The sequence below is a fragment of the Rhizobium cerradonense genome (assembly GCF_030182455.1).
GTDB lineage: Bacteria > Pseudomonadota > Alphaproteobacteria > Rhizobiales > Rhizobiaceae > Rhizobium.
The window spans coordinates 1-56,023 of the sequence record NZ_JAQJCK010000009.1 but is presented as its reverse complement, the minus strand read 5'-3'; the positions used below and the strand labels follow the sequence as shown (position 1 = coordinate 56,023).

General features: G+C 55.4%; 59 protein-coding genes and 3 pseudogenes (1 of these 62 cut by a window edge). 32 read left to right on the top strand and 30 right to left on the bottom strand.

What is annotated here, in order from left to right; translation table 11 throughout:
- The 3 genes in view from PH547_RS20910 to PH547_RS20900 are tightly spaced (at most 40 nt apart) and all read left to right on the top strand, a layout consistent with a single transcriptional unit that may run on beyond the window.
- Positions 1 to 130: the end of a relaxase/mobilization nuclease domain-containing protein gene (locus PH547_RS20910; protein ID WP_285169341.1), read on the top strand. It extends 2,261 nt beyond the left edge of the window; the window shows 130 of its 2,391 coding nt (coding positions 2,262-2,391); its start codon lies off the left edge, out of view; its stop codon occupies positions 128 to 130.
- The gene (locus tag PH547_RS20905) at positions 131 to 328 is read left to right on the top strand and encodes a hypothetical protein (protein WP_285169340.1); all 198 of its coding nucleotides are present in this window, start codon (positions 131 to 133) and stop codon (positions 326 to 328) included.
- Between the two features lie 40 nt (positions 329 to 368).
- Positions 369 to 746: a hypothetical protein gene (locus PH547_RS20900; protein WP_104827110.1), complete on the top strand. Its 378-nt coding sequence runs from the start codon at positions 369 to 371 to the stop codon at positions 744 to 746.
- 44 nt (positions 747 to 790) lie between these two features.
- Here PH547_RS20900 and PH547_RS20895 read toward each other — a convergent pair whose 3' ends face one another.
- The 15 genes from PH547_RS20895 to PH547_RS20825 all read right to left on the bottom strand — a co-directional run bounded on the left by PH547_RS20895 (position 791) and on the right by PH547_RS20825 (position 14,673).
- Positions 791 to 1,144, bottom strand: a complete 354-nt coding sequence (locus tag PH547_RS20895; RefSeq protein WP_285169339.1) for a VapC50 family PIN domain-containing toxin — start codon at positions 1,142 to 1,144, stop codon at positions 791 to 793.
- Positions 1,145 to 1,257: 113 nt separating this feature from the next.
- Positions 1,258 to 1,704, bottom strand: a complete 447-nt coding sequence (locus PH547_RS20890) for a helix-turn-helix domain-containing protein (RefSeq protein WP_285169338.1) — start codon at positions 1,702 to 1,704, stop codon at positions 1,258 to 1,260.
- Positions 1,705 to 1,923: 219 nt separating this feature from the next.
- Positions 1,924 to 3,942, bottom strand: a complete 2,019-nt coding sequence (locus PH547_RS20885) for a type IV secretory system conjugative DNA transfer family protein (RefSeq protein ID WP_285169337.1) — start codon at positions 3,940 to 3,942, stop codon at positions 1,924 to 1,926.
- The gene (gene virB11 / locus PH547_RS20880) at positions 3,939 to 4,967 is read right to left on the bottom strand and encodes a P-type DNA transfer ATPase VirB11 (RefSeq protein ID WP_285169336.1); all 1,029 of its coding nucleotides are present in this window, start codon (positions 4,965 to 4,967) and stop codon (positions 3,939 to 3,941) included. The genes PH547_RS20885 and virB11 overlap by 4 nt, the downstream gene beginning before the upstream one ends.
- A complete protein-coding gene (gene virB10, locus PH547_RS20875; protein WP_285169335.1) occupies positions 4,927 to 6,174 on the bottom strand; it encodes a type IV secretion system protein VirB10 in 1,248 nt (415 codons plus the stop codon). The genes virB11 and virB10 overlap by 41 nt, the downstream gene beginning before the upstream one ends.
- Positions 6,171 to 6,986 carry a P-type conjugative transfer protein VirB9 gene (gene virB9, locus PH547_RS20870; RefSeq protein WP_285169425.1) on the bottom strand — a complete coding sequence of 272 codons (816 nt, stop codon included), beginning with the start codon at positions 6,984 to 6,986 and terminating at the stop codon, positions 6,171 to 6,173. Before virB9 ends, virB10 begins: the two co-directional genes overlap by 4 nt.
- Positions 6,987 to 6,988: 2 nt before the next feature.
- Entirely contained in the window at positions 6,989 to 7,681 is a 693-nt protein-coding gene (locus tag PH547_RS20865) for a VirB8 family type IV secretion system protein (protein ID WP_285169334.1), read from the bottom strand.
- A gap of 28 nt (positions 7,682 to 7,709) precedes the next feature.
- On the bottom strand, positions 7,710 to 8,735 hold the full coding sequence (locus tag PH547_RS20860; protein WP_285169333.1) for a TrbL/VirB6 family protein: 1,026 nt from the start codon (positions 8,733 to 8,735) through the stop codon (positions 7,710 to 7,712).
- Positions 8,736 to 8,744: 9 nt separating this feature from the next.
- Positions 8,745 to 8,954, bottom strand: a complete 210-nt coding sequence (locus PH547_RS20855) for a hypothetical protein (RefSeq protein WP_285169332.1) — start codon at positions 8,952 to 8,954, stop codon at positions 8,745 to 8,747.
- Position 8,955: 1 nt separating this feature from the next.
- Positions 8,956 to 9,657: a type IV secretion system protein gene (locus PH547_RS20850; protein ID WP_285169331.1), complete on the bottom strand. Its 702-nt coding sequence runs from the start codon at positions 9,655 to 9,657 to the stop codon at positions 8,956 to 8,958.
- Positions 9,658 to 9,670: 13 nt separating this feature from the next.
- Positions 9,671 to 10,762: a lytic transglycosylase domain-containing protein gene (locus PH547_RS20845; protein WP_285169330.1), complete on the bottom strand. Its 1,092-nt coding sequence runs from the start codon at positions 10,760 to 10,762 to the stop codon at positions 9,671 to 9,673.
- A complete protein-coding gene (locus PH547_RS20840; protein WP_285169329.1) occupies positions 10,759 to 13,170 on the bottom strand; it encodes a VirB4 family type IV secretion/conjugal transfer ATPase in 2,412 nt (803 codons plus the stop codon). The genes PH547_RS20845 and PH547_RS20840 overlap by 4 nt, the downstream gene beginning before the upstream one ends.
- 2 nt (positions 13,171 to 13,172) lie before the next feature.
- Complete coding sequence (locus PH547_RS20835) at positions 13,173 to 13,472, bottom strand: VirB3 family type IV secretion system protein (RefSeq protein ID WP_283053731.1); 300 nt, start codon at positions 13,470 to 13,472, stop codon at positions 13,173 to 13,175.
- A 2-nt stretch (positions 13,473 to 13,474) separates the two neighbouring features.
- The gene (locus PH547_RS20830; protein ID WP_283053732.1) at positions 13,475 to 13,813 is read right to left on the bottom strand and encodes a TrbC/VirB2 family type IV secretion system protein; all 339 of its coding nucleotides are present in this window, start codon (positions 13,811 to 13,813) and stop codon (positions 13,475 to 13,477) included.
- Between the two features lie 17 nt (positions 13,814 to 13,830).
- Positions 13,831 to 14,673 carry a lytic transglycosylase domain-containing protein gene (locus tag PH547_RS20825; protein ID WP_285169328.1) on the bottom strand — a complete coding sequence of 281 codons (843 nt, stop codon included), beginning with the start codon at positions 14,671 to 14,673 and terminating at the stop codon, positions 13,831 to 13,833.
- A 203-nt stretch (positions 14,674 to 14,876) separates the two neighbouring features.
- Between PH547_RS20825 and PH547_RS20820 the strand changes: the two genes are divergently transcribed.
- From PH547_RS20820 to PH547_RS20805, 4 genes are read left to right on the top strand one after another with little or no spacing between them, the layout of a single operon-like run.
- Positions 14,877 to 15,446, top strand: a complete 570-nt coding sequence (locus tag PH547_RS20820; protein ID WP_285169424.1) for a hypothetical protein — start codon at positions 14,877 to 14,879, stop codon at positions 15,444 to 15,446.
- Positions 15,443 to 15,985, top strand: coding sequence for a thermonuclease family protein (locus PH547_RS20815; RefSeq protein WP_285169327.1), 543 nt, complete (start codon positions 15,443 to 15,445; stop codon positions 15,983 to 15,985). Before PH547_RS20820 ends, PH547_RS20815 begins: the two co-directional genes overlap by 4 nt.
- Entirely contained in the window at positions 15,982 to 16,662 is a 681-nt protein-coding gene (locus PH547_RS20810; RefSeq protein WP_285169326.1) for a thermonuclease family protein, read from the top strand. Before PH547_RS20815 ends, PH547_RS20810 begins: the two co-directional genes overlap by 4 nt.
- Positions 16,663 to 16,677: 15 nt before the next feature.
- Positions 16,678 to 17,223 carry a hypothetical protein gene (locus PH547_RS20805; protein ID WP_285169325.1) on the top strand — a complete coding sequence of 182 codons (546 nt, stop codon included), beginning with the start codon at positions 16,678 to 16,680 and terminating at the stop codon, positions 17,221 to 17,223.
- A gap of 806 nt (positions 17,224 to 18,029) precedes the next feature.
- Here PH547_RS20805 and PH547_RS20800 read toward each other — a convergent pair.
- Positions 18,030 to 18,329: a hypothetical protein gene (locus PH547_RS20800; protein WP_285169324.1), complete on the bottom strand. Its 300-nt coding sequence runs from the start codon at positions 18,327 to 18,329 to the stop codon at positions 18,030 to 18,032.
- A gap of 117 nt (positions 18,330 to 18,446) precedes the next feature.
- Here PH547_RS20800 and PH547_RS20795 point away from each other — a divergent pair, with 117 nt between their 5' ends.
- A complete protein-coding gene (locus tag PH547_RS20795) occupies positions 18,447 to 18,917 on the top strand; it encodes a helix-turn-helix domain-containing protein (RefSeq protein WP_285169323.1) in 471 nt (156 codons plus the stop codon).
- Between the two features lie 53 nt (positions 18,918 to 18,970).
- Here PH547_RS20795 and PH547_RS20790 read toward each other — a convergent pair whose 3' ends face one another.
- On the bottom strand, positions 18,971 to 19,960 hold the full coding sequence (locus PH547_RS20790) for a class I SAM-dependent methyltransferase (protein ID WP_350223746.1): 990 nt from the start codon (positions 19,958 to 19,960) through the stop codon (positions 18,971 to 18,973).
- A 271-nt stretch (positions 19,961 to 20,231) separates the two neighbouring features.
- On the opposite strand from PH547_RS20790, the gene PH547_RS20785 reads away from it, so the two are divergent.
- The 4 genes from PH547_RS20785 (at position 20,232) to PH547_RS20770 (ending at position 24,722) form a co-directional block, all read left to right on the top strand.
- Positions 20,232 to 21,116, top strand: coding sequence for a helix-turn-helix domain-containing protein (locus PH547_RS20785; protein ID WP_285169321.1), 885 nt, complete (start codon positions 20,232 to 20,234; stop codon positions 21,114 to 21,116).
- Between the two features lie 111 nt (positions 21,117 to 21,227).
- The gene (locus PH547_RS20780; protein ID WP_285169320.1) at positions 21,228 to 22,445 is read left to right on the top strand and encodes an MFS transporter; all 1,218 of its coding nucleotides are present in this window, start codon (positions 21,228 to 21,230) and stop codon (positions 22,443 to 22,445) included.
- Entirely contained in the window at positions 22,445 to 23,851 is a 1,407-nt protein-coding gene (locus PH547_RS20775; protein WP_483315564.1) for a hypothetical protein, read from the top strand. Before PH547_RS20780 ends, PH547_RS20775 begins: the two co-directional genes overlap by 1 nt.
- A gap of 382 nt (positions 23,852 to 24,233) precedes the next feature.
- Positions 24,234 to 24,722, top strand: coding sequence for a helix-turn-helix domain-containing protein (locus tag PH547_RS20770; RefSeq protein ID WP_285169318.1), 489 nt, complete (start codon positions 24,234 to 24,236; stop codon positions 24,720 to 24,722).
- 66 nt (positions 24,723 to 24,788) lie between these two features.
- Here the strand turns inward: PH547_RS20770 and PH547_RS20765 are convergent, their stop codons facing one another.
- The 4 genes from PH547_RS20765 to PH547_RS20750 form a co-directional block, all read right to left on the bottom strand.
- A complete protein-coding gene (locus PH547_RS20765; protein WP_285169423.1) occupies positions 24,789 to 26,024 on the bottom strand; it encodes a CapA family protein in 1,236 nt (411 codons plus the stop codon).
- 83 nt (positions 26,025 to 26,107) lie between these two features.
- Positions 26,108 to 26,953, bottom strand: coding sequence for a transporter substrate-binding domain-containing protein (locus PH547_RS20760; protein ID WP_285169317.1), 846 nt, complete (start codon positions 26,951 to 26,953; stop codon positions 26,108 to 26,110).
- Entirely contained in the window at positions 26,950 to 27,768 is an 819-nt protein-coding gene (locus PH547_RS20755) for an ABC transporter permease (protein WP_285169422.1), read from the bottom strand. Before PH547_RS20755 ends, PH547_RS20760 begins: the two co-directional genes overlap by 4 nt.
- Before the next feature lie 4 nt (positions 27,769 to 27,772).
- Positions 27,773 to 28,438 (bottom strand): ABC transporter permease subunit, encoded by a 666-nt coding sequence (locus PH547_RS20750; protein WP_285169421.1) that lies wholly within the window; start codon positions 28,436 to 28,438, stop codon positions 27,773 to 27,775.
- Between the two features lie 249 nt (positions 28,439 to 28,687).
- On the opposite strand from PH547_RS20750, the gene PH547_RS20745 reads away from it, so the two are divergent.
- The 3 genes and pseudogenes from PH547_RS20745 (at position 28,688) to PH547_RS20735 (ending at position 30,032) form a co-directional block, all read left to right on the top strand.
- Positions 28,688 to 29,587 (top strand): LysR family transcriptional regulator, encoded by a 900-nt coding sequence (locus PH547_RS20745; RefSeq protein ID WP_285169316.1) that lies wholly within the window; start codon positions 28,688 to 28,690, stop codon positions 29,585 to 29,587.
- Positions 29,588 to 29,618: 31 nt separating this feature from the next.
- Positions 29,619 to 29,729 (top strand): annotated as a pseudogene (locus tag PH547_RS20740) (transposase domain-containing protein); the annotation flags it as partial.
- A gap of 67 nt (positions 29,730 to 29,796) precedes the next feature.
- Positions 29,797 to 30,032 (top strand): annotated as a pseudogene (locus PH547_RS20735) (DUF6429 family protein).
- On the opposite strand, the pseudogene tnpC (PH547_RS20730) reads toward PH547_RS20735, so the two are convergent.
- The 3 genes and pseudogenes from tnpC (PH547_RS20730) to tnpB (PH547_RS20725) form a co-directional block, all read right to left on the bottom strand.
- A pseudogene (gene tnpC, locus PH547_RS20730) lies at positions 30,010 to 31,292 on the bottom strand (IS66 family transposase); the annotation flags it as partial. The pseudogenes PH547_RS20735 and tnpC (PH547_RS20730) overlap by 23 nt on opposite strands.
- Positions 31,285 to 31,440, bottom strand: a complete 156-nt coding sequence (locus PH547_RS33960) for a hypothetical protein (RefSeq protein WP_483315563.1) — start codon at positions 31,438 to 31,440, stop codon at positions 31,285 to 31,287. The pseudogene tnpC (PH547_RS20730) and the gene PH547_RS33960, both read right to left, overlap by 8 nt.
- A gap of 45 nt (positions 31,441 to 31,485) precedes the next feature.
- A complete protein-coding gene (gene tnpB / locus PH547_RS20725; RefSeq protein WP_285169315.1) occupies positions 31,486 to 31,845 on the bottom strand; it encodes an IS66 family insertion sequence element accessory protein TnpB in 360 nt (119 codons plus the stop codon).
- A gap of 138 nt (positions 31,846 to 31,983) precedes the next feature.
- On the opposite strand from tnpB (PH547_RS20725), the gene PH547_RS20720 reads away from it, so the two are divergent.
- The 12 genes from PH547_RS20720 (at position 31,984) to PH547_RS20665 (ending at position 46,477) form a co-directional block, all read left to right on the top strand.
- Complete coding sequence (locus tag PH547_RS20720) at positions 31,984 to 32,226, top strand: Imm1 family immunity protein (protein ID WP_285169314.1); 243 nt, start codon at positions 31,984 to 31,986, stop codon at positions 32,224 to 32,226.
- Positions 32,227 to 32,525: 299 nt separating this feature from the next.
- Complete coding sequence (locus tag PH547_RS20715) at positions 32,526 to 33,701, top strand: acyltransferase family protein (protein WP_350223745.1); 1,176 nt, start codon at positions 32,526 to 32,528, stop codon at positions 33,699 to 33,701.
- Positions 33,702 to 33,918: 217 nt separating this feature from the next.
- A complete protein-coding gene (locus tag PH547_RS20710) occupies positions 33,919 to 35,097 on the top strand; it encodes an HlyD family type I secretion periplasmic adaptor subunit (protein ID WP_285169313.1) in 1,179 nt (392 codons plus the stop codon).
- A gap of 445 nt (positions 35,098 to 35,542) precedes the next feature.
- A complete protein-coding gene (locus PH547_RS20705; protein ID WP_285169312.1) occupies positions 35,543 to 36,364 on the top strand; it encodes an ABC transporter permease in 822 nt (273 codons plus the stop codon).
- Entirely contained in the window at positions 36,354 to 37,787 is a 1,434-nt protein-coding gene (locus tag PH547_RS20700; protein ID WP_285169311.1) for an ABC transporter ATP-binding protein, read from the top strand. The genes PH547_RS20705 and PH547_RS20700 overlap by 11 nt, the downstream gene beginning before the upstream one ends.
- Positions 37,759 to 38,622, top strand: coding sequence for a class I SAM-dependent methyltransferase (locus tag PH547_RS20695; protein ID WP_285169310.1), 864 nt, complete (start codon positions 37,759 to 37,761; stop codon positions 38,620 to 38,622). Before PH547_RS20700 ends, PH547_RS20695 begins: the two co-directional genes overlap by 29 nt.
- Positions 38,619 to 39,674, top strand: coding sequence for a class I SAM-dependent methyltransferase (locus PH547_RS20690; protein WP_285169309.1), 1,056 nt, complete (start codon positions 38,619 to 38,621; stop codon positions 39,672 to 39,674). Before PH547_RS20695 ends, PH547_RS20690 begins: the two co-directional genes overlap by 4 nt.
- Positions 39,675 to 39,676: 2 nt before the next feature.
- Positions 39,677 to 42,628 (top strand): glycosyltransferase, encoded by a 2,952-nt coding sequence (locus PH547_RS20685; RefSeq protein WP_285169308.1) that lies wholly within the window; start codon positions 39,677 to 39,679, stop codon positions 42,626 to 42,628.
- A 49-nt stretch (positions 42,629 to 42,677) separates the two neighbouring features.
- Positions 42,678 to 43,688, top strand: a complete 1,011-nt coding sequence (locus PH547_RS20680; RefSeq protein WP_285169307.1) for a GDP-mannose 4,6-dehydratase — start codon at positions 42,678 to 42,680, stop codon at positions 43,686 to 43,688.
- A 17-nt stretch (positions 43,689 to 43,705) separates the two neighbouring features.
- Positions 43,706 to 44,788 (top strand): GDP-mannose 4,6-dehydratase, encoded by a 1,083-nt coding sequence (gene gmd, locus PH547_RS20675; RefSeq protein WP_285169306.1) that lies wholly within the window; start codon positions 43,706 to 43,708, stop codon positions 44,786 to 44,788.
- A 4-nt stretch (positions 44,789 to 44,792) separates the two neighbouring features.
- On the top strand, positions 44,793 to 45,731 hold the full coding sequence (gene fcl, locus PH547_RS20670) for a GDP-L-fucose synthase (protein WP_285169305.1): 939 nt from the start codon (positions 44,793 to 44,795) through the stop codon (positions 45,729 to 45,731).
- A 2-nt stretch (positions 45,732 to 45,733) separates the two neighbouring features.
- On the top strand, positions 45,734 to 46,477 hold the full coding sequence (locus PH547_RS20665; RefSeq protein ID WP_285169304.1) for a glycosyltransferase family 2 protein: 744 nt from the start codon (positions 45,734 to 45,736) through the stop codon (positions 46,475 to 46,477).
- A 111-nt stretch (positions 46,478 to 46,588) separates the two neighbouring features.
- Here PH547_RS20665 and PH547_RS20660 read toward each other — a convergent pair whose 3' ends face one another.
- From PH547_RS20660 to PH547_RS33840, 4 genes are all read right to left on the bottom strand, one after another.
- Entirely contained in the window at positions 46,589 to 46,894 is a 306-nt protein-coding gene (locus tag PH547_RS20660; protein WP_285169303.1) for a hypothetical protein, read from the bottom strand.
- Positions 46,894 to 48,462: an IS66 family transposase gene (gene tnpC, locus PH547_RS20655; RefSeq protein WP_285169302.1), complete on the bottom strand. Its 1,569-nt coding sequence runs from the start codon at positions 48,460 to 48,462 to the stop codon at positions 46,894 to 46,896. The genes PH547_RS20660 and tnpC (PH547_RS20655) overlap by 1 nt, the downstream gene beginning before the upstream one ends.
- 70 nt (positions 48,463 to 48,532) lie before the next feature.
- On the bottom strand, positions 48,533 to 48,880 hold the full coding sequence (gene tnpB / locus PH547_RS20650; RefSeq protein WP_104825761.1) for an IS66 family insertion sequence element accessory protein TnpB: 348 nt from the start codon (positions 48,878 to 48,880) through the stop codon (positions 48,533 to 48,535).
- Positions 48,810 to 49,070 carry a transposase gene (locus PH547_RS33840; RefSeq protein ID WP_350223749.1) on the bottom strand — a complete coding sequence of 87 codons (261 nt, stop codon included), beginning with the start codon at positions 49,068 to 49,070 and terminating at the stop codon, positions 48,810 to 48,812. The genes tnpB (PH547_RS20650) and PH547_RS33840 overlap by 71 nt, the downstream gene beginning before the upstream one ends.
- Positions 49,071 to 49,347: 277 nt before the next feature.
- On the opposite strand from PH547_RS33840, the gene PH547_RS20645 reads away from it, so the two are divergent.
- The 5 genes from PH547_RS20645 (at position 49,348) to PH547_RS20625 (ending at position 55,238) form a co-directional block, all read left to right on the top strand.
- A complete protein-coding gene (locus tag PH547_RS20645; protein WP_285169301.1) occupies positions 49,348 to 50,121 on the top strand; it encodes an FRG domain-containing protein in 774 nt (257 codons plus the stop codon).
- A 479-nt stretch (positions 50,122 to 50,600) separates the two neighbouring features.
- Positions 50,601 to 51,398: a hypothetical protein gene (locus tag PH547_RS20640; RefSeq protein ID WP_285169300.1), complete on the top strand. Its 798-nt coding sequence runs from the start codon at positions 50,601 to 50,603 to the stop codon at positions 51,396 to 51,398.
- A 19-nt stretch (positions 51,399 to 51,417) separates the two neighbouring features.
- Positions 51,418 to 52,935, top strand: a complete 1,518-nt coding sequence (locus tag PH547_RS20635) for a DUF2272 domain-containing protein (RefSeq protein WP_285169299.1) — start codon at positions 51,418 to 51,420, stop codon at positions 52,933 to 52,935.
- Positions 52,936 to 52,947: 12 nt separating this feature from the next.
- On the top strand, positions 52,948 to 54,291 hold the full coding sequence (locus tag PH547_RS20630) for a hypothetical protein (protein ID WP_285169298.1): 1,344 nt from the start codon (positions 52,948 to 52,950) through the stop codon (positions 54,289 to 54,291).
- 11 nt (positions 54,292 to 54,302) lie between these two features.
- A complete protein-coding gene (locus PH547_RS20625) occupies positions 54,303 to 55,238 on the top strand; it encodes a hypothetical protein (protein ID WP_285169297.1) in 936 nt (311 codons plus the stop codon).
- Positions 55,239 to 55,420: 182 nt separating this feature from the next.
- Here the strand turns inward: PH547_RS20625 and PH547_RS20620 are convergent, their stop codons facing one another.
- Both PH547_RS20620 and PH547_RS20615 read right to left on the bottom strand, forming a co-directional pair.
- Positions 55,421 to 55,699, bottom strand: a complete 279-nt coding sequence (locus PH547_RS20620) for a hypothetical protein (protein ID WP_285169296.1) — start codon at positions 55,697 to 55,699, stop codon at positions 55,421 to 55,423.
- 152 nt (positions 55,700 to 55,851) lie between these two features.
- Positions 55,852 to 56,023, bottom strand: a 172-nt coding sequence (locus PH547_RS20615; RefSeq protein ID WP_285169419.1) for an ATP-binding protein, incomplete at its 5' end; no start/stop codon positions are given.

Sequence of the window (56,023 nt, the reverse complement as noted above, 5' to 3'; positions counted from 1 at the left end):
AACAGTGGACCGCAACGCGGGAGATACCAGAAGGACGGATCCCATGCAGCAGCACGTTCGGAGACTCGAGCAGTTGCAGCGTGAGGCTGACGAAAGGCGGGAACGCGATCAGAACGACCGCGAGCGATAGGTGGCGGGTGTGCGAGACGAGCGACGGATCATCGTCAATCCTGAGACCGAACAGAAGAGTGAAGAGGGATTGGCAAAGGTGTTTGGCATTGTGTTCTGGGCTGTGATGATCATAGGCGTTATCGATCACGCTCTGACCGTCGCCTGGAAATGGGGGCTATCGCAATGGACTTGGTTCCTTGCGCAGTCACCGTTTTGATAATTTTCTACCAAATTCAGCATCAAGGATGGTCGTCGCTATGTTGAACTATATGCTCCGCTCACCGATGACAGTCTGGTCGATGGCTGCGCCGGCCGTGGTTTTTTTGGCTGGGGCGATCCTTGGTGCGTTGATGGGACCACTTCCGCCGTTCGTCATGACAGTTGAATTCGCATTGCTTGCTCTAACGATGGCGCTATCCGCGCTAGCTGCCCTGCTCAGCGTTGCTCCACCATCCATTACAAGGCGTGAGGTTAGATGGGCGAACGAAAATGCCGCCATCCTTTACACCATCCCCGTGACCTTCGAGGAAGTGGATTTTATCCCACCTCTTCTGAGCAGGGTTGCCGCTTACCGGGATGATGACGGTACGCGCCGGCGGGTACCGTCTTATGAGTTGCGGGCGTTGCGTGCTTGAGCCAGTTCCTCCAACATGGAAAAATAGTTCGGGAGTAACGCTCGTTAGTCCAACTGTGTGGCCTTCTGGCGCAGGATGGCTGAAAACTTCTTCAGCCCTTGATGATCCAGCGCGTCGATGAACTCTTCAGCCGATGGTGTCGTCTTGCGCAGATTTTGCCGAGCGCTCTTGACGCTGTCGATCAACGCGCTCGAGAAAGTGGAATAGAGACCCGCGAGGAAGTCGTCGGGTGACGTGCAGGTTACGCCATAGGGCCGAAGGTCCCCAGCCGGAAAATCCTTAAGATTCCACGTGACGATCACGGATGCTTTTGCGGCGACGGCAGCGGCGGGTCGCTTCAAGACGTGAGACTGGCGTTTCGGGTGAGTTGGCGGCCAGGTTGCGTATCCATTCGCCATGAATGTCGTCTGTCCAGTGCGCTTCGATTAGGCCGTCGAAGGCACACTGGACCAGGACATTGCGCAGATGGAAGGGATAGAGGACGCAGGCATCATAGACCGCGACGGGCGGCTTAGAGGCCATGATTGACGATCAGATCCTCTGTGTCTTCGGCCAGTGCATCGAGGGCTTGTTGGCGTGCATCAAGCCTGGCTTTGAGCGCGAGGACATCCCGCAGCTTGGCTCGGCGATGCTTGCCAACATAGCGGAACGGCAGCTCGCCGCGATCCATGCGCACCACAACGAGAGGACGTGAGATGCCGAGAATCGTCGAAGCGTCGGTCGGGCTTAATTCCTGATCTTCCGTGAGCAGGGCGACGCGCTCGCCGCGCCGCAAGTGGTCGAGGAGCGCTTCGACAGGTGCGACAGCGGAGGCGGGGAGAGAAAGGGTCTGAAGCTGCCCCCCTTCGCGGTGAATCCGCAGTTCGACATGGTCGCCTTCTGCCAGCTTGGGCATAGGCGCAACGGCTTTGCGATCGCGATCCGGCAGTTCGGTAAACTGAAGAACGTGGCTGGTCATGGCGGTTACTCCTTGACCATGTATATAGAGCAAGCCGTGCCTAACTGCAATAACTGAAATCCCATCGACCTACATACAATAGAGCGGGCTCGCAAACTAGGCCTCGATTTACCGCTGGCCGGCAAGACGCTCTACTCTGTCTGGTCTTTTAGGTCTAAAGCAATAAGCCAGCTCTTGCCTTCAAGATAGCGGGTGCTGTGACGCGGCGACAGAATCCGCTCAGTCCAATCCAATTTCCTCCGGATCAGGAATAGTTTGCGCCAGGATATCCTGAATGCTTCGCCGTTGCCGCGCTGGCATGTCCGACGATCCGGCAAGTGTCGAATTGACGGCCGACTTCAACCGTTTTGCTGAGGTCGCGAGGCGTGTCTCGGGAGCATCCTTGCTCGATGGGATTGACTTTGTGCGCTTCCGAGGCGGCTCGGCAACGGTTTTCTGCCCAATGACTTGAGCCACCTTTTTCGGCGCCTTCGCGGCGGTCACTTGCACGTCTTCGATCTCCCTAGCATTCTCAATTCCGCCGCTCTCGCTACCAGGGGCCGGCGTTGCGCCATAACCTTGCATGAGTGCGGGAACGGTCATGCCCTGGACAAATTCGACATCGGGAATCTCCTCTCGATGCGAGCTGGCGATTGCGGCGGCGCTTTTGAATGGCTCCGTGGCGAAGTATCGCAACTTGTTGCCGAAGATCGGCCGCTGTCCCTCGATCAGCAGGATCATCCTGTCCTCGGGCATTTGCCTGACCTCCTGCGGCATCATTAGGTCACGCTCGCGAATCTGCTCTACCTTGGTACGGCGTGGAAGCCCTACCAATTCCAGCGTGCGGGATTCGGATTGATAGCGGATCGTTCTCTTGCCAAGGGCGCGAGAAGCATATTCGGCCGTGGCCTGATCATTGGCGCCGAGGATGAGTTGCAGGCCGCAATTTCCGAGGAGCGAGTGGCGGGCAGTCTCGCCGTAAATCTCATCGAGATTCTTCAGGTCCTGGATGATGAAGGCCATCTTGATGTTGTAGCCGGCCACATAGGGCAGCTTGTTCAGGATCTCGTCCATCTTCTTCAACTGCCGGAATTCGTCGAGCAGGAAATAGACGGGCACGGCAGCCGGATTGTGCTCGCGCGTCAGGAGATCCATCACCTGCTGAACGAACAGCGTCAGCAACGGCCGGAGAATGGTCATGTCAGTGATGTTCGGCGCAAGGTAGATCGTCACCGGCCGTCGCTGCAATGAGGCGAGGCCCATGTCCGTTATGGCCGTCGCGGCAGTCACCCGTTCATTCCGAAACGGCGCCAGTGCTTTTTGGATATCGAGTAGAGCGGAGCGGGCCGCACGTTCGTTCAGAGAGATGTAGGCATTAAAGCTGTCCATCGTGAATCTCGACAGATCGGGCTCGTTCTCTTTGACCAGCTTCATGAGCACCTGCAGGTCGATGCCGGCATTGAAGAAGCTGTTCACCTCGCCAAGATTGCGGCGGTTCCTGTAGTGCGGACTTTCCAGGACATAGCTGATCACGCCTGCAATGACCTGCTGCGCCGTGCCCTGCCAGACCGCGTTCTCGGAGCCGACCGTTTCCGGGATGAGGATTGCCGCAATGTTCTGAATGTCGATGGTCCGGCTGCCGCGGTCGTTGCGTACGAAGTCGAGCGGGTTCCAGCGATGTGTCATCTGCGATCCCGGAGAAAACAGGAAGACCTGGTGTCCCCTGGCTTTTCGATAGCCGGCCGTCAGTTCAAAAATCTCGCCCTTGAGATCAGTAACAATCATCGAGCCGGGAAACATCAGGGCATTCGGAATGACATAGCCCACGCCTTTGCCGGATCGCGTCGGGCCAATGATCAGATGGTGGCGATCGTCGTTCCGCCGGAGGATGCTGCGGCCGATACGCCCGAAGACGACCCCCTCCCTGCGAAACCAGCCGCCTCGACGAAGGGAGGCCGCATCCTGAAACGCTGCATCGCCCAAAGGGCTCGTTGCTTGCCGCAATCCGAATGCGGCAGCTCCCGCAGCCGTGAGGAGGGCAGGGACGAGCGCTGCCAATCCCACAAGCTGCAATGGCCGGTTATGGGAATAGGCAAGGAATTGCTGCATTGGTGCAAGCGGATTACTCGTGCTCATCAGATGCAGGATGCGACCGTCCTTCCAGACGAGCAGTAGGATCAGGCTGTAGCTCAGCATCCAGACAGCGACAGCAATCAGTGCGCAAAACATGAAATAGAAAGTCAGGTACGACCGGCTCATGGTGCGCGCCGGGCGTAGTAAATCTCGGAGACGCCGCGGCGACCACCGTCGCGGCGCAACTGGACGACGATCGGAATGACCATGCGGATGTAAGACATGAGATCCTGCTTGGAGTAGCCGGACGACATGCCGGTCTGCATCATCATCATGGCGAGTTGCTCGTAGGCTCCCATCGGCGTGTCGGCATGCACGGTCGACATGCTGCCGGGATGACCGGTGTTGATGGCGCGAAGAAAAGCGAAGGCTTCCCCGCCGCGGATCTCGCCGACGAAGAGCCGGTCCGGCCGCATGCGCAGTGACGCCTCGAGCAGCGACTGAATGGTGACATGGGCGGTGCCCTGATCGCCGCGCGAGGCCACGAGATGGACGCTGTTGCGATGTGGAGGAAAGAGTTCGCGCGTATCTTCCAATGTCAGGATGCGCTCGTGATCATCGATGCTCTTGAGACAGGCATTGAGGAAGGTTGTCTTGCCGGTCGACGTTCCGCCACTGATGAGCATCGACACCCTTTCGCGGATAGCCATCTCGATGAAGTCGTGGACGCGACCTGCTTCGAGAAGCGCAATCAGCCTCTGGTCGGTTTCGTTTAGACCGCCGAGGGTCACCGACACGTTGTCGAGGCCGCCGGTATCGCGATACTGCGCCAACGTAAAATCGCTGATGACCTGCTTTCGGATCGATAGGGAGCCGCCGTCGGCTGCTGCCGGCGGAAGGATGATCTGTATGCGTTCCCCGGAGGCAAGGGCGGCACTCAGCAGCGGGTTGATGCGGCTTATGAACTGGTTGCTGGCGGCTGCGACACGTTCGCCGATGTGCTCGATCTCGGCAGAGGTCAGCGCAGGGATTGAATGGAATTCCATATGGCCAGCACCCAGCCGCTCGACAAAGACTTCGCCCGGTCTGTTGACGGAAATCTCCACAACGGTTGGATCTGCAAGAAATTCCGCGAGCGGCGACAGCGCTCGTTTCAGAAAATAATGTGGATCATTGCCTGATGGCACGACCCGCATTGAGGCCTCGCTCATGCTTGATCTCCTTCAGTGCTTCTTCGACGGGATCCGGGTACATGGGGGAGAAATCGAGGTCCTGGCGAACATAGACGAAGATGCGTTCGCCCTGATGGACACTGATGGTCGGGGGAATGCGCAGATTTTCTCCGAGTGCCTGGTTGGCCATGTCGGAGAAGGTCTGGGCGATGGTCTCGCGCGCAAGTTCCGCCGCGCGGGCGGAATCGGATTCACCGTTGCCGCTGCTCGTGCTGTACTGATTGCTGCCATACCCGGTCAGGTAGGATGATCCGGCGCCGACGATCGACAGCAGGATCGCCGATCCGAAGCGTTCGCGCCATTTGTTGTCGACGATGCCGGTCAGACCGGAACGACCCAGGCTGTCGGTTCCAATGCTGTTCAGCCGGACCGAAACGCCGTCGTCGCGCAACAGCCGGGTCCAGATGACAAAAATTCGTTTCTGCCCGCGGGTGATATCAGACTGATATTCGCCAATCAGCCGCGTTCCCGTCGGGATGAGAATCCGGCGACCGTCAAATGAATAGACGTCTTGCGACGTAATGGCACGAACCTGGCCGGGCAGGTCGCTGTTGATTGCTGTCTCCAGGATTCCGGGAATGAGAGTTCCTTCCGGGATCATCGCGTCGATGCGGCTGATCTGCCGCGCCTTGGCCGACCGGTCACCGATCGCGGAGGCGCTCGCGAGAAATTTGCTGCTTCGATCCTCGCCGGCAACGGTTGGACCACCTTCCGAACCGTTTCCTGACAGCGCCCCGCTTTCGGGATCCGCTTTGGCGGAATCGACGATGATCTGCTTCGAAAGATATCGCTTGGGAAACGCCTCGGCCGGCGGTTGTTTCTCGTCCGCCGTCTGGACCGCCACCGGAGGCGGCGGGACGTCGAACTCGGTCGTATCGGTTGGTTCTTCCTTCTTTTCCTCAGGCGGCGCGGGAAGCTGGATAATGTTGTCGGCCGGCTTCTGCTCGGGCTTTTGGTCGTCTCGAAGGAAGGAGGGCGGTCGAAACGTCGTGGTCGAGAATTCCTCGTCGCCGTGCAGCACATCCCGCCGCTGCTTCTGCGGTGCGAAGACGGTGAGATATGCCAGGACCGCTCCGCCGAGCAACAAGGCGGCACCTCCAAGCAATTGATTGCGCTTGGCGCGCCGGTCGCGCACCTCGATTTCATCACCGGCGAGCATCGCTTCGAGTTCAGGCGATCTGTTCATCCGTTGCCGCTCCTTCTGCGCATCGTTGCCTTGTTATCCGGGGCGGGACCCATGATGGCTGGATCCGGTTGACCAAAGTCGGGCTTCCTGAGATTGAAGATGCAGGTCCACTGATTGCCGTCGCGCAGCGTGTATTGTGTCGCCGTCCCGTCGACGACGATGTAGTCGCCCTCGCGGCGGACGTTGCGCAGCGTCTCGCTGAAATCGCTATTGACCGCAAAGATCGCCGGCACCTTCGGACCGAACTTGAAGAAGGTCTTTTTGCCGTCGTCGAAAATCATCAGTGGCTTCAGGGTGCCGTCTCCCGAAAACGAGTAGTCGATGTTGACATTGGCCTTGTCGATGCCGGAGATGTTCGGATATCCGACACGCGCCTCGGCCTCTTTGCGAAGCGTGGCGTTTAGATCCTTGTCCGGATAGACGAAACGAATGCCGAAGGTCTTCTTGTTGTCTTCCGGTGCATAGTCGTTGAGCTCGAGATAATAGATGCGCTTCGACGTCACGACGTTCATGTTGGTCGAGACGTTTTTCGCCTTCGGTTTGACGAAGAGGATGTTGCCCTTGTCAGTCGGCACCACGTCCCAGCTTTCGCTGTCACCGACGGCGATGGTTTCGAACTTCTCGTCCTCATCGAAGATGATCATGGTCGATATGCCGTAGGTCGCAAAGACACGTACGACATTGTTCGGTTGGTAGACGACGCTCGTCACGCGCGGGTCGAGACGTCCGGCCGACGGCGTCTCTGCAGCGAAGGCACCTGTGGTAAAGGTAACGGCGACCGCCAAAATAAAGGAGCAACGGAACCGGCGCATGCTCACGGGTCGCTCCCCGAGACCGTTTCCTGATCACGACGGTAGTCGTAGACCTGGAAGCCCAGCGGGTTCTCGAACCGCCATTCGTTGGTCGCAGGCGTGTCGGTGTAGCGATAACGCACCACCGCGATCCAATGGCTGGTGATCGAATCCGTGTCGGAAAGTTCCGTCGTTGAGAAGCGAACGATACCTGTCGAGCCGTTCGGGAAGGTGACCGAGGCGATCTCCGTCGTTACGCGCTTGGTTTTGCCGTAGACCTTAGCGGGATTTTTCGCATTGGCGACGCTATAGAGATCCTGAAGCTCGCGTGCCGCATTGCCCGTCGAAAGAAGTGCGGCGATCCCGAAATTCTGTTCGATCGCGTAAGGGTCATACCCTTCGCGAGCGCGGATGTAGCGGACAATATTGGCCTGGGTAATCGCCTGTTGGTCGGTGAGATTGGCTGGCCGCGTCAGGCCGGTCTTCACCTCGACATAGCCGGTGCTCTTGTCGACCTCGACGATATAGGGCTCGAAGCTCTTGAGCGGCACGAGCATGAGGAGCGCAAGCAGGCTCAGAAGCGTGATGCCGCCAAAAATCGTGGTGACAAACCAGGCGAGGGTCCGCGATCGCCTGGCTCTTTTGACGACCTCCTGCTCCCAGATGTCGCCGCTTTGGTAATAGGTCGCCAAATTGATGTTCCTGGAATTTGCCATCGTCAATCAACCGCTCGAAGGTTTGAGGTCATGTCGGCGTGCCGTTTTTGGAGATTTTGTCCTGCATCGCGGAGCGGGCGCCCGCGGGGTCGTCACCATCATCTCGGCGGAACCGCTCGCGAAGATTGCTGCCCGCGCGCGCAGCCCCTTGGCCGGCCGAAACGCCAGCGCGCCCCACGGCGCGAGGCGTTCTGACGCCGGCAAAGTGCGTTATATGTTTTGCCGCATTGCCGACGCCGGCCGCTAGACCGCCTGCAATTCCCTGCCCAAGCGACTGGATGTGGAGCATTACGAAGCCACCCGCGATGCACAGCAACAGGAACCCGGCAATGTCGGCCAGAGTGAGAGTGCGGGACCCGCTGGCTGCGTCGATCTTCGTCAACTCCGGGTTCATCGCAGCGATCAGGAAGGCGGCAATCACGTAGATGAACAGCGGAATGAGCGCATAGGTGAGGACCTGGTTGAACCAGCCGACACCGTAGCCACGTGTCCGTTCAAACAGCATGCAGGCGATGAATAGCGGCGCGGTCCCGATCAGGACCCAGAGCATGACTTTCGCAAGGATCAGGATCGCAAGTGCGATCGCGATGAAGACGCCGGCGCCGACCATGATGACGATGCCGATCATGCTCGGCAGGATCGAGAAATAGCCGGACTGCTCGGCGAAGGCAGACGCTGCCTCACTCGCGGTTTTCCAGATCTGCGACATGCCGTTGGTCGGTTCGCTGATGCCGGTTCCTGCCGCCGCCAGAATGGCGCGGCCAACATTCTCGGGCGTATCGTTGATCCAATGATAGAACAGATTATTGAAATTGCCCCATGAACGGACGAGCGCAAGGACGATCATCATACGGGCGATGCGACCGATGATCTCGCCGACGCCGATGCGCGCTGTTCCCATGATCAGTTGCAGGCCGTACCAGGCGACATAGGCGACGAACATGATTTTCAGCAGCGGCATCAGCTCGTTGCCGACGATCGTATAGGCCTGCTCCGAGAAGCTGGTTCCGGAGTTTTCGATGCGGTTGAGAAGATCGCCGAGGAAATCCTGCATTGCCGAGCCCTATTGCTGATCGGCGACGCCGAGTGCGGCGAAGGCGGCGACCGAATCGTTGACAGGACGCAAGGGGCCGCAGTCTTTCCGTGGGGCCTCCGCAAATGAGGTGAGATTGGCCGGCCGCTTGCAGGGCGCCGTCTTCTCCTTGACAGTCCCACAGGCCACCAGGAGGAAGCCGACGATAAGTAAGGCGCCGAGGCCTTGATATTTTGCCATCTCAGTTTCCGTAGGTGAGAGCCTTCTTCGTGTTGGAGATATCGGTGAGCCGGCGCTGGTTTTCCGCCTGCAGCGAGATGACGGCACCGTTCAGGACGCCGATCATCTCGTTCAGCGTCAGTCCCGACTGCACCTGAAGCTGGGTGTTCTGGTCGATCGAGCCTTTGATGTCCTGAGCCGACCCGATCTCAGAGCCGGCCTGCTGGAAGGCGCTTCGACGTGTCTCGATCGCCTGCTGCGATCCGTTGATCAAGGCCGAGACGCCAAGCACGGTGTTGACCAATTGCTCGTAGGATTTGTCGCCCGAGAACGTGCTGTTTTCCTTGCCGGACAAGGACTTCACCAATTGCAGGCCGTTAACGAAGGTGGTTGCCGTCTTGGTGATATCGTCGCTCATCGAACCGAAATTCGGAATACCTTCCTTCAGGATGCTGTCGAAGGAAGGTATGGTCGAGACGCTGAAGCCGTTGCCGATCGCCAGGTCCTTCAAGGGCGCGGCGGTACTGCCGCGGTCGCCGGTTACCGCTTTCAACGTATCCTGCACGGTCGACAGGATATTCTTGTTGGTATCGAGGATATGGTCAGTGGTCTCAGCCGTCTTTTTGGCGACCTCGTAGTTCGTCTTGTCGATGACGGGCACGTCGGCGAGCGCCGCTGACGGCAACACCAGGAGCATGGAGAGTATGAGCGCTTTGAACTTCATTTCGCTTCTCCTGTTATTGTGGCTGCAGCAATAGCTGCACCTGATCTGCGGTTGGACGTTTCTCAATGCAGGCCTTGTCCGCATCGCTCCAGACAAGGTTCTGGCGGGGATCACAGAAACCGGTCGTCTCACGCGGCGTCTCTCTATCGGAATCGTGATCGGTGCTGCGCGACGAGCCGGAGAGGTTGGCCGAGGTGACGGCGTTGCGGGAATTGACAAGGTCGGCCATCGCGGTCCCGAGCTTGATGACATTGTTCATCATCTCGAGATTGGCGTTGCGGACCGCCGAATTATGGTCCCAACTGTCCTGAATGGTTCCCGTCTGGACCTGCCCCAATTGTTGATACCAGCTTGCGACGTTTCCGAGGCTATCGGAAGTGGCGGTCGACGTGCCCATGGCGTTCAAGGTCGATGACCGCATGCTGGCATAGGCGGTTCCTCCACCTCCAAAATTTAAGGGTATTCCCGATTTATCGGATCCTCCGAACGCCGGAAGCCAGTCCTGGGTGATCGAGGCGACATAGCCCTGCGTCTCCTTGAAGGGCGGGATGCCGCCATACTTGCCGACATTGCCAGGTCCGGAATTATAGGCTGCCAATGCCAGCGAAACGTCACCGTTGAAGCGGCAGAGTTGCTGCTTGTAATAACGAGCACCGCCGCGCAGGTTCTCTTCGATATTGTTCTCGTCGACACCGAGCTCAGCCGCCGTTCCCGGCATCAGTTGTGCGAGGCCGGTGGCGCCGGCGCCCGACTTGGCGCATGGGTTGAACCGGCTTTCTTGGTAGACAAGGGCTAGAAACTGGTTCTCGTCGACACCTTCCTCGCGCGCGACCCGTCGCACCAGGCCTGAAATTTCGGGATTGGCCTCTGCCGCCCCGACCGGATCGTTGCGGCGGCCTGGCCGATACATCGAGCAGGTGACCGAGGTATGGATCTCATAGCGATCGTGGTCGGTATCCTCGATGTTGCTTACCGCCTCATTGCGCTGCTTATGTTTGCCGAAATTGATATCGTCGAGGACGGGGACGTCCGCAAAGAGGGGGCCTGCGTCGAACACAAGCAGCAATACCGCAGCAAGGAGAGTGGGAAGGAAAGCAGCTCTCACGGGCGCGCCCACCCGCAAAATTCTGCAAGCCAGCCGCCTGGGTCGTCGCCATGCTGATCGCGGAGCCGCCCGCATTCCTCGACCGTTTCCTTGCGGCCGGAGAGCACTTTGATCAGGTCGGGCATCGAGGAAAGATCGAGCCGGGCGATCACGCTGTCATTGCCATGCTTGATCAGAAAGGTGCGCTTCTCAGGCGCCGTGTTGCGGATGAAGTCGAACTCCTTCCTCGTCAGCCCGAAGCGCCCGATATAGCTGTCTTCGTCGGCTCGAGGATTGGGGAAATGAATATGGGTAGCGGATTGCTCGATGAGTGTATGCGATATCGGTGATTTGGCGATGTCAGCCGCTGACTGCGTGCCGAACCCGATGATGCCATTGAGCTTGCGGATGGTTCTTGTCTTATCGACAATGAAGTCGCTGGTGGTCTGATCACGCTCCAGATGCCAACCTTCATCCATGAAGAACATCACGGGCGTGCCGTCCAGCAGCTCGTCCATGCGATGGAACAGATACATCAGCGCTGGTGTACGGACTTCCGGATTGCCGAGGATGTTGGTCATGTCGAAGCCGAACACCCGATGGCCGGAGAATGAGAGGACATCGTGCCGTGCGTTGAAAAGCCACGCCTTCTCGCCTTCGATCCAGGGCCTGAGGCGGGCATGGAGATCGTTTGGATCGGCACGAGACCGGCCGGTCAGCAGGCCCGCAAGATTGGCGAGATTGCGCTCGGCGGTGGGTTCCTGCATCAGGCGCACGATGGCGCGTTCAAGCGTGTCTTCCTCCTCCTGATCGAAGGCGCCTTCCTTATCCTTGCGCAGCATCGCCTTTAGCAGCCGGAGCAGAAACTCGCGGTTCTCGCCGGTGTTTTCGAGCTGCAAGGGATTGAACCCCGTCGGCATGCCGGGAGAGAGGATCTCGTAAGCGCCGTTCATCGCACGGATGAAGATTTCCGCACCGCGGTCCTTGTCGAAGAAGACCGCCTTGGGCAACGGCCGAACCCGAAACGCCTGGGCAAGCAGAAAGGTCAGCGCCACCGTCTTTCCTGATCCGGTCGGGCCGGTGACGAGGAAATGGCCGATATCGCGCTGATGGAAATTGAACCAGTAGGGCGTCTGGCTTGTGGTTTCGAGAATGGAGATCGGTGTTCCCCAATGCATCCCCTCCCGCTGACCGGAGGCGAAATTATGCATCGACGACAGGCCGGAGAAATTGGCGCTCGACAGCATCGCCTTGCGAGCGATGTAGGCGTGATTGCCGGGTAGCTGCGCCCAGAATGAGGCTTCCATGTTGAGGTCCTCGCGCAGCCAATTGATGTTCATGTCCGTGAGGCAGGCGCCGAGATCGGAGACCGCCTTGTTGACACCATCGAGGTCCCGCGACAGGCAGAGCAGAGACAGGTGGTGGTACCCGAAAACGGCCTCCTGATTGAGCAAGCTGTTCAAAGCAAAATCGATGTCGCCCTCGACGTTGCTGCCGGCCTCATCGGACGCCGCGATCTGACGCTTGAGGCGCGAAATACGCTCCTGGGCGATCGGCTTGTCGGCGATCGTAAAGGACTGGGTGAGAATGAACTCGTGGTTCACCTGCAGAAGGCCATCGAGCATGCCCGGACCTGTGAATGGCGGATACTCCTTGATCGAGAGCATCGCGCCGAACCTGTCTTCGTCCCTGGTCGGTCCCTGGGCTTGCATCGTTCGCCGCGAGAAATGCAGACGGGAGGTGCCGATATAATTGGCAAGACCCATCCGCGGCAGACGCATTCGACGTGGGACGCCGCAAGTGAGGATGGCGTTTAGAAACTCGCAAGGCTCCGAATAAGGCTCATCCTTGCGGTAGGCGATGCCAAGTGGGCGGGCGCCATATTTGCTGAGGTCGCGGGTGATGTTGCCGACAAATTCCTCGAGCTCGCTAACGCCCTCGCGCAAATGCTCATCAAGCGCATTTCGCCCGGCTGCGCGGTCGAGGAAGCGGCGAACCCCATCACCGGCAGCGAGCGCGCCCCGCATGCCGGACCTGAGGACGGTCAGATAGAGTTCGTTGGTGAACATGCGTTTGCCGGCGAGAGAGGCCGCATAGCGCCGATCCAGCTCCGCGCAGAATGGATCTTGGAATTCACTTGAGATCGTCGTGTCGACCTGCCGGCGAATGACCGTCGACCAAAGGGAGAACCGGCTTGATCCCAAAGCTCGGATCAAGGTGTTCTGAATGAGCGAGCGCATGTTGAGTTCCGCCTGGTCCTCTGTCTGAAAGAACAGCCCATCCAGCCTGACGACACTCATCAATGCGCCGTCCTCGAGCTTGATGACGGTGTCGGCGACATGGCGGAGGTAGGGGATATGTTTCGACATCGGCCGCTCGCGATGAGCGATAGCGCCAAATCCGAGTTCTTCGCGGATAACGTTCAGCATGTTCAGGGCCCGTACGAGTTGGCGCCCCAGAACGTCTTGTTTGGGGTTTTTGGCGTAAGCCGGGTTGAGACCTGCAGCACATCGAGAATGCGAGCATCGAAGGTGCTGAGCGTGAACAGCACGACATAGGCGAAGGGAGCGGTCAGCAGCGCCCATAACTCATTGGTCGCAAGCCAGGCGATGGTGGTGGTGCCGATCATGATGACCACGGCCATATAGGGTACGCCCCATAGGGTGGGAGCGCGCGTCAGCCCGATCACCAGGGGAGTGAGATGGGGTTTGTCGTTGTCGGCCTGTGCCATGATCAGTTTCCGACCGTTGCGATCAGCTGATCGACGATGGCAGGTGCCCCAAAGACCAGGCCGATACCAAGCGCCACGGCGCCGGCTGTGAACCAGCTCAATCGTCCGGCGAAAGCGAGGAAGCCAAGACTGATCACGGCTATGATCGCGACCAGACGACCGAACGGGCCGGTGATGAAGTCGACGATGGCCTGCACAACAGCCTGTAGCGGCGCAAAGGCTTGGTTTGTTGCCTGGGCAAAAGCGAGATCAGCACCTGCCACTTGCGCAGCAACCACAAGCGACAAGACCAGCGTGGCACGCAGGATCGTCTTTTGACGCGAGGACAATTCCAACTTCATGTTCCGCTCCTTTCGTTTCAGAATTGCATGACGCCACCGACGAACGCCGCGCCGCGGGCGCCGAGGACGTCGCTGCTGCCGGTCTGCCGGTCGGTGTTGTCGGGTGACTTTTGATTTCGAGGATTGGACAAGCGCTTGTCGGGGAAGCTGACGCCGAGCTGCCGATTGATCACAGAGGCGACGTAGCGCACGGTTTCGGGATAGGCGGGGACGCCCTTGTTGTCGTAGATCGCCTGTTCGCCCGCATTATAGGCGGCCGCGGCCAGGATGGGGTTCTTGAGCCGGACGAGGAGGGTGCGCAGATAGCGTATGCCGCCATCGATGTTCGACGCCGGATCGCAGATGTCGGTAACGCCGAAACGCGCGGCCGTCGCAGGCGTCAATTGCATTGGGCCGCGCGCACCTTTTGGGCTATTGCGAACTTGATCAAAGCGGCTTTCCGTCCAGGCAATAGCGGTAGCGAAGCCCGCATCGACGCCATATTTTCCCGCGGCGTCTGTAACCATTGCTTCGATCCCTGCTGGATCGATCGGTGAAGGGCCGCATAGGGGCATGCTATCGATTTGACGAAGCGGCGTAGCGCGATGAGTTTTTGATCCGGCGCCGGATTCCGTTCCTTGGGTTGATGCAGAAAATAAACCATTTGAGTTATGTGATTTGGCTACGATCTCAGGCATGACGATGCCGTCTTTCCCGATCGAAAACTCCTCCTTCGATTGTCCTGGACTGGCCCAGGACGACGCCCACGTGGCAGTTGCAAAGCGTGAAAAATCGAAAGAATTCAGCTCATCAGCAAGTGAATTTGAAGGGATAGGACCCTGCAAAGCCATGACTGAAAGCAAAATGACGGTCGACCGCATGCGATATCCTCGCTCGGGTTTGGATCGATATAGTCGGTTGCCGGGTAGCGGAAATGGCCGCTTGTTTTTGCGATGCAAATAACCTATTTGGTTTAGTGCTACATCGGTTTTTTCGAAAGGGAAAGCTAAAAATGAACAGCGTGCCAAAGAAAATTGTAACGCATCTAGTTAAGAAGCTCTTGGTCAGGGCGGCCTTCGTATTGATGGCTGGGCGCGTCATTGCCGCCGCGGGAGCAGTTGATGAAGCCTATGTGAAATCCTTCGCGGCGCCGGGAAAGACCGTGCTCGTCGTCGAGTACTACAACGGTGATAGGAAGGTGGTCGGCCGTAAGGGTTTTGCCTCTGCGAGCGGGTTCAAAGCCGCGTCCGCCACGGATATCGCTGTCGACGACAAAGTTCGGCTGCATCTTTTCGGACTTGAGCCATGTGTCGGCGAGATGGTGAACCGAAAGGAGAATTTTGCCGGTAGATGCGAGGACTTCGCCAGAGAGCAACTGGCGATCCTCCTGAAGTCGCCGAAGGTGCTCTTTTGCCGGGCGTTCGTTTCCGAGGAGAATGCGCCGCTCCAGGACGCGACTTGCTTCGGCTACTACAATTACCCCGGCACGCTCGATACCGTCGACAATATCGAGGAGCAGTTGCTCTCATTGGGCGCCGTCAAGCTCTCGAAAAAGCCGGACGGCACGCTGATGCGTCCGGACCTTGCCAGGGCCGAGAAGATTGGCCGCAGCGGCTTTGGGATGTGGGCCGATCCCCGGGTCCAAAACCGATGAACCGAATGTCCTTGTTCATTGCCGTGGCTATTCTCGTTACAGCTCAGCCCCTCTTGGCCGCACCGATGGGGTATTTCGATTTGGATACGGGCGTGGCGCTGGAGAGTGGCGACACCTGGACGGCGAACGGCGAGCGTTATCGGCTTTACGGCGTACAGGCCTGTCTGCGTGGGACGACCTTTACCAACAATGCCGGCAAGACACAGGATTGCGGCGATGCATCGCTTTCGGTGCTCGCGGCCTTCATCAAGGACACGCATCCCTCCTGTGCGCCGATCGCACGGGCGGCAGGCGTCGTCTACGTCGTTTGTTTTGCGGCGGTTGCGGGGGAGCGCCTGGACCTTGCCACCATGCTGATCTCGGAGGGTTATGCCTTCGCAGCCCTTGATGCGAAGGGCATGCCCGTCAATCCGGCCTATGCCGTTGGCGAGCAGGAGGCGAGGGCGCGCAAGGCGGGCCTCTGGCAGTTTCCCGACGTCCGTCATCCCTCAATTCTGCTCGGACGGGCGGCAAGCGACCATCAGGAGAAAGCTAGATGAGCGCTCGCCTTGCCATTGGCGCATTGGTTATTCTTTGCGCGGCCTTTAATACGGTTTCCGCCGCCGATCTTGTGCGGGATTCGGCCGTCGACCAAGGACTCAAGACGCCCGAAACGCCGATATTGAAGGGCAGGGTGTCGGTTATCAGCGGTGACACGCTGTTGTTTCCAATTCTCGGACGAAGCGTGCGGCTTGCCGGCATTCAAGCCTGCCCAGTTCCGCAATGGGGCTTCGATCCAAAACCACGAGGAAAAATAACGGCTCCTGCTCCCGTCCCATGCGGTGCGTTGGCGAAAGCCTGGCTGACGCGCGCCGTTGGCAATACGCCGGTGGTCTGCAGGCTGGCTCCTCCTTACCGCTTGGGAGAACTGGCGGCCAAATGTTCGATGCACGCACGCGACCTCGGCCTCGAGATGCTCCGCGTCGGCTGGGCGAGGGTTGCCGCAACCGCGGGGCCGAATCCGCGATATCTCACAGCAGAAAGATACGCCCGATCGGCACGGTATGGGCTCTGGGGGACTTACGTTCTCGACATGGATGAATGGAACCGCAAGGCGGTCGATCGGACGATGGAACGACAACCGCTGGCGGACCGGACACTTCTTCAGGAGCGAGAGTACGAGATCACGCCGCCATTCGCCGACTGGCGCAACAGGCCGCGACGGAGAGATCGCTAGCAAAGGAATCTGACGATGAGATTGGTGTTGTCGCTTGTGTCGGTTTTTATGTTCTCCCTGCCACTCTCACCGGCCGAGGCGAGCGAGTGGGGGTGCGAGGTGCTGCTTTGTGCGGCCTCGAACAATCCATCGTGGCACGGCGTCGAGAGCTGTCATCCGCCGATGGAGCGGCTGATCTCGGCCATGAAGCGGCCCGGTTTCTCCTGGCCAACCTGCCCAGAGGGCGGCGCTGGCAAACCCGGATATGAGCGATATGCGGACTGCCCGGCAGGATGGGCGCCGGCCGAGGGAGATCAGGACCTCAACCATGGTCGTTCCAGCGAACTGTCGCGCTGCACGCGGACCGTCAACGCTTGTGAGGCCAGGGCTTTCCAGCGATACCGAAATGAAGATCGGACGGCGACAACGAAGGACGGCGTCACGCGCGTCTATTCGGATTCGAGCAGTTGCGAGTATCGCGAATACACCGCGCGGCCGTTACGCGACGAGCCCTATTATTTCGATATCGAAAGTTCAGGAAAAGAGACGACCGAGCGTCACTATTTTGACCTGAGAGATTGAGTTTTTTGCGGCGAGGCTCTCGTCCGAGCGCAATATCAATGTCCTCCATGTCGCCAAGTCGGCTGATTGTCTTACACCCCTTCGGGGTAGAGGCGCGGGAAGAGGATATCGAGCGCATGCGTGGGAAAGCGCAGCGACACCGCCCCTTTTTTCGGTCGTCGATGCCGGTAGACCCTCGTCAATCAGCGCCTTGAGCAGCCGGCGTGCCGAGCGCTCAGGAAGTCCTGTAATGCGCGGAGCCTCGCCAGGCTCGAATGCGCCTCGCACCAACGCTTCCTGCAACAGCCGTGCAGCTTCCGCAGGCAAGGTCTCATGCCGATCGACATAACGCTTCAAACGTCCTCCCAGCGCATCGAGATCGAAAAGACTGCCCATATAGTTGAGTTGGTCGACGCAGACGCGGAGGACCGTCCGGTGAACAACTCCAATCCCTTTGTCGATAGGTTGCCGCGTCCATCACGCTTCATTATGTGGACTGTCCGAGCCAATTGGGCGGCAGTTTCAGCGTGGAGGGCGCGCCCGAGCAGCTCCACCTTCGCGACGACCTCTAGCGCAAGGTCGACCAACTCGCAGCTTGGATTCTCTATGCGTGCCGTTTCAATCCGGCTAGGTGCTTCGACGGCGGTCATTTTGGCCGATGCTTTATGTCGCAATTTCCATTTATTTACAGCACTATCCTATAGATTTCCATGGGAAATGGCCGGTCTTCTCGCCGATCTTTGATGACGTGCCGATAACAACGGAACTGCCGAGTTATCCAGGTCTATTACGTTTAAAGACGCTGGATTATGGTCTATAGGATCTCGTCATTCTTTGAAGAATGGCTGCACGGATCGCAAGACAAAAGCCACTGTTGTCCGATCTAATGCGACCCCGGTCGCCAGGACGCGGGCGACATGCTCGACCTTACTGTAGGCCTCAATGCGGTTTCCTGGCGGCCATGCGCTGATTGTCGTGTAGAGTTCCAGTTCCTTGATGCGCAATTGCGTCAACTGCGTTTTTGGTATCTTGGGCTTCGACTGGCGCACGAGTTCCAATTCGACAATCAATGCAGCATGATCATCGATTAGATCAGTAAGTCCGCGTCTCGGATCGTCGCCACTCATCTTAGTTCCTTCTCAAGCGGGAAGAATGTGACCGGCCGAACCGTCTGGGCTCGGCCGGCAGTAGCCAGGTGCAACGTCGGTAATGTATGAGGAAGGAAATCAGCATGGGTATGTTTCATGACCAGCAGACTTGAGAAATACATCGATAAGAACGATCTGATCGAAACGATCGATATCGAAGTCGAGAAGCCGATTTTTCGCCGCCCGGGTTATGACGCGGTCCCGACCTTTGCCGAACTCGATCGTCGCCTTGCCGATGGCCTGCGCGAGGCTCGCGATCGTGCCGGCTTGACCCATGCGGACGTAGCACCGCTTCTCGGGCTTCATCCGATCGTCTATGGGCGCTATGAGCGCGCTGAAACGAAGATGCATGTCTCGCGCCTCATACATCTGAGCGAATTGCTGGATTTCTCGCCGATCGACTTGATCATGGCGGCTGCTCCCTATCGTTTTGGCAAATCTCCGGAAGCATCAGAACGCCGCCGGAAACTCATTAAGGTCGTTGAGGGCCTCCCCGACGAGGCGGTGGAATCGATGCTGTCTCTGGTGGAAGCCATGTCCAAGCTGCGTTCCGAGGAAGGCAAGTAGATGCTGGATCATGGAGGCCGCCTAACAACCTCGGGATCTCGCTGACCATCATCTCAACCGCTTTCTCCCGTCGCTTCATAAAGTCTGTAAGGAAGATCAGCGTAGGCATATTCTGCTGGTATCGCGGCTGGGCAGAGCTTCGACAGGAAGAGGTCGAGGTTTTCTGCACTGTTGCTGGAGATCAGCGTATAGAAATTCCCGCTGTTCCAGGTCACGAACGCATGCTTGAAAAAGCGCCGCATCGTGTCAATGATCTCTGCCAGCGTAACCTCGTTTCGATTCATTCGCGTTAGAACCGTCTCTTCCTTTGCGCGAATGTCGGCGGAACTGAAAAAGCGGGCTTTGAAGCCATGGTCCTTTTGCCGTTCGCGCCGACGATACTCCTCATCATCCTCGTGCTTGAATTTCTCGACGAATATAAACAGCCCCTTGCTCTTCAGGTGCTGCGAAACGAAACGAATCTGATCGAAGCGATTGGGCGAATACATTTGAAACGTTGTGTCTTCGACAATGATGTCGAAGCCGTTCGCGAACGTCTTCAGCTTTTCGTCATGCTGAATCTTTTCGGGGGTCAGATGGTGAAACGGTCCATGGAAAAACATGGCATGCGGTGGAACGCCCCAGGCATAGAAGTTTCTGAGGTTCTCGATATTGGGACTGCAGGATAGTGTCTCGATCTTGCCATTGCCGAGCTCGGCAATGACCCGCGCCATCGTGCCCTCGGCGGTGCCCAAGGTATAGAGGTTGAGCTTCGCCTTTCTGGCGCGTGCATACTTAAGGATCGCGCAGCCCATACGGCACTCTTCCTCAAACCGATACGGAATGCTACTGAGGTAGTGCTGATCGAATGGACCTTGCCGCAACGGATGAAGGGCCGAAAAGCGCCGGAACGTCAGGTCCATTGGAAAGAGACGGCGGTCGAGCTGAGGCGGGCGGATGGGCATGCCGGCCCGCCCCGATGCGGTTGTCGAAAAGAACTCCGAAAGCTCGTTGAGCCGAGGGGCACGGTCGCACTCCTCCAAGAAGTCGTGAAAATCATGCATGCGAAAGACCTTTCTCTCGCATCATCGCATTCCGGTTTCTTTGATATCCTATGCGCTCGTGGCTGATCTTGGTAACCAGCGGTACGACGCCTCCTCGCGATAATGCACGAAGGGAAGATGAGCGGATTCATCAGGTTTTTGCATCCATGATTGTGATCTGCTTTCATGAAAGTGACATATAATTCGTCCTCTGGTTAAAAGAAATTTGTCGAGCAACTTTTGGTACGGTACGGTCACTGCCGTCGCTCTTGAGCAGGAGAAGCCATAAAAGGTGGAGCCCGTTGCAGCCATTCGACCCGAAAGGATAAAGCAGTCTCAAGGACAAATAATCCTTCACAGGCAAGGTCTTTGGAACGATGCGCGCGCCGATGTTGTTCGCCGGATCGATTTAGGACGGCAGAACATCGAAGTTGCAACTGATCACCATATGATCTTCCTCAACATGCGAGGCTCTGCCAAATTCGGGGAAAACTATATTGACGGGCGCAATGTTGGCTTCACTCCGCGACCCGACGGTTCTCTTGTTTATATTCCGCCAGGTTGTCACTGGAGTGGTTGGGATGAAGGTGATGCCGACGCCGGCTATCTCATGATCACAGTTGCAAACGCGTTCTTGACCAACTTCTCGGAGAGACTGCCAGCTGTCGGCAACTGGCGTCCCAAACTCGGATTCAGGGATCTGCCGATCCAATCCGTAGCACGGCAGATTGCCTGGGAGCTATCACACGATGATCCTGTGAGTGATCTAATCGTCGAAGGATACTTGGCGGCCATCTTCGGACTGCTGCAACGCCACTCCAGAACATCCGGCAAGGCCTTTCGAGGAGGACTGGCACCAACGCTCCTCAAGAGAGTGATCGAGCAAATCGATGCCCATATCGATCAACCTCCGAGTGTGCGCGCACTCGCTGAAGAAGCGGGAATAAGCCGCGAGCACTTCAGTCGAGCCTTCAAACAATCCCAAGGTTTGACACCTTATGCGTTCTACAATCAACGCCGGCTTGAACGTGCCAGCGATCTTCTGCGTTTGACGACGATGACCGTGACAGACGTTGCGATTGCCTGTGGCTATGCAAGCGGAAGCCATCTGTCGACCAGGTTTCGGCGGGAGACCGGACTTTCGCCGGCGCAGTATCGTGCACTCTGGACGGGATAGGCTGATCGCGAGCGAGAAAAGAAATATCACTTTCATGAAAGCCGCGCTCCATCGAGTCGAATAGGATGCACTCACAAAATTATCGTGAGGATTGCAGATGGAGTCGGGATATTGTTTGGCGGATTGATCGGGAGGAACACTGCTTCCGGCATCTATCTGTTCTGTGTTGTCACGTCTTCCGCCGGACGTAATGCGTATTTCGTGTTGGCGGCCTGGATTGCCGTCGATGTCAGCCACGGCACCAGCGCTCTTGCCGTTCTTCTCGCGCTCGGCAGTGCTGCCGAACTGTTGACGAGCAATATCGGCGGCACACTAATTGATCGGTTCGACCGTCGCATGGTCTGCATGGTCTGCGATCTATTTCGGCTGGTGTTGATGCTCACGACCGGGCTCGGGTTCTTGTTCGCCGATCCGCTCATTGTTCTCTACTTATCTTGGACCATCTTTGCGATCGTCGACAGAACCTACTCGACGTCGCTGCAGGCATTAATCCCATCTATAGCGCGCGCCGAGAATCTCGGATCGTTCAATTCGAGCGCGTATATTGGAATGCAGGCTGGCAATTTGCTCGCGGCCATAATCACCGGTTTCATGCTGAGCAACGCTGGCCGGGAGTTAGCACCTCTGTTGCCAAGTGGGTTCTTTGTCCTCTCCCTCCTGGGGCTGCTGGCGATGAGCAGCATACGCCCGCGTTCTGCGGCTCATCATCGCGCTAAAAGTGGCGACATTCGTCGCTCGGATCTGCTGCCGACGACGTTCGCTCTTGGGTCGTTAAAGACCGGCGCAGCCATGTACGGACTGATTTATGCAATGGGCATGTTTGTGAACGTGTTGGCTTCGGCTTATGTGATCCGTGAACTGGACGGGACGTCGCTGCAATTCGGATGTCTTGAGGCGGCCTGGGCCGTTGGCTCCATTGCAGGCTGCGCAATCTTCCTCTTGGGTAGTGGGTTCTGGCGACCGCAGAACGTTCTCGTCCATTTGGCGCTTGCCGGCATGTTTCTTCTTGGCTTTTGGTTCTACCAAAGTTTTCCTTTCGCTCTCATTCAAATGGCAATCCTGGGATTGAGCTACAACATCGCGCGGGTTCTGATTGATGTTCAGGTTCAGTCGACCGTCTCGATCGATGCGCTGGGGCGTGCACGGAGCCAGATTCATACGGTCTGCGTCGCCACAGGCTTATTGGCCTACGGCATCATCGGCGTTTTCGGAAACGCGATCCTGCCTTCGGAAATTTTCGGACTTTTCGGCGCGGTTATGATCGCCGCTGCTCTCTTCTTTTGCTGCCGGATGAATCGGGGAGGTTCGGCGGAAAGCCGGCTGATTTAATGGAGACATCAATCGGCACAGAACTGATATCCAAGGATGAGCTTCAAGCTCTGATATTTCAATTGTTCCCCTGGGCCCGTCGGTTTGCGGGGGTTCCGGTGGCAGACTATGCCAATGCGGTCTTTGCTGTCGCCTCTTATCAATTGGATTGCACCCCCCGACAGCAAGCCCTGTCGTTATTGCGCTCGCGGATCGGAAAGATCGCGCAACGCCGTGGCTTTTCGGGAGAGCAAGTATCGAGATTTGAAAGAGAGATCGAAGCTGCCCCGGTGCTGCAAACCGGGCCGCACCTGCATCTGCTGATCGAGCCCGATGCGTTTTACACCCATCTCTTCTCGCTGATGGGGCTCCGCGCCCATGGAAGGAAATGCTACATTTCCTATGGTTGTTCGACCGTCAAATTCGTGGAGCGCGGCCGCAAAGGTCCTGCGTGGCTACAAATTGATGGCCAGGCGATCAATGTATTTGGCCTGTCACGCAGCAAGATGATCCCTTACAGCATCTTGGGCAGAAACAACGGCTATAGCTTTCAACTCCAGAATGTCGATCGGCCCGGCGGGGAGACGGACGCAATCTGTCGCCTTCGAGGAATCTTGCCGGCCGGCGAATTCCCGTCGGCTGCCGAAGCGATCAAGGCGGCAAACCTTCGTCTCTGGAAGCGCTATTTCGACAGCCAGATCGATTTTCTGCAACTCGATGATGACGATATCGCCGATCTGGTTAGAGATCATCTTTCCGATGAGCAATCCTGGCTGCGAGCACGGCTGATCGAGGATATCAGCTTTGCGAGACGGCTTCTCGATGGCATCGATCGACTTGCCGATAATGCCTGGCGCGGTTGGCTGAAGAACTCGACCCATTTCTTCTGGGGCTGCATCGACGGGCGGCTCTTTCCATTGTGGCTCGATGATGCCGTTCTTCGGCCGAGGGGTACAGAGGATTTCCATGTCGAATTTTCACCCGGAGCTCTGGGCGTGGCCTTGGCGAACGGACGGATCATTCCGAATCTCCTGTTGATGTTTATCGTCACATCGATCCTGCCCGGGGTACGCGTTCTCGGCGGAAGTCGTCATACGGTCTATTATCCGTTGATGCGCTGGGCATTCGGTGAAGCGCTGAGGAGCGACGATCGTGACGCGGAGCTTCTCGCCGCCCTGACTGAGGATGAGCGGCCGGGCGCGTGGGGCCATCGCGTCATTTCCTCGCCATGCGAGCCATTTTCTCTGCTGAACACGCCCGGCAGCAGCGGGATTTCGAGCCTTCTGGAACGATTTGGCCAGATGAGCATCGAGGATGCTTCTGGACCTTTGTCAAGCTTTACGGAGGATCCACTGTGGGCGGATCTGGCCGCGGCTTTTTCAGCTGGGACGCTGAGCGCAGATGCGCCGGAATGGGCGTTTTCCTGATTGTGCTCGGAATACCTCAGCGCATTATTGCATCCGCGATTCGCGGATGTGTCGCTCTGTGAACTAACGCGTGATTCCAAGACGAAGCCATTGAATCTTGTAGAGAATTCGGTTGCGAAGCAAACTGAATTCCTCTATCTTTTTGTGTGAGGCAGTACGCGCTGCCTTGGGGCTTCGAAACCCCTGCAAGCGGTTGGTGTCGGCCGGTACGGCACCACACTCCTTGACCTTTGAGGTCGGGGAGCCTGTGGCGTATGTCCAGGTTCCCCGGAACTAAAGGCCATAGGGCCGTCTTGCACGGTTTCGAACTCCCCGATCAGTGGGTTGAGCGAGTTTTCAGCGGGGGCGTACCGCATGAAACTCTCCAGTCGGGGTGTCGACCATGAATCGCCGTACAGCCGCCGCACAAATCCGATCGTCGAGACGTGGGCAAAGCAAGCAGCCGACCATTGAAAGCCAGTCAGCCCATCCCGTCGATCTGCATGTCGGACAGCAGATCCGTATCCGCCGCATACAATCGAATGTATCGCTCGGCGACCTTGGCGCCGGCATTGGCGTCAGTTTCCAGCAGGTGCAGAAATACGAAAACGGCAGGAACCGTGTCAGTGCATCCATGCTCTACGAGGTCGCCAAACGCCTCCGGGTCCCCGTCGCCAAATTCTTCGAGGGCCTGCCAGATCCCGAAGGCGCAGTGGATCCTCAAATCGTGACCGAGGTCGATGACCGCATCGCCTATATCTCCACCGCGGAAGGCCGCCGTCTGATCGAGGACGTTTTGCTGCTTCCCCCGCGTGTCCGCAGCCGCGTCGTGGCGCTGGTCAGTTCAATTGCCGATGAGGAGCTGGAAGAGAGGCCGGACACCGATCTATAGCGAAAGCAAAGGCCCGCGATTATTGCGACCGGATTGCGAGAGCGTCGAGAGAACGAGTTCTAAGCCTTATAGAATTATTCGACCGATGCCGTTTTCGTGAAACATGACAGTATCAAAGCCGGCGCTTCGGTCGGCGAGATCGTCGAGAATGCCGTCTGCCAATTCGGCGTCGGCTAACACGGGAAAGGGAAGGCGATCAAGCTGTCGATCCGAGAGGGCCTCAGCCCCGCCGACGATGATCGGGCGCAAGCTGATCTCCCGCAAGCGTCCGCCCGTCTCGAAGTCGCAGGTCGTCACAACACTCTTCCAAACTTCGGGCGGACTCCATTCCTGCTCATCTTTTTCCGTATGGAAGATGAAGTTGCCGAGACCATAGAAAATTGGGGTGCCGCGGTATATCTCGATCGCTTGCAAAACGGGCGCTCCGTGGCTGACGAAAAGACCGGCGCCGGCGTCAACACAATTATGCGCGAAATCCTGGACCCATGGCGGCACCTGCCGCCAGTTCGGCTCCCAATGATGGTGATGCAAGTAGACGATGACGAATGTGCCGCGGCCCGCTTCTTCCACGATCGCTGAAAGTTGTGTCCAGGCACTCTGTCTGTCGATCACAATGCGCCGGGCGTACTGGTCGGATCTCCGAAACACCGTTCCATAGAAATCGATTTCGTCGTTGGGATTTATCTGAGGCGGATCCTCCGGTTGCGCATAATTCGCCCGTTCCAGATCGGAACTTAGGAACCGCTTTTGAATGGAGCGAAGCATATTGAAGGTTTCCACCTCAAGTTCGAACACCCTGGAAACCTTGAGCCTGTTAATGCCGGGCCTTGCCATACGGCCTTCGACGGCATCTTCGGCGTACATGAACGACGGACCGGGGCCCGCATCCATGGCAATGAGCCCAACCGTCCGCGATCCGAGCACCTTCTTTTCGATCTTTGCAGCTTGATGCTGGTCGGCGCCGATACCGGCATGAAGAAAGCCTTGGGCAGTCGCTTCCTCCAGTGTCGATAGGATGCCCGAGGGCCCAAGATCAAAGGCATGGTTGTTTGCCAAAGCCAGGCTATTGAAGCCAAGTTTTTTCAACGCCGCCAGAACTGAGGGTGCGGCGGCTCCGAAATAGGAGCCCTTGAGAGGCCAGCCCCCATAGCGCCCGTAAATGGTCGTCTCGAGGTTGGTGAAGACGACGTCGCTCGCCTTGAGAACTTGGACGATCTCGTCAATGCGTCGGTCGCTGATCGTCCGCAGGTCATGGCGAATGAGTGACTGACCGGTCAGAGCAATGGAAAAAGGGGCGGACATACACTCTTCCTTCAGTTTGGAATCATCGAGTTCCCCATGCACCAAGCCGTTCTCGGGAAATGCACAGGGCGGGCAGCTTGCTTCTATTTCGAAACCTGTGGCGAAACGTCGATCTTGAACCATTGTTCGCTTAACCGCTTCAGCGTTCCATCCTGTGTGGCGGCCGCAATGGCACCATCGAAAGCACCGATGAGTTCGGCGTCATTTTTGCGAAGCCCGACGCCGACGCCAGGTCCCCACAAACCTCCGGAGAGTTGCGGGCCGTACAAAGTTGCGGTCCCGCCGTCTTTGCTATCGAGGAAGGCTTTCCAGGTGAAATAGTCGGCTAGCCCGCCGTCGATGCGTTCGGCCGCGAGGTCTAGATGCATGTTGTCTTGGGAATCGTAGCTCCTGATCGTCGCCACCTTGCCAAACAAATCATTCAGGACCGCTTCAGAATTTGACGATCGCAAGACGCCGAGCGTTTTGCCGGCGAGTGCTGTTCGAAGCTGATCAATGACAGCCTGCTTGTCGGCGTCGACGTTGGTGAGGTTCAATTTCTTCGACGTGTCGGTCGGCGGCAGATCCAGATCCTTGCGCACGACGAGCTGATTAAAACCGCCGGCGTAAGGCTGAGAAAAGGCGATCGACTGCTTCCGTTTCTCGGTTATCGCCATGCCGGACATGATGGCATCGAATTTTCCGACCGTCAGAGCCGGTATAATCCCATCCCAATCCTGCGCCACGAAAATGCATTCGAGGTTCATGCGCCGGCAGAGTTCCTCGCCCGCATCGATGTCGAACCCGACAAGCTTGCCTTCGGCATTTAAGGCGTTCCAGGGCGGCGATGCGCCTTCGGACGCAATGGTGATCGTTTTCTTTTCGAAAGCGCATAAACCTGTGGTGCTGACAAGCACGGAACACAAGGCAAGCGTGGCAGCTCGTTTCATGAGAGACGTCCTTCCTTCGTTGAGTTTGACAATTTCATGGCTGATAGGTCCGACCTCGGCGCAGCTTGAGACGTCGCGGTGGTCAGCAATGGCTTTGGCCTCTTCTTTGGACTGCTCGCGATCGCAACGCTCAGCGGTTTGTTTGGGCGCGACCAATGCACCTCAAGAGCCTGGAAAGCGCGAGTAATCATGAGGGTGAGCAGCAGGTAGAAACCGCCTGCGACAATGAAGACCTCGTACGGCGCGAATGTCTCAGAGACCAGTTGACGTGCCAGGCCGGTGATCTCCAGCAATGTGATCGTGCTTGCGAGCGAACTTGCCTTCAGCATTCCAATGACTTCGTTCACGTAGGCCGGCAGCGCGATACGGATGGCCAGAGGAAATGTGATCAATCGCATCGTGCGGAGGCGCGATAGACCAAGAGATTTGGCAGCCTCGATCTGTCCTTGCGGGACCGCCTGGATACCACCGCGAAGGACCTCCGTGGTGTGGGCGGTGCTGTTCAGCGTGAAGGCGATGAATGCGCACCAGAACGGTTCGCGCATCACTGGCCAGAGCAAGCTCTGGCGGACAAAGGAAAGCTGGCCGATGCCATAGTAGATCAGGAAAAGCTGCACCAGCAGAGGCGTGCCGCGAAAGGCATAGGTATACGCCAGCACCGATGCGGACGCCCAAGGACTGGTCGATGCACGCAGGATTGCCAGAGGAATCGAGATCACAAAACCGGCCACGAGCGATGCGAATGTGAGCGTCAAAGTCAGAACCAGGCCACGGGGAAGGGTGAATAGTGCATCCAGCACAACAGCGGTATTCATTGGTTCAACCTTTCCCAAACGGGATTGAGTAGCGACGCTCAATGAGCTTGAACGACAGTAGGGAAAGGCTGGTGAGCATGAGATAGATCGCCGATGCGGCGAGATAGAAGGGAAGGGGCGCGCGCATGGAACCCGCGCCCACATAGGCGACCCGCATGACGTCTGTCAGACCCACAACAGAGATCAAGGATGTATCCTTGATCAAAGAGATGCAAAGATTGCAGAAGGCGGGTAGAGCGACCGGGATCATTTGCGGAATGATGATCAGAAACCAGATCTGCCACCGCGGCAGCCCGAGCGCCAAAGCGGCTTCTCTTTGGCCTGGTGCAATTGCATTGATCGCACCGCGAAATATCTCGGCAGCATAGGCGCCGAACACGATGGTCAATGCCGTGACCCCGGCTGCGAACGCATTGATTTCGATGTAGCGGCCGACAATCATGCTCAAGAAGGCTGTTCCCCCGAAATACATCAGCAGGATGATCAGGAGTTCGGGAACGCCCCGGATGATCCCGGTATAGGTTCGCAAGCAGGCCGCGATGGCTTTTCGGCGTGAGTTCCCGAAAATCGCGATAAGCAAGCCTAATGAAGTTCCCAAAGCGCAACTCAAGAAAAAGACAACAATCGTATTCGTCATCCCATAGATGAATTGATCTAAGAAAACGTACAAATTAGCACCTCCTCTACGTCTGTCGGGTATGCCACTCCATAACGTCGCACTTAATTCGAATATTGTTCGAGAAAGTCGCAAAACTAACCAGTTGGCGAGGTTTTATATCCAATTAACTCTTAGTTAATGTGCCATATATTCAAAAATATACTTTGCTTTTCCGCGGTCAATTTATAAGATGAAAGAAATTTCGATAAGCGCCGCTTATGAACTGGGCGTTGCGCGACATCACAGTCGAGGGACCGCATTGTGGATATCGATGGTTCAGGAGTTCGGATCCGGCAGCTTCAAATCCTGCGCGAGGTCATGCGTGCGGGCTCGGAACGGCTCGCGGCGCAGGCGTTGCGGATAACGCAGCCGGCGGTCAGTCAGAACATTAAGCAGCTAGAGGAGACGATTGGATTTGCACTCTTCCGCCGGGAAAACAACAGGTTGATTCCGACCGATAAGGCATGGGAGTTTTTGCGCACGATCGATGCAGCGTTTGCTGGTCTCGACCGAATAGGGCCGGCAATCCAGTTTCTTAAGAGCAATGATACGCGGGTGATCGCGATCGCGGCGCCAAGCGCATTCTCGTTCGGAACTCTGCCGAAAGTTGTCAAAAAGATCCGCGAGAAAAGCCGCTCTTATACCGTTCAGGTTAAATCGGGCACTTATCAGCAGATCGCAGACCATGTGTTAAACGGCCGCGCTGATCTCGGCATTTCGCGCTTGCCTCTCGACGAACGCGTCTTTGATTGGATACCCGTTGGGACGGCTACGAATGTCTGTCTGTTTCCGCCAAATCATCGATTTGCATCGCAGCCGCTTGTCACCGCCGAAGACCTCGTCGGCGAGGCAATTATCGACATCGATCCGCAGTTTGCCTCTCACCAAATGAGCGTCAATGCAGTTCGATATCTGGGGGCCACGCCACAAATTGTCGTCGAATATGACGCCAACGGTCATGACGTCGGCTTCGTCCTGGAAGGAATCGGTGTCTCTGTCACGAACGAGATTATCGCGAAAGAGTACTCTAGCCTCGGTGTAGAATTTCGGCCCTTTGAGCCAGGAGCGATCTACCACTACGTCGTTTTTTGGCAAAAGGAGCGCCAATTAAGTGACGGGCTTCACTACGCTATTGAGCAGGTGGCTATAGCCATCTCGTAGGGGTGCCCCAGCCGAGTGCTGATAGCCGTCATCCGCCAAGATGATCGAAGTCGATCCACTGGCGCGGCTGACGCAGACGGGCGAGCGCATCGCCGCAGGTTGGCCAGCGACCGACCTCGACGCTTTGATGCCCTGGAACTGAAAGAAGTAACGTATCCATCCGAGCAGGACCGCGGGATTTTGGGCGGCGCGCGTGGTAATGTCGGTTCATGGAGATTGATGAGGACAAGATCGACGATGCAGTTTTGGCGCTGTTATGGCTGACGCTGCATAACGAGCGTTGCGCCTGGAAGGTTTCGACTGGGCAACGACGGATCGGCTTCACAAGAAGGGCATGATCGGCGACCCAGTCAACAAGGCGAAGTCATTGGTCCTGACCGATGAGGGCTTGGGGCGTTCGGCAGCGTTGTTCCGGCAGCTATTTACGCGGCCGCCGCCGCAATAGCGGTCTTTTGGGCCTTCCATTCCCATGGGAGGAGTTCGTGCAGGCGGGAGACGGGAAGATCGGCGATGCGGGCAAAGACATCGGCAAGCCAGGCCTTTGGGTCGACATCATTAAGCCGGCATGTGGTAATGACGGTCAGCATGACGGCGACACGCTCGGCCCCACGCTGGGAACCGGCGAAGCTCAGTTTTTTCTTCCTAACGCTACACCGCGCAACGCTCTTTTCGCCGCATTGTTCGTAAGACAGACCCTTCCGTCTTCGAGGAAGAGGGCAAAGCCCTCCCAGCGCTTGAGCATATAATCGATCGGCTCGATGACCTCGGACGATCTGCTGAGCGTGGCACGTTCCTTCGTCAACCATTTGTGCATGTCGTCGAACAGCGGCTTGCTCTTCTCCTGGCGTACCGCCAGTCGCTCTTCGGCGCTCAAACCGTTGATCTGGCGCTCGATCTCGAACAACTCGTCATAGCGCTTGACGGCTTCCAATGCGATCGGTGAGATCGGCTTGCCTTTCCGCTTGTGATCCCGAGCATTCTTCTGGATATCGGCCAGTGCAAAGAATTTCCGACGCGAATGGGCGTGGCAAAAGGCAAAGGTGATTGGAACCGTCTTTGTCTCGGCGACAGCGAGCGGCTCGAAGCCATTGTAGCAGTCGCTCTGTAGAATGCCGCCATACTCGGCCAGGTGTTTTTGCGGATGTTCGCCGCGCCGGTCACTCGACGCATAATAGATCGCCGCCGGCGCAGCCGTTCCCCCGAACGGCTGATCGTCCCGGACGTAGCTCCATATTCGACCGGTTATGCATTTGCCCTTGGCCTGGATCGGGATGGTCGTGTCGTCACCATGCAATCGCTCGGCTGCGAAGACATGCTTCTCGATCAGGTCGCAGACCGGCATGATGGCCGCCGTTCCAAATCCGACCTGATCGGCCAGCGTCGAGGTCGACAGGTCTATGCCCTCACATTTGAACCTTGTGCTTTGGCGGTTCAGCGGACTGTGCATCCCAAATTTGTCGAAGACGATCGTCGCCAACAGATGAGGACCGATGAAGCCGCGCGGCGTGGCATGGAACGGTGCTGGCGCCTGGCTGATCGCCTCGCAATCACGGCAGGTAAATTTTTCCCGAACCGTCTCTATCACCTTGAAGCGGCGCAGTATCTCCTCCAGCGTCTCGTTAACATCCTCACCCAGCTTCGACAGGCGCGACCCGCCGCAACAAGCACATACGGTCGGGGGATCGATCACCACGCGCTCACGCTTGCGCCACCGCGATATCCCGCTCGGTGACGACGGTGTCGCGCTCGGCTGCAATAACATCGCGTTCAGCCTGCAGCGTCGCACGCTCGGAAAGCAGCGCCAGATAGGCGCTCGCAAGGTCCGCAGGAAGATCCACAGGCTTCGAGGTCATGAAGCCATTCGATCAGATTCACTCAATATTTTCAATATAATAATGCTATCCGACCCGTGTCGGACGCCGTGTTTCCTGAGGGGCTCGCCAGTCAATTCCGGACGAAAAATAAGAAAGCTGCGCCGGTGATGCGGGTTTCGCAACTGCGCCGCCCTCCACATTCGGCCAGATAAACCGGCCCTTCTCCAGCCGGCGAGTAAAAAGGCAGGCGGCCAAACCATCGTGCCAGATGATCTTCAAAATATGCGATCTGCGCCCCCTGAAGACGAAGAGATGCCCCGACAAAGGGTCATGCTTCAGAATCTCCTGCACCCGAAGCGCCAGAGAGGGAAACCCGCAGCGCATGTCCGCATGCCCCGTCGAAAGCCAGACCTTGACCCCTGTTCCCATCGGAAACGGATTCACCGCAAAGTCTCCAGCCCACGCATGATCCGAAGCAGCGCCTAGCACGATGGGAAGAAGATGTGGGTGGCTCAATCCAATTTCTAGCTGAAAGTGGAGATCAATACTCTCTTATACTATATGAAAGGAGAGGGTATTTCGATGCCATATCGTTACAATGCAGATGATTTCGATCGAAACTTCTCAATAATCTCCAGATCTATTGCGATGAGCGAAGAAGGATTTGATGTTTTGAATAATGGAGCTTCCGTTCCTAGAAATAGTTACGTTTCTTGGGATATTGCGGGAGCGGTATTAGAGGATTTTCGTTGCAACCCTGAGAAGAGGCCTACTGCCGTCGATTGGGTTGACGCGGAAAATTTGGATTGGCCAGAGGATAATTGACTTAACTAAATCCAGTAACGGTACATAATCGGCAAGGGAAAGGAGGGCGCGAAAGATGAGTAAGCCAGTCCATGTCGCAGATGCCACCAGTCGTCGGGGAAACGACATCCTACCAGACTAGGTCTTTCCGCCGAACGGCACGGACGCAAGGGCTCTCGCAAATTGGAATTGGAACACGGTCTGGTTACCAAACGTCTTGGATAGGACTGAACAAGCGTTGGCGATTTCTGGGGTCGGTAGAGAGGAGCGCCGCTTGCAGCTTAAGATTTCAATTCATTTTCTGAACCATATATTAATGGATGTGCCCTACAAACGAAATCATGGATGGAATGTCACGTCGGCACGATCTGGATTTTGTCAGGGTCGCAGCGTTCATGCTGCTGATCATCTATCACGTCAGCCTGATGTATAATTCGAGAAACTTTATACTGAAGGCGCCGGATAGCTCCTCGGTCTTTGACTTAATCCATCTGTGGACGCATCCCTGGAGAATGTCCTTGCTCTTCCTGATTTCGGGAGCAGTGACCGGCATTTTGTTGACGAGGCATCCTCCTGGTGCGTTGAGGAGCGCGCGAACAAGGCAATTACTGACGCCGCTTCTTGTCGGTCTCCTGTTTCTCATACCTCCACAGATCTATGTGTGGCTAAATACTGCCGGGGGAGTCGATATCAGCCTGCTTGACGTCTTCTGCCACTACGTGACCTTGACACCGGTTCGTCTGCCGGACGGCGAACTCACTCTCCTTCTCGGCGGAATGCAGCACCTATGGTATCTCGCCTATCTCTGGATCTATACCGCGATCCTGACATTCACAGCATCAGTGTGGCCAGAGTTGTTGCCTAGCATGAGCAGACGGCTGGCGGCTCTTTTGCGGGGAAAATGGATACTAATCGTGCCCACACTGTTGTTCGTGCTGATAAGGCTCGTTCTGCGGCCGGCTTTTCCCCCGACGCTCAATATCTTGGATGACTGGTATAGCCATGCCGTTTACTTCGCATCGTTCCTTTTCGGTGTCGTCATGGCGACACGTGATGAATATTGGGATGCGGTGGTCAGCATGCGAAAACCGGCTCTCATTCTGGCTTTGGCGTGCGCGATGGTTCTGGCATTGCTCTTTCCTGCCTTGCCAGCCGGAGAGCCCGAGATGTGGCGCGCTCTGTTAGGACGAGCATTCGGGGGCACCTTTCAATGGTGTACTATTGTTGCCCTTCTCGGATATGCGAAAATTTCCTGGCATTCGGAAAACGCCGTCGTAAGTTATCTGAACAGGGCAGTGCTCACTTACTATGTGCTCCATCAGACAGTCATGTTGCTTATTGCTTATGGATTGCACCAGATGGGACTGATGTCTGCCTCATCCTTTGTTCCAATCGCCGCAGCTACGCTTGCGGTCTGCGCGTTGTCGTACGAACTCAAACGACGGCTGGAAGTCGTCTGGCGCAAGCGGAGCATCATTAAACTATGCCGAGTATAAAGCCGGGCAACTTGGGCGCCGGATTGAGAAGCTGCCACATGACAGCCCCCGGTTTCTATGCGGCGGAGATTTCGGGCGAAAATTCCAATTTGGTAAAAATCGATAGTCCATAAAGCTGGGCAATCTTTCGACTAAGGCCGCGACCATCTCCGGTGGATCGAGCGTTTCGCGATAGAAGACCTGGTAAGGCGCAACTGCTGATGTATTGTAAGGCCGTATGTCCGTCTTCGTGGTGAACGGCTCGAAGGTGAAAGCGGGCGACGTCGTCGTCGAGCTCGACGACACCGAGCTCAAATCTGACGAAGAAGCATTGACCGTCAACCTGCATGCCTTGCGCGCGGAGATCGCACGGCGCGACATCGCCCTGGCGCTGGTGAGAAGCTGGCTTGCGGGCGACATCTGGACCGGCGACCGGACGGTGCCTGTCACCCCATTGTACTTTCCTGCTGATACACCCGACAATATTCGGACCCGAGAACAGACGATCTTCGCGGCTGATCTGGCGCAACTCGACGCCAATCTCGCCAATCTCGCCGCCCAGCGCATCCAGCAGCAGGCGACCATCGAGCGACTGAGCTCAACGATCGATGCCCACAAGAGATTGATCGCGACGCTTGCTGAACGAGTAGCGATGCGCTCGACGCTGGTCGATCAGGCAGCCGGCTCGAAATCCGGCGTTATCGATGCGCTGGAGACGCAGCAGAAGGAGGAAACCGATCTTGCGACAGAGGTCGGTCAACTCGCGGAGGCAAAAGCCGCGCTGGCAGTTGCGACGAGCGAAGGGGAAAAGGCCTTGCGCGCCTTCATCGCCGAAAATGCCGAGAAGCTGGGCGATGCCGCAAAGCAGGCGGACGAGCTGGACAAGCAACTCATCAAAGCACAGAAGCGCCGCCAGTCGATGACCATCGCAAGCCCGATTGACGGCGTCGTCACCGCCTCTGCCATCACCACCATCGGTCAGGTCGTCAATCCCGGTTCTGAACAGATGCGCATCGTACCGGCCGAGACCGCGCTCGAAATCGAAGCCTTCCTGCCGAACAGCGACATCGGCTTCGTCTCGGCCGGACAGGAGGCGGTGATCAAAGTGCAGGCCTTCCCGTTCACCCGTTACGGCGTGGTCCACGGTCATGTCACCGCGGTCGCCACCGACGCTGTTCCGGAGCCGGACGCGCAGCAGATGGAGGGCGAACCGGCCAAGCAGCTTCAGAGTCTCATTCCGATCGGCAACGTCGAGCGGGTTCAGAACTTAGTCTTTCCCGTCACCGTCAGGCCGAACACCGAGGTGATCAATGTTGACGGTGTGCTGCAACCGCTGTCACCCGGCATGGCCGCGACAGTCGAGATCAAGACGGGCAAGAGGCGGATACTGGAGTATCTGTTCTCGCCGCTTGCATAGGTGGCGTCAGAGGCTATGCAGGAGCGGTGAGTCAAATGGAATTTATGCAGATGTATGAGATCAAGCGCAACCAAGGCAAACCATGTCGTGCAGCAGCAAACGCACCGTCGATCTTGGCGTCAGCAGTACCAATGATCAGCTCTACCTTGACGAAAAGCAAAATGGCCCGGTCACCTCGCATGCGTGTACTTTTCAGCCTGCTTAGTTTAGACAACTGCGCATTGCGAGTTATCGAAAATGGGCAGCCAAGCGCTTACAAATTTTAGCTGCAGCTCCCAAAGAATTTGATTTCTGGCCGAATAGCTGATTAAAGGCTCGCGCGCCGGGAGCCGCAAACGTTAACTAGTGCTAAGGTGATGGACCGCCGGATGATCAAGAGAACGTATGTTTGTAGAGCCTGTGTTGCCGAGATTTCATCTCTGAAAGAACGCTTTGGCACGTCCAAATGATTTATCAAAACAGCATAAAACCTTGGAGTATGTTCTCGGCCCTCACCCGTCATCGCGAACTCCTGTGGGAGTTGATAAAGCGCGATTTTGTGGGGCGCTATAAGGGCTCCTTTATGGGTGTTGCATGGTCGCTGTTCAATCCGTTGCTGATGCTTGTGATCTACACTTTTGTATTCAGTGTTGCTTTCAAGGCGCGATGGGGTGTGGAGAATGAAGGTAAAGTTAACTTTGCAATCGTTTTGTTTTCAGGCCTGATAATTCATACGTTGTTCGCAGAATGTCTAAACCGTTCACCTATGTTGATATCAAGCCATCCAAATTACGTTAAGAAGGTCGTTTTTCCCGTAGAGATACTCCCATGGATGGCTCTGGGGTCAGCTCTTGGCCACTTCTTAGTGAGCCTCTCGGTGTTGATCGTCTTTTGCGTCCTCTCGGCGACCCCATTGCACTTAAGCGGCCTGATGCTTCCAATAATCTTGTTGCCCCTTCTATTGATGGTGGTTGGGCTAGGCTGGCTACTGTCCTCGCTTGGCGTTTTCTTGCGAGATTTAGCGCAAGTAATTGCAGTCATTACTACAATCACTTTGTTCTTGGCTCCTGTCTTTTATCCAATAGATGCTCTGCCACCCTCCTACCAGTCTATTTTGATTTGGAACCCTGTCACGCTGCCAATTCTTCAGTTTCGGGGTGCTTTGCTTTGGGGCGAGCCTCTTCAGTGGGTTCCATGGGGTGTAAGTCTGATCATCGGTATTGCCGTGTGTTATTTGGGTTTCGCTTGGTTTCAGAAAACCAGAAGAGGTTTTGCGGATGTCCTTTGACGACGTCGTTATAGATGTAAATGGGCTGGGCAAACGATATGAAATCTACGAACATCCACGGGACAGGCTAAAACAACTAGTTGTTCCGGCGATGTACCGCATTGCAGGCCAGGCTGGACTAACCAAGATCGGAAATCCACGGTCCTATTATCGTGAATTCTGGGCATTACGAAACGTTTCATTTCAGGTGAAGCCAGGCGAGACGTTGGGGATTATCGGCCGAAACGGCAGTGGCAAGAGCACATTGTTGCAAATTCTCGCTGGTACTTTAGCGCCAACTTGTGGGCAGGCAAACGTGAATGGTCGCGTGGCCGCCCTTCTGGAGCTAGGAAGTGGTTTTAATCCTGAATTCACCGGTCGCGAGAACGTCTTTCTCAATGCTCGAATTCTGGGTCTGACGCAGCGTGAAATTGAAGCCCGCTACGACCGCATTGTTGAATTTGCGGACATAGGCGATTTCGTCGATCAACCGGTGAAAAGTTACTCAAGTGGCATGTTTGTGCGCTTGGCTTTCGCCGTTCAGGCTCACATCGATGCCTCTATCGTCATCATTGATGAGGCGCTTGCAGTTGGAGACGTGTTCTTTCGGCAAAAGTGTTACGCCCGGCTCGAGTATCTGCGAAAGTCTGGCGCTGCGGTCATCTTGGTCTCCCACGCGATGACAGATATAGAGCAGTTCTGCGATCGCGCACTTTTGCTCGATCATGGTGACGCTCTATTTTTGGGCGAGTCTACCGAGGCTGCAAAGAGATATTATCAGTTGCACCAAACCAACGACATTCGACCAGTCGCCAAGCTAAGTGCTGAGCTAAATACCGAAGCTCTAACAACGTCGACAGTCCGAACGCGTTCCGATTTCTGGCCGGACGAAACAGTATTCACGAAAGCTTCGACTAGGACGCAAGTTGGAAATGGGTGGGCAGAATGTATTCATTACGCAGTTTGTGACGTGTTTGGAAACAAATGTGCAAGTTTTGCACAGGGAGACACGGCAGTATTTTACTACGAGTTTTTGCTGCGAAGAGCTATATCCATCCCCTTAGCTGGGGTGGTTCTTCAGAACGAAAGGGGAGTAAACGTTCACGGCAAAGGCTCTTTGGAGTATAATATTAAAACTCCAGAACATTTGCCGGCAGGAACTATTATTCGCTGTTCGCAACGGATTGAGCTTAATCTTGGGCTGGGAGAATATACTTTCGAGTTAGGCTTGGCGACGACTGATGTCCACACATACAATTCAATGAGCGACCTTAATCATGAGAGGCTGTTCTCGCAGATTGTGCGCCTTTGCCACCTACCAAAAGCTGGGGTTATAGCTATTGGCTGGCGCCCTGTACATAATGGCGCCGCTTTAACCCATCATGGTGTCGCGGATTTACCAGGAACGTTCGAGTATGCCTTTGAAACTAACGCCTCAAATTGAATTGCAGACTACGATTCTTGCGCCCGAAGAGGTTCTGAATGGCTACGATGCCGTCTGCACGCTTTATCCTTACATTCCGCCACTCAGCCATTGGCGAGCATGGGAATATGCGTCTTATAAACATCATCGTCTCGATGGACGTATTCTTGATGTCGGTTGCGGAGACGGACGGTATTTTCGCTTGATTTGGCCAAATGCCGATAACGTGGTCGGCGTGGATATGGATCCACAGGCCGTTGAAAATGGCCGCCAAAGTGGCGTCTATCGGTCAGTCCATCTTGCAGCTGCTCACCAAGTCCCGGAGCCAAGTTCAAGTTTTGATCACGCGTTCGCGAATTGCTCGTTAGAGCACATGGATCACCTTGGGGCAGTGCTCGCAGAAATCGAGCGTTGTCTAAAGCCGGGTGGCACATTGTCGTGCAGCGTTGTAACAAATCGCTTTGTCGAGTGGTCTTTGTTACCCGCAATGGTTTCAGAGGCAGGCTTTGAAGAAGCTGCAAGTGTTCTTCAGGCTAACTTTATGGGATATCATCATTTGGCCAATCCGCTTCGCGTGGAGGAGTGGACACAGAGCTTTAACCGCGCCGGCCTCGTTGTTGAAAATCATATTCCCATTTTGCCGCGTCACAACAGCGGAATATGGGTGCTGATGGACAGCCTGTGGCACGTCAAGCGCAAGAACGGCGGTGAGATGGGCGATATCGCTTATCCATTCCTTTCAAGCAATGCCAAGTTTCCCGGCGCGTTCCGCAAAATCATTTCCGGCTTGCTGGATATGGAAAATGACTGGAACGATTGTATAGGTGCGGTGTTCAGCGTGAGGAAACCAAAGTGACTAACAAGAGAATTTGCTGGTGTGGCAATCATGACCTTCTTGCCTTCAGTCCCGAATACGGAAGATGTGCTAGCTGCGGCACTCTCGTGTCGCTTGTCAGTTTGACGAATGAGGAATTGCAAGTTTCGAATGACGAAGCCGATTTCTATGGAAAGCAGTACTGGCTCGATCACCAAAGCAAGGATCTAGGTTTTCCAAATATTTTTGAACGCGCGCGAAAAGACTTGACGGACCGAAATCTGCATTGGCTTAGGACACTGCTTAAATATCGAGTGCCGCCTTCAAAGATACTTGAACTCGGTTGTTCTCACGGCAGCTTCGTCGGACTATTACGACAAGCGGGTTACGATGCTGCAGGCGTTGAGATGAGCCCGTGGGTCGTAGAATTTGGCCAAAAGACATTCGATATACCTATTTCGGTAGGTCCGCTTGAGAATCTCGATCTGCCGATCGGAAGTTTAGATGTGATCGCTCTAATGGATGTTTTGGAGCATCTGCCAGATCCCGTGGGTACTATGAAGCACGCGCTTAAGTTGCTGAAACCGGAAGGCCTGCTCCTGATCCAAACGCCTCAATTTAAGGAGGAAATGGTTTATCAGGAGCTGGTTGATTCGAATGGCGCGTTCCTAGAGCAATTCAAGTCAGACGAACATCTCTACCTTTTCACGCAGCAGTCAGTGGCACGTCTCTTCCATGAGCTTGGCGCTGATCACCTTGGGTTCGAACTGCCCATGTTTTACCAGTATGACATGTTCTTCGTAGTCAGCAGAAAGCCGATCAGCATAGTACCGGAAAAGGAGCGTCAAGAAGCACTTTGTTCGACGACCGGTCGATTTGTGCAGGCAATGCTGGATTTGGATGAACGTGTTAAAGCGTTGGATACTCATGTTAAAGTCATCGAGGCTGACCGGGAAGAAAGACTCGATAAAATTCATATTCTCGATCAGCAGATCAAGGTCATCGACGCTGATAGAGCCGACCGGCTCACTCAAATCCTGACGCTAACACAGATGGTCCGGGACCTACAGGCCTCCATCGAACATTCCAAGTGATCATGTCATTGTTCAAGCAGTTGCCAAAAATCTCGATCGTAACCCCATCCTTCAACCAAGGTCGCTTTCTGCAGGAGTGTTTAGACTCGGTTAAAGCGCAGAATTGGCCGAATGTTGAGCATTTTGTCATTGATGGGGTGTCAACTGACGAAACGTTAGAGGTTTTGGAGCGTAACCGTTCTGAGCTTAACGCGATTGTCAGTGAACCGGACAAGGGTGCGGCCGACGCGATTAATAAAGGGTTGGCGATGTGCACAGGAGATATAGTTGCGTGGCTGAACGCCGATGATTTTTATCTACCTGGCGCATTCGAGCGTGTTGCAGCCGCTTGGCGCGAAAATCCTGAGGCTAGCTTTTGGTTTGGCAACGGCATTCGTGTCCGTGAATCGGGGGAGATAAAATCAGTCTTTAATCCAAGATCGGTGGTCTTTAATTCGGACGCGCTTGTGGAGGGCTTGGATTATATCCTGCAGCCCGCGACGTTCATTAATCCGAAGGCGCTCAGTCAAGTAGGGCTTCTGAATATCGATTTGCGCTGGAGCTTTGATTGGGACCTTTGGATCCGTCTCTCGAGGTGTGCGTCCCCATCCACGATCGATGTGCAACTTGCCGCCTCCCGCGAATGGGGTGCGACATTGACGGCGAACGGAGGTTTTCGGCGCGCCGAGGAACTGCGCTTGATGGCCGAGCGCTACAGCGGAAAAGCGGTAACGCAAGGAGCGCTTTGCTACTGGCTTGATACGCTCATGTTAGCTGCGAAATCCGATTCATCCCTGTCTCAGGGTGAGTTTGAAAGAAAGGTGCAGGATCTATGGCTCGCGGTTCAGTCCGGTATGCGTCGCCTGGGCGTCGACTCATCGGGTATGCCGAAAGGTCCTGACGACATGGACAGCTTGGTGATTGGTGTTGATCTCTTTCCATTAATTTCAGGCGTATCGGGAGGAATCGTGCCGTGGGTGAAGGGCGTCCTGCGTGAAATGGTTCGCCTGTATCCGGATGATCGGATAGTCTTCTTTCACCGACCGGGAACGCCGCCGCTCCATATCGAGGGCAAAAACGTCCAGTTCGTTGAGTTGGATGAACATCCGATAAAATTCTACCAGGATATGACTCGTCATTGCGAAAATATGCACGCACAGGCGATCGTTCGTACATATCCTCAGGAGCACCATCCCAACATCTCATTCAAGCGCCAGATCTTCGTAATCCCGGATATACAGCATGAGTACTTCCCGGAGTTTTTTCCAAAGCATGTCTTAGCCGCACGTAGAAGAGCGTTCGCATACGCGCTATCTTGCGGTGGGGCCGTTGCTACGATGACAGATCATTCTCGTGAAACATTGACACAGAATGGTTGGACTCTTACCGATGACGTCTTTTTGATGCCCGCGGCATTACCGGAGGAACTTCGTGAGGAGCCGGATGACGCTAGTTTGCCAACTCGAGCGCAAGATTTCGAGCGGTTCTTCTATATGCCTGCCAATCTGTGGCCTCACAAGAACCACCGCCGCCTATTTGAGGCGTTCCGGGCAGCGCTTCCCGATCTGCCGGCCAACACTGGACTTATCCTCACCGGAAGCCCTGACGGTCTCGACCAAGTAATGGCGGGATTTGAAGATCTCCCCATTGTTCACCTTGGCTTCGTTCCCCATGAGCAAGTGGCGGCATTGTTTAGCAAAGCGGTTGCGCTCGTTTACTTTTCACTTTTTGAGGGCTTTGGAATGCCTCTACTGGAGGCGTTCCAATATGGAACGCCGGTTCTCTGCAGCAATACCACATCGCTGCCCGAAGTAGGTGGTGAAGCAATGCTCGCGTGCGATCCGACGGATGTTGGTGCGATGGCGGAATTGATGCGTAGGATCTTGAAGGAAGAGGGTCTTCGAGAAAGTCTCGCATCGAAGGCAGCTGAGCGGGTGGCTGCGTACAATTGGGCGACACCCGCCCGGGGATTGCGTGCCGCACTAGACCGCGTTTCAAGTACCTCAATCGCATCAACGAAATTGCGGCCTTTGGTCAGCATAGTCATGCCCACCCGCAATCATGCGCATTTTATTCGCGAATCAATCGATAGTGTGCTGGAACAAAGTTACGACAATGTCGAATTGCTCGTCATGGACGGAGCATCCACCGACGAAACCATCGACATATTGAAAAGCTACGGCGAAAAAATTCGCTGGATATCCGAGCCCGACAAAGGACAAGCCGATGCTATTAACAAGGGCATGCGGCAGGTTAATGGAGATATTCTCGCCTATCTTAATTCAGACGATATTCTTTTGCCTGGATCTATCCAAAAAGCGGTGGAATATTTCCATGACCATCCTGAATGCGATATGGTCTATGGGAACGCTGATTATATCGATAAGGACGGCAAGATAATCGGCGCATACACGACCGCGGAGTTCACATTTGAGCGACTAATGCAGGATTGCTGTGTCTGCCAACCGGCGGCTTTTTGGCGCCGACGAATAGCGGATAGAATAGGGCCGTTCAATGCTGACTTGCAAACGGCAATGGACTATGAGTATTGGTTGCGCATTGCGACTTCGGGCGGCATAATTCATCATACAATTGAAAAGTTGGCGCAATCGCGTTTGCATGAAGATGCGAAAACCCTCGCTATGCGTGGCAAGATCTTTGAAGAAGTTTTTAATATCTGCCAAGAACACGGGGGCTACGTAAGTTACAGCTATTTCCACGGCTTATGGTACTATCGACTCTACGAATCCTGGACTGGCGGCACCACTTTCCGTCGTATCATGCCGCGGTTTTACAGAGTGCCGGCGTTCGCGCATTTTTCCGCCCAAGTCTTTCGACTCAGGCGCGATAGGGAAACACTGCGGTATGTAGCTCGCACTGTCTTCAACGTAATCGACCGACGGTCACCGACGACAGGTGCGATGATTCGAAGGGCCTGGCGAAACTCTTCTACCCTTCGCAAAGGCTTCAGTTGAAGGAGATTTGTGGAATGGAAAGAAAACTGTTTGCTGGCTGTCCCCACCGATGAAACGAGCTCTGATTACGGGCATTACCGGCCAAGATGGTTCCTACCTTGCGGAGCTGTTACTTGCAAAAGGATATATTGTCTACGGACTAGCGCGACAGGAAAGTTGGTATCGGCCGAACTGCTCGAGCCACCTTGTCGGGAAGATCGAAGTGCTGTTTGGCGACGTAACAGAAGGCGTGGACATCGCGACTGCTTTGCAGGAGTCGAAACCAGACGAGATTTACAATCTTGCCTCTCAGTCCAGACCGGGAGAATCTTGGTCCCGTGCCTCGGAGACCCTGCTCGTGAACGGCTTGGCTGCGGTGCGCCTTTTTGAGGCGGTACGGCATAACTGCCCACATGCCTATGTCTATCATGCTTCATCGTCAGAGATGTTTGGTCAAACAACATCAGCGCGTCAGGATGAACAAACACCCTTCCATCCCGTCAATCCCTATGCGGCGGCGAAGGTCTATGCGCATCAAATGGCAGGAATATATCGCGACAGCTATGACCTGTATATTTCCAGTGGCATCCTCTTCAATCACGAGAGCGAGCGGCGACCGCTGCACTTTCTAACGCAGAAGGTCGCCTACGGCGCCGCATGCAAGGCTCTGGGTATTGTCAATTCACCGGACCGTAATGAACGGGGCCGACCGATTGTCGAGAGCGGAAGGCTTGCCTTGGGTAATTTGGAGGTTTCTCGTGATTGGGGTTATGCGCCAGATTTTGTGAGAGCCATGTGGCTCATTTTACAGCAAAAGACACCAACTGATTTCGTGATTGGCACTGGACAATCGCATACGCTGCGAAATTTATGTGAAGCCGCATATCAAAGTGTTGGCCTGGACTGGGAAAAATGTGTATTCAGCGACCCAGTCCTCGTTAGGCCGCTAGAGCCAGGGCAGACTTTGGCCGATCCGTCGAAAGCGCGGAATTTGCTTGACTGGGCGCCAACGGTCAGCTTTGAAGAAATGGTTGGGCGTATGGTCCAGAACCAAATACAGCGCTTGAAACAACTTGTGTAGAATAAGAGAAAGACGTCGTGAAAAAAGCACTCATTACAGGTGTCACTGGCCAAGATGGTTCTTACCTCGCTGAACTATTGTTGAGCAAGGGTTACGAGGTGCACGGCATAAAGCGCCGGACCTCCTTGTTCAATACTGACAGAATTGACCATCTGTACGTGGATCCGCACGAAAGTGATCGCAGATTTATTCTACACCACGGTGACCTTACCGATTCTTCAAGCCTTATCCGAATCATTCAGCAGGTTCAGCCGGATGAAATTTACAATCTGGCTGCTCAATCCCACGTTGCCGTGTCCTTCGAGGAACCAGAGTATACGGCAAATTCGGACGCCCTCGGAGCATTGCGCATTCTTGAAGCCATCCGCATCATAGGGCTTGAAAAGAAGACCAAGTTTTATCAAGCAAGCACCTCGGAATTGTACGGCCTCGTGCAGGAAATCCCACAAAGGGAAACGACGCCGTTTTATCCTCGAAGCCCGTATGCAGTAGCAAAGTTATACGCCTACTGGATCACGATAAATTACCGTGAATCCTACGGTATTTACGCTTGCAACGGAATTCTCTTCAATCACGAGAGTCCTGTCAGGGGCGAGACCTTTGTAACACGTAAAATTACGCGGGCGTTGGCTCGCATCAAGCTTGGTTTACAAGATTGCCTTCACCTGGGAAATCTCGATGCAAAGCGTGACTGGGGTCATGCAAAAGATTACGTTGAGATGCAGTGGCTGATGTTGCAACAAGATCAGCCAGAAGACTTTGTCATTGCTACTGGCGTTCAGTATAGCGTACGAGAATTCGTAGAGGCTGCGGCGAAGGAAATTGGGCTTGGGATACGCTGGTCTGGCGAGGGGCTGGAAGAGAAAGCCTACGACGAGAATGGAAAGTGCATTGTCGCGATCGATCCGCGGTACTTCCGTCCGGCGGAGGTTGAAACGCTGCTGGGTGATCCAACCAAGGCAAAGCAGAAGCTGGGTTGGACGCCGAAAATCACCTTTGAAGAGCTCGTCTCGGAGATGATGCGTGAGGATCTTAAGGCCGCGGAACGTGACGAAGTTGTGAAGCGGCACGGATTCAGTACCTATCAATATCACGAGTAAGACTATGAATCTGGACGCTAAGATTTATGTCGCTGGCCACCGCGGGATGGTGGGGTCGGCTATTGTCCGCCGACTCCAACACGCCGGCTATTCGAACATCATAACACGCACCCATGCTGAACTTGATTTGACTCAGCAGTCCGATGTTTTTGAGTTTTTGGCTGACGCGCGTCCAGACTACATTTTTATGGCGGCGGCGAAGGTCGGCGGTATTCATGCAAACAACATCTATCGTGCAGAATTTCTCTACCAAAACCTAATGATAGAAGCGAACATCACCCATGCCGCATGGCGGGCGGGGGTGAATCGTATGCTTTTTTTGGGATCTAGCTGCATCTATCCTCGAGACTGTCCCCAGCCGATAAGAGAAGAATATCTGCTAACAGGACCGCTTGAACAAACGAACGAGCCCTACGCCATTGCGAAGATAGCCGGGGTCAAACTTTGCGAAAGCTATAACCGTCAATACGGAACTCAATATCTTAACGTCATGCCAACAAATCTGTACGGCCCCAACGACAATTACGATCTTAGTAATAGTCACGTGCTGCCTGCGTTGATTCGAAAGGCGCACGAAGCTAAGTCACGTGGCGACGCAACGTACGCGGTGTGGGGCTCAGGTCGTCCAATGCGCGAGTTCTTGTACGTAGACGATATGGCTGACGCTTGCGTGTTCCTTATGGAGCGCGAGAACATCCAATCGGGGCTATTCAACGTTGGCACGGGAAGTGACGTAACAATCCGTGAACTTGCCGAAACCGTCATGGAAGTTGTTGGCTTCGAAGGTGAGATTGTTTTTGACACCTCTAAGCCCGATGGGACGCCTCGGAAACTTTTGGACGTAGAACGCTTGCGAGCACTCGGATGGCAGGCAAGCACCACGTTGCGTGACGGAATAGAAATAACCTACGCAGACTTTCTTGCTAAAATGGCGCAACATTAGCGGTGACAGAGCCCCTCGTCACGATTGCGGTACCGTCTTACAATCAAGGCCAGTTCCTGGATAAGGCGCTTTCATCGATCTTCGAACAGCGCGTTCCGGTCGAAGTCTTTGTCATGGATGGTGGTTCGACGGACGGATCGGCAGAGATCATCGAAAAGTGGAAGCCGCATCTTGCCGGGTTTAGAATTCATCCAGATGACGGTCAGGCCTCAGCGATCAACGAAGGAATTCTTAGTGGGACAGCGCAGTTCGTGTGCTGGCTAAATAGCGACGACTGGCTGCTGCCAGGCGGGCTCGAAAAGTTAATGCGCGCAGCTAATAAAGCCAGTGACGCGCCGGCCGTATATGGCCGCTGCTGGAATTTCGTCCAGAACAAAGGCACTCGCAATTCGGTTTGGGTGGAACCTTTTTCAGAGCGGCGACTAGCTTTGCGCTGCTTCATTTCGCAGCCCGCCACATTAATTCGCCGAACTGCGTGGGAGGAGGTGGGTGGGGTCAACCCCAACCTACATATGACAATGGACTATGACCTGTGGTGGCGCCTTTACAAACAGTGGGGTCCACTACAGTTCGTAGATGAATATGTTGCGGTAAACCGCATCCATGACAGTACAAAAACAAAGACTCAACGCAGGCTTCATTACCAAGAAGCGATTGCATTGGTTCGCAAGCATCACGGGTGCGTCCCATGGAAGTGGTGGCTCGCGCAACCCTACGCCGTGTGGTTCAAGTCAATAATGCGGTAGCTAAACCGGAGTACTGTTTAGCAACAAAGCCGATGTGATCAGTTGGCCTTTACAAGATATTGCAGCAAGTGAGCGTCCGGCGAATGCATTTCTTCGTCTGCGAGGCGCGGTCTAGGACTTGCGGCTTAGCTCATCTGCCATGACGCGCTCGATCATCTCGGGATCGCATTGTTCACCGACGAGGAACTGCCGGATACCACCGTCCCATGTCCTGACATCCGCGAGGAACTCCTCGAGGCATTCGACGCCGCGGTCCGTGAAGCCGGTTGTGCCATCTTCGGTCCCGTTGTGGACGCGCACCATTTCGCCGTAGTCGATATTGTCCGAGTTGGCAGCGATCTCTTGGAGCAGTTCGAGGTTTTCGCCGATCATGGCAGCGACGTTTTCGATCGTATAGATGTGCATCGAACGAGCCATCAGACAGCCTTTTGCAGCGCGGAATCTGCTGGGAGCATATTCCATGGCAACAGGTCTTCAAGCCTGTCTATCGGGTAATCTTTGATCCGGGTCAGGACGTCTGTGAGATAGACCTCCGGATTGTGGCCATGGAGTTTAGCAGTCTCGATGATGGTCAGGATGTTGGCGATGCGCTCGCCGCCCTTGTCGGAGCCGGCGAAGAGCCAATTTTTTCTTCCGATTCCAAGCGGACGCATGGCTCGTTCAGCTATGTTGTTATCGATCTCGACGCGGCCATCGTCGATGTAAACGCTCAACGCTGCCCATCGCGAGAGGGCATATCGCATCGCTTCCGCCAGCTTCTGCTTCTGTGGCAGCGTCGAAAGCGTCTCTTCTATCCAGCTCTTGAGGTCCGCCAGAAGGGGCCTGGCATCTTGCTGGCGCAGTGTACGCCGCTCCTCAGCCGACATGCCGCGGATACGATCCTCGATATCGTAGAGCGCACCGATGCGCGACAGCGCTTCGTCAGCGATCGGAGATGGCTTCAGCTTGATCACATCGTGGAACTTGCGGCGTACATGCGCCATGCAGGCGGCCTCGATGATCTGGTTGCCGTAAAGCTTCTTATAGCCACCATAGCCATCCGCATGCATCACGCCGCTGAAGCTGGCGAGGTGGTCGGCTGGATGTGCGCCCTTACGATCGGGGCTGTAATAGTAGGCAATGGCCCTGGGGGTTGGATCTTGATAGCCACTGCCATCGAAGACATAAACCCAGACCCTGCCTGTTTTTGTCTTCCCGCGTCCAGGGTCGAGGACATCGACGGGGGTATCGTCCGTATGTATTCGGTCGACCGCGGCGATATGGGCTCTGATCAGCAAGATGAGAGGCGCAAGTAAAACGGATACGCGGCCCACCCAGTCCGCCATGACGGACCGGGAGATGTCTATCCCCAGTCGGTCGTACATCTCGGATAGACGATAGAGCGGAATGTGATCGTCGAATTTGGCGACCATGATGTGGGCAAGCAACCCCGGTCCGGGCTTACCGCGCTCGATCGGCAAGGTCGGCATTTCGCCAGACACCGTTGTATCGCAGTCCTTGCAGATCATGCGCTTTTCGACGTGGCGGACAATCTTCACGGACGCCGGTACGTGCTCCATCACCTGGACCACCTTGTCAGCGGCCTTCAGGAAAGACGTGCCACCGCAGGTCGGACAACTGCAGGGCGCCGCATAGACCTGCTCTTCGGTTGGAAGGTTATCCGGCAGCGGTTTGCGCTTCGGTTTACCCGGTACATCGTCCAACTCCGGCAAAGGGGTCTTCCCAGAGCGTACCTCCGCCTCAGCACGGGAGGCCTCGATCTCCTCCAGCATCAGCTCAAATTGCTCGATCTTCCGTTCTATCTTTTCCGACGAAGGACCGTGCTGCCGATGTCGGAGCAGTTCCAACTGCGCGCGCAGAAGACCGATAATGGAGTCGCGCTTGGTGACTTCGGCTTCTTGGCTCTCAAGTTTCGCGGCCTGTTCAGCGACGAGCGCGCGCAATGCAGATAGCTCATCCTGACTGTCCAACGGCGTTGTTTCCATGCCGGCAAACTAGCCGATTTGCGCCTGAAGCGCTAGCATTTTTCACAGATTCTCGAGCAAAATAAGGCCCTTAGCCGGTCCGAGCTGGAGCGGAAGTCCACGCCGGTCGACGCCAATCGATCCCTTCGACAAGCATGGAAAGCTGAGCCTGCGTCAGATGCGCAACGCCTTCTTTCGCCGTCGGCCAGGGAAAATATCCGCGCTCGAGAATTTTGTAGAAAAGGCAAAACCCCTGGCCATCCCACCATAGGAGCTTAATCCGATCCGCGCGTTTGCCGCGGAATCCGAAGATTGCGCCAGAGCCCGGCGCTTCCTTTATGACAGCCTCGACCAACGCTGACAGACCATCAATGCCGCGCCGCATATCCGTCACCCCGCAGGCCAAATAGACCCGTACATTTCCCGAAGGCCCGATCATGCCGCCTCGATGGCGACGCACTAAAGTGGCTGAATGTCTTTCGCCATAAACGGATCTGACCCGGATGGATGTCATGCCGGCGGGCTACATCCCCAATGCGGACGCCAGGCTGATCTGCTTCTGCCAATATCTCCAGCTTAGCCTCTTTCGACCATCGCCGCCTACGCTCAACGCCGGAAATAATCTCCATGCGAGCCATGCCAACCTCTCAGTTCTGGTATTAATGTCAGCACTAATGCTGGTTCTAATGCCAGAACATCGCCTAACTGGCTCGTTCAGCAAAATCCGCTCACCGGACGCTCACGTCTAAGGTGCTCCATGGTGAATCCATTGCGAGTGTTCGCAATGGATTCAACGATCGCGGTTGCTTGTGCGCGAAATGGCCCGCTAGAGATTTTGGATAGGCAGGGAGTTCAATTATGGGAATTGAGGAAGTTGGACCATTAAGGTGGGAGGAATGCCTCCAGATGCTGAAGGCTGACGAAGCCGAGGCTAAGCGCCTTCAGGATGAGAATTCTCGCTCCGGTGTTTACTGGCCCTGGATTTACAGGGGGCAGTCGAATGCCAAGTGGGCACTCCAGACCTCGCTTGAACGGTTCATCCAGCGTGAGCTTGGACATGATCTCGACCGTTTCAAAATGATGGAATACTACCGCTATCTCGCTCGTGTAATTCCAGCGATCAACTCGCTAACCTCCTCGTCGTTCGACGCGGATTTTATCCCTGATCACGTAAATCTCGACGAAGACGGCACGCCACCACATATCGAACTGCTCTGCTATGCCAGACATCACGGTTTCCCCACCCCTCTTTTGGACTGGAGCCATTCTTTTTACGTGGCCGCGTTCTTCGCGTACTCCACGGCGGATCGAGACATCAGCCCCGCAATCTGGGCGTTCAAGGAATGGGATGGGCACTCCAGGGTGCAAGACTTCGGTGATCCCTTCATCACGACGATAGGATCGTATGTCGAGACTCATCCGCGACATTACCGCCAGCAAAGCACATATACGGTATGCATCTCTCAAGCCGAGGGCACCTTCTTCTTCACGCCTCACCCGAAAGCGATTGACGTCAATCCTGCGGATCACCGCATGAAAAAGTTCATCCTTGATGCCCGGGATCGACAGACTGCGATGAAGGATCTGCATTCCATGAACATCACCGACTATTCGCTCTACGGTAGCGAGGAAGCGCTCATGCGGATGCTGGCTTACCAAGAGATTGTGTTGAACAGATAGCTACCAACGAACTATTTCGATTCTTTTCGCGATCTTCATCGGCATGAAGCGGGATTAGTGACCGACCCGATTAACACAAAGCGCGCGGTTTTGTTCTGTGGTAGAGACGCGGGGGTAGAAAATGACGGGCATGAGGCCTTACGAACCGTCCGATTCGGTTGTGTTCAGAAGTTCGAGTGTCCGCATGCAAGAAACAACCCTAACGGACGCTATCCGCACCGACGCGACGACCGTCCGCAGGGGTATACCCCACGACAACTGAAATGTCTGGAGGAGCGCGGCTGGTTTTGCCGGGCCGGTGCCACTTCACGCCGCATTCTCACCTCCAGCCCTGACTATGTCGGATACAAAAGGGACGTCATCGGCGCGACCTTCTACAAGTTCAAAGCGCGCCTGAGCAAATCCTACTTCCTTTTAGTAAATTGCAAAGTTTTGTCACAAATGCAACTTTATAGGGAGGAGGCCTGGCGGAGGGCGGGATGGTCCGTACTTTGGTTATTTCTATCTTTGTTGCGTTGTCGATATTCTTCGGCGGATGCGCGGTTGTGCCTCGCGAAGAAGGATCTGGTTTCGTAGCCGCAGCCCAATCCACCAAAGCGGGAACAGACGCTCTGTTCGACCAGTTATCCGCTGCGGAAAAACACCAAGCGAGCATTCGCGTAAAGGCAAGCAAACCCTACGAATTTTCTGTGCTTGACGCGTACACCTTTGCCACAAACGAGGATGGAAGCTCAACTCGTTCTCTTCGGGCCGGTGTTTCGGTAATCGGTAATTATGCGAACCTGATGCAGTCCTTGCAGGACGGCAGTCGCGCGGCGAGCACTCAAGTGCAAATTCAAGATATTGCCGCGAACATCAGTGTGGCGGCAGGGATGCCGGAGCTCAGGGCAGCGGCTATCGGACTAAAGCCGCTGATCGATCAGCTACTTAGAGCCCAGAGCCAAATTGAGGCTCGTAGTTTGGTGATCAATGCAGCTCCGCAAGTCGAGCAACTTATCATTGCTTTGCGAGATGCAGCCCCGGCCATCTATAAGACCATGGTTACCGAGAACACGCTATCAGCAGGAGTTAAGGGGACCAACTACGAGAGCTATAAGGTAGTCGCCGCGAACTACGTGGTCTTGATGGACAAACTACTGGCGTCATTTCGAATGCTGTTGGTGGCGTACGAGAGACCTTCGAATACCGCTGCACTTCGCTCTATCTCAGAAAACACAGGTGAGCTAGCGGCGGACGCCAAGGCACTACGTTCAGCTTTAGGGAGAGCCCAAAACTAGCTAACAAGGGGGGAGTTAGATGGCAGGCTACAGTGAAATCGTATTGGCTCTCGCTGACATCGAGAACCAACTGGAAACAGCAACAGGAGGAGACCGCATCGCGCTTGAAGGGGCGCGCATCCAGTTGCAGCGTCTCCTTATCGATGACTCTTTGTCCTCATTGTCCACTGCCGCAGCGGCGGTTGATGCCGCAACGGTGCAACTGCAGAAAGCCGCGAACGCTTCGACAAACCAAGGCCTTCTTGATAGGCTACGGCGCCTCTCCACGGATCTTAGAGGGAAAGTGACGTCTTCCTCTGGAAGCGTCGCGGAAGAGCAAAAATCCGCGCCTGCACCCTCATCAGGAAATATAATTGATGAAGTCCAGCGGCTGTGTATCGAAGAGTGGAACAGGTTTGGCCAGCAAGAGTATGGATTTGACGGCGAGCTAATCCGAAAGGGCCACCAGGAGGGCGAAGACAATTACGCGGAACGCATCGGCGAATACTGGCAAGTGGGAACGAACACTACCGGCGTTGACGGAAGAGATCACGATTGGTTCTGGTCAGCAGCGTTCGTCTCATGGGTATTCCGAACCGCTGGTGCCGGAAAGAATTTTCGCTATTCTACCCAGCACTCCATTTTCATCGCGCAAGCAATACGAGATCGGCTCAATGGCACCTCCTCTGGTTTCTGGGGCTTTCGTCTAGACGAGCATCACCCTGCCGTGGGCGACATCGTCTGTTGGAGCCGTCAAGACGGAATCGATTTCGACCATCAAAATAATGGCGATTACAAAGGTCACACCGATATCGTTATAGGCGTCGGAAACGATAGGATTTGGGTGATTGGCGGCAACGTTGGAAACTCGGTGACCAAACGGCCTCTTCGACTCAATTCCGAAGGGTACCTCCAAGACGCGACAATTTCGGGCGAAGTCCTTTTTGCCGTTTTGCAGAACCGTATTCCGTCATTAACCGCTCCGACAAGTACCCCGACCTCTCCCGATATGACGCAGGCGAAAGCTGGTGGAATGCCGAAACAAGGACTTGTGTTAGAAGCTCCGGATGGCGGACTGGCTATGGTCGACGAAGGATATGATCTCCTTCGCAAATGGGAGGGCTGTATTCTATACGCTTATGACGATGCAACTAAACCGCCTCATCGGGTGGCTTCTGGGGAGCACATAAACGGAACGTTGACCATCGGCTACGGTCACACCGGATCAGACGTTTGGCCCGGCCTTACTTGGACGGAAGATCAAGCGGAAGCCGCGCTAACGAAGGACGTTAAACTAGTTTCCGATCTGATTGCTCCTCTCATAAAGACACCTATTAAAAATCGGCAATTCTCTGCGTTGGTCTCCCTCACGTTCAACATCGGCCTTGGAGCGTTCAAAGATAGTTCGGCACTGAAAGCCATCAACACAGGAGATCTTGCCGCAGTGCCAGATCTCATCGCCAGGTGGCACAAAACCACGATCAATGGCGTGCTCGTCGACAGCCCTGGACTTGCCAACCGTAGAGCTGCCGAAATCGCCCTTTGGAACAAAGCATGAGGAGCGCTGGGCATGAGGGATACCGACAACGCTAACGCCCGTGAAGATGGGACCCCTTTGCCAGGCGTTGGGGACGCGCGTGAAAGTATCGTGTCGAGCAAGGGAGAATTCGCAGCCGATGACCCGGCGGTTGGCGGCACTCAAGCCGCAGGTGACTCGGCGGTTGGCGGCACTCAAGCCGCAGGTGGCTCGGGTGAAGCAGTCGCGCGAAAGCCGGTATCTTGGCCGACTATCCTCGTCCTAGCAGGCGTGCTGTCGTTGTTTTCATTCGCTACGGGCTTTGAGGATTCCCACCAGCCGGTGGGCGCACAAAGCATCCTCCTATCTATGTGGCACAACACACCCAACCTCAGATTTCTGCTCACATTTTTTCTAATATCTGCTTGTTTGGGGTTGACCGCCCTCTCTCAAAATTTCGCGTCGGCTTGGGCAAACGTTCGACGCGTATTAGAGTCTGGCGTGTTCTATTTTTTTGCTGGACTTGCCTTGTTGTTGTACGCGAAACAGGGAACTGACGCAGCGGAGCACCCATCGATCACCTTCATTTTGGCGATGCTTGGCGTTGCTATTATGCTATTCGGCACAGGTTCGCAGGCGGCAGGCGCCATCGCGACCGGTAGCGGTACCCTACCCTCGCTTCCTAAGAACGGCAGTGACGCGGCCACCCTCGAACAAGCGGTCGGCGGCAATGCTGCTCCGGCAGGCGATTGGTCACCTTTCAAGGCCAATGCCGTGATCGCAGGCGGCGCGGCGGTATTGACCGCAATTTTCGGATTTGGCGTAATTCAATACGCCGACAAAATCCCCGGCGTTTTCACTGACTACGGCACCTATAGCAGAGTCATGATCCGGCCTTGTTTAGCCGCCGCCTCCGGATCTTGTACTGAGACGGATATCAACTCCTTTATAGAAGCGAATCTGTCGCTCGGCGACTACTCTGTCAGCGCCCAGAACGCGGACGGTCGGGAGTTATTCGTCCGGAAGGAAAACAAGACGATTCAGATATTGGCTTTGAAGGACGACATGCGAAGCGGTCGGTATATCTCACTCAAGTTCGACCGCGTTCGGGACGCACCTCCCGGGACTCTGTTAGCGTCGTCAGTCTCTGTGGAGGTGCCCCTATTTGACGTCAACAAGAGTCTGGGAGATGGCTGCGTAACGGGCTCTGGAGTGGTAACTCGGTGCCGCCTATCTCCCACAGACAACGCCAGTACTAATCGATCCGATAAACTTGAGCTTGTTACCTTCGCCTTGGATCTGTCCGGCGGGGCGCAGCCGGGAAGTGTCTCCGTTCAAACAGCGCATTTTGATCCGATGTCCAATGCCGTAAAACCTGTTACCATCCAACTGCAGTAGAAGGGGTGGACATGCTATCTTCCTGGAGACTACCGTTTAACTTGGTTTCAGCGTTTGCACTTGTGGCCACGACTCTTATTGCAACAATGCCTGCGAGTGTATTGCATGCAGATCAACAATTGACCGACTTCGCGCTACAACGTTTGCAGAGTGCTCTCGAAAGTCTGAAAGATCAGGACCGGGTGGAGCTGGCCTCTCTCCTGCAATATGTCCGCATCGTAGTTTCCAACGACGAGCAAATATCTCGCAACCCCCGAGTTGATGGCAAGCTCATGAATTTGCTTGCCAACGCTTCGTCCACCCCGGACTATTCAATACGGATTCAAGGTGGATGGCTGCTGGCGAATCTTACTACTCAAAACAATGTTTGCGGTGTCGTTGATACGCTTTTCAACCCCGATCTTGATATTAGAGCTCGCGGCAATTTGTTAGCGATAGTCGCGCCCATGACAAACCAGATGCCATCAGATGTGGCGGCATGGTTAAACGCAGCGCTTGCTCAGCCGACCGGCTACCAAGACACAAGAGCGGCGGAGATCAAGGCAACTTTAAGTTCACGGTTGAATGCCCCGGAGACGCTGAATGATGGATCGCCGCGCGACTTCGATACATGCGTTGAGCTTCCCAACATTGCCTCAACATACATCGGCTCGCTCGCAGAGAATGCGTCTTATTCTGTCTACATTCATACGGGAAAGGCTGATCCTTCCGACGTCGAAAAAGTGAAGAGCGCACTTCTGCGGGCAGGATTCCAGGTGAAAGGCGTCGACAACGATCTCGATCGCGAGGGAACTGGGATAGATTACCCCCTCAAAGGTCCGGACCCCAGCTTGGCTCATCGCAAAGCTGCCGCGATCGCAAGTATTGTGAATGGAACCATCAATCGCAAGGTTGCGACACGTCCCCAGAGTTTAACGCCAATGAGCACGTTTGGCGTCTGGCTGTAGTAGGTTGTTTCCAAGGCTCCGTCGATGAGGGATGAGAAGAATCTATTCCGCCTGCCCTCCCAATCAGAAGCTCACCCCGCCCGCCCAAATAGCTTGTTTGCATCAATAGGTCAGAACTGTTGCTAGCAAACCTGACAAGTATAAGGCTTTCGTGCCGCTGATAGGACATGTCTCTACGGTTCCTAGCCCTGCTTCTCGACCTGCTTTCGCTGAGCTAAGCGGCCCTGAATCCTATTGTCCAGCTTGGCACGCTCTTTTTTGTTTTTTTCTGATTTTCTTTGTTCGACGAGTTCTACCAGCTTTTTGAGCTGCCGGTTGGGTAACTTTAATTGCCCATTTCGGACAATGACACCAGTGATATCGGCTGGAGCGGCAATGAGACTAAGTTCCTTTTCGCCTTTCAGCGTAAAGCCGTTCTTATGGATGACCTGCTTAACGTCCCAGATAAGTATACCTGGCACGTTTTCTCCTGAGATTGTAATATCATCTGCCGATTCCGATGAAGCCGCCCCTTTGTTCCGAGATGATTGCGCCCCTTGATTCCGGGATGATCTCGCCCCTTTTTAGTGGGGTCTGCAGGCGATGATTGTTGTCAGTTCATTTAGGCAGGGTGTCAAGCTTTTCGGGGCAGGTTTCGGCGTAGGCTATCGCCGCTCAATTCGATGCGATGAGCGTTGTGAACGAGGCGATCCAGTATGGCATCGGCGTAAGTCGGGTCTCCTATGACGCCATGCCATGCCGATACGGGAAGTTGGCTGGTGATGATGGTTGATCGGCGGCCGTAG

Coding starts and splice junctions, on each gene's coding strand:
- PH547_RS20900 (WP_104827110.1), top strand. CDS start 369: ATGTTGAACTATATGCTCCGCTCACCGATGACAGTCTGGTCGATGGCT.
- PH547_RS20895 (WP_285169339.1), bottom strand. CDS start 1,144: ATGGCGAATGGATACGCAACCTGGCCGCCAACTCACCCGAAACGCCAG.
- PH547_RS20890 (WP_285169338.1), bottom strand. CDS start 1,704: ATGACCAGCCACGTTCTTCAGTTTACCGAACTGCCGGATCGCGATCGC.
- PH547_RS20885 (WP_285169337.1), bottom strand. CDS start 3,942: ATGAGCCGGTCGTACCTGACTTTCTATTTCATGTTTTGCGCACTGATT.
- virB11 (WP_285169336.1), bottom strand. CDS start 4,967: ATGAGCGAGGCCTCAATGCGGGTCGTGCCATCAGGCAATGATCCACAT.
- virB10 (WP_285169335.1), bottom strand. CDS start 6,174: ATGAACAGATCGCCTGAACTCGAAGCGATGCTCGCCGGTGATGAAATC.
- virB9 (WP_285169425.1), bottom strand. CDS start 6,986: ATGCGCCGGTTCCGTTGCTCCTTTATTTTGGCGGTCGCCGTTACCTTT.
- PH547_RS20865 (WP_285169334.1), bottom strand. CDS start 7,681: ATGGCAAATTCCAGGAACATCAATTTGGCGACCTATTACCAAAGCGGC.
- PH547_RS20860 (WP_285169333.1), bottom strand. CDS start 8,735: ATGCAGGATTTCCTCGGCGATCTTCTCAACCGCATCGAAAACTCCGGA.
- PH547_RS20855 (WP_285169332.1), bottom strand. CDS start 8,954: ATGGCAAAATATCAAGGCCTCGGCGCCTTACTTATCGTCGGCTTCCTC.
- PH547_RS20850 (WP_285169331.1), bottom strand. CDS start 9,657: ATGAAGTTCAAAGCGCTCATACTCTCCATGCTCCTGGTGTTGCCGTCA.
- PH547_RS20840 (WP_285169329.1), bottom strand. CDS start 13,170: ATGCTGAACGTTATCCGCGAAGAACTCGGATTTGGCGCTATCGCTCAT.
- PH547_RS20835 (WP_283053731.1), bottom strand. CDS start 13,472: ATGGCACAGGCCGACAACGACAAACCCCATCTCACTCCCCTGGTGATC.
- PH547_RS20830 (WP_283053732.1), bottom strand. CDS start 13,813: ATGAAGTTGGAATTGTCCTCGCGTCAAAAGACGATCCTGCGTGCCACG.
- PH547_RS20825 (WP_285169328.1), bottom strand. CDS start 14,673: ATGCGGTCGACCGTCATTTTGCTTTCAGTCATGGCTTTGCAGGGTCCT.
- PH547_RS20820 (WP_285169424.1), top strand. CDS start 14,877: ATGGCTGGGCGCGTCATTGCCGCCGCGGGAGCAGTTGATGAAGCCTAT.
- PH547_RS20815 (WP_285169327.1), top strand. CDS start 15,443: ATGAACCGAATGTCCTTGTTCATTGCCGTGGCTATTCTCGTTACAGCT.
- PH547_RS20810 (WP_285169326.1), top strand. CDS start 15,982: ATGAGCGCTCGCCTTGCCATTGGCGCATTGGTTATTCTTTGCGCGGCC.
- PH547_RS20805 (WP_285169325.1), top strand. CDS start 16,678: ATGAGATTGGTGTTGTCGCTTGTGTCGGTTTTTATGTTCTCCCTGCCA.
- PH547_RS20800 (WP_285169324.1), bottom strand. CDS start 18,329: ATGAGTGGCGACGATCCGAGACGCGGACTTACTGATCTAATCGATGAT.
- PH547_RS20795 (WP_285169323.1), top strand. CDS start 18,447: ATGACCAGCAGACTTGAGAAATACATCGATAAGAACGATCTGATCGAA.
- PH547_RS20790 (WP_350223746.1), bottom strand. CDS start 19,960: ATGCATGATTTTCACGACTTCTTGGAGGAGTGCGACCGTGCCCCTCGG.
- PH547_RS20775 (WP_483315564.1), top strand. CDS start 22,445: ATGGAGACATCAATCGGCACAGAACTGATATCCAAGGATGAGCTTCAA.
- PH547_RS20770 (WP_285169318.1), top strand. CDS start 24,234: ATGAATCGCCGTACAGCCGCCGCACAAATCCGATCGTCGAGACGTGGG.
- PH547_RS20765 (WP_285169423.1), bottom strand. CDS start 26,024: ATGTCCGCCCCTTTTTCCATTGCTCTGACCGGTCAGTCACTCATTCGC.
- PH547_RS20760 (WP_285169317.1), bottom strand. CDS start 26,953: ATGAAACGAGCTGCCACGCTTGCCTTGTGTTCCGTGCTTGTCAGCACC.
- PH547_RS20755 (WP_285169422.1), bottom strand. CDS start 27,768: ATGAATACCGCTGTTGTGCTGGATGCACTATTCACCCTTCCCCGTGGC.
- PH547_RS33960 (WP_483315563.1), bottom strand. CDS start 31,440: ATGACCTCGAAGCCTGTGGATCTTCCTGCGGACCTTGCGAGCGCCTAT.
- PH547_RS20720 (WP_285169314.1), top strand. CDS start 31,984: ATGCCATATCGTTACAATGCAGATGATTTCGATCGAAACTTCTCAATA.
- PH547_RS20715 (WP_350223745.1), top strand. CDS start 32,526: ATGTGCCCTACAAACGAAATCATGGATGGAATGTCACGTCGGCACGAT.
- PH547_RS20710 (WP_285169313.1), top strand. CDS start 33,919: ATGTCCGTCTTCGTGGTGAACGGCTCGAAGGTGAAAGCGGGCGACGTC.
- PH547_RS20705 (WP_285169312.1), top strand. CDS start 35,543: ATGATTTATCAAAACAGCATAAAACCTTGGAGTATGTTCTCGGCCCTC.
- PH547_RS20700 (WP_285169311.1), top strand. CDS start 36,354: ATGTCCTTTGACGACGTCGTTATAGATGTAAATGGGCTGGGCAAACGA.
- PH547_RS20695 (WP_285169310.1), top strand. CDS start 37,759: ATGCCTTTGAAACTAACGCCTCAAATTGAATTGCAGACTACGATTCTT.
- PH547_RS20685 (WP_285169308.1), top strand. CDS start 39,677: ATGTCATTGTTCAAGCAGTTGCCAAAAATCTCGATCGTAACCCCATCC.
- PH547_RS20680 (WP_285169307.1), top strand. CDS start 42,678: ATGAAACGAGCTCTGATTACGGGCATTACCGGCCAAGATGGTTCCTAC.
- fcl (WP_285169305.1), top strand. CDS start 44,793: ATGAATCTGGACGCTAAGATTTATGTCGCTGGCCACCGCGGGATGGTG.
- PH547_RS20660 (WP_285169303.1), bottom strand. CDS start 46,894: ATGGCTCGTTCGATGCACATCTATACGATCGAAAACGTCGCTGCCATG.
- tnpC (WP_285169302.1), bottom strand. CDS start 48,462: ATGGAAACAACGCCGTTGGACAGTCAGGATGAGCTATCTGCATTGCGC.
- tnpB (WP_104825761.1), bottom strand. CDS start 48,880: ATGATCGGGCCTTCGGGAAATGTACGGGTCTATTTGGCCTGCGGGGTG.
- PH547_RS33840 (WP_350223749.1), bottom strand. CDS start 49,070: ATGGAGATTATTTCCGGCGTTGAGCGTAGGCGGCGATGGTCGAAAGAG.
- PH547_RS20645 (WP_285169301.1), top strand. CDS start 49,348: ATGCTGAAGGCTGACGAAGCCGAGGCTAAGCGCCTTCAGGATGAGAAT.
- PH547_RS20640 (WP_285169300.1), top strand. CDS start 50,601: ATGGTCCGTACTTTGGTTATTTCTATCTTTGTTGCGTTGTCGATATTC.
- PH547_RS20635 (WP_285169299.1), top strand. CDS start 51,418: ATGGCAGGCTACAGTGAAATCGTATTGGCTCTCGCTGACATCGAGAAC.
- PH547_RS20630 (WP_285169298.1), top strand. CDS start 52,948: ATGAGGGATACCGACAACGCTAACGCCCGTGAAGATGGGACCCCTTTG.
- PH547_RS20625 (WP_285169297.1), top strand. CDS start 54,303: ATGCTATCTTCCTGGAGACTACCGTTTAACTTGGTTTCAGCGTTTGCA.